Annotated in this window: 47 protein-coding genes and 1 other RNA gene (1 of these 48 running past the window's edge); 24 read left to right on the plus strand and 24 right to left on the minus strand. The window is 37.4% G+C overall.

Features of this window, described 5'->3' with window-relative positions; translation table 11 throughout:
* Positions 1 to 154: 154 nt before the first annotated feature.
* Together H4J70_RS14650 and H4J70_RS14655 are read right to left on the minus strand one after the other, a co-directional pair.
* The gene (locus tag H4J70_RS14650) at positions 155 to 1,114 is read right to left on the minus strand and encodes a PHB depolymerase family esterase (RefSeq protein ID WP_182245161.1); all 960 of its coding nucleotides are present in this window, start codon (positions 1,112 to 1,114) and stop codon (positions 155 to 157) included.
* Positions 1,115 to 1,675: 561 nt separating this feature from the next.
* Positions 1,676 to 2,440 (minus strand): Crp/Fnr family transcriptional regulator, encoded by a 765-nt coding sequence (locus H4J70_RS14655; protein ID WP_070374211.1) that lies wholly within the window; start codon positions 2,438 to 2,440, stop codon positions 1,676 to 1,678.
* Positions 2,441 to 2,775: 335 nt separating this feature from the next.
* Here H4J70_RS14655 and dnaK point away from each other — a divergent pair, with 335 nt between their 5' ends.
* Complete coding sequence (gene dnaK, locus H4J70_RS14660) at positions 2,776 to 4,668, plus strand: molecular chaperone DnaK (RefSeq protein WP_182213900.1); 1,893 nt, start codon at positions 2,776 to 2,778, stop codon at positions 4,666 to 4,668.
* Between the two features lie 123 nt (positions 4,669 to 4,791).
* On the opposite strand, the gene H4J70_RS14665 is transcribed toward dnaK, so the two are convergent.
* The 5 genes from H4J70_RS14665 to H4J70_RS14685 all read right to left on the minus strand — a co-directional run bounded on the left by H4J70_RS14665 (position 4,792) and on the right by H4J70_RS14685 (position 7,765).
* Entirely contained in the window at positions 4,792 to 5,091 is a 300-nt protein-coding gene (locus H4J70_RS14665; protein ID WP_182176625.1) for a YkgJ family cysteine cluster protein, read from the minus strand.
* A gap of 185 nt (positions 5,092 to 5,276) precedes the next feature.
* The gene (locus tag H4J70_RS14670; protein WP_182213902.1) at positions 5,277 to 5,654 is read right to left on the minus strand and encodes a PAS domain-containing protein; all 378 of its coding nucleotides are present in this window, start codon (positions 5,652 to 5,654) and stop codon (positions 5,277 to 5,279) included.
* 310 nt (positions 5,655 to 5,964) lie between these two features.
* A complete protein-coding gene (locus H4J70_RS14675) occupies positions 5,965 to 6,366 on the minus strand; it encodes a hypothetical protein (protein WP_182213903.1) in 402 nt (133 codons plus the stop codon).
* A gap of 235 nt (positions 6,367 to 6,601) precedes the next feature.
* Entirely contained in the window at positions 6,602 to 7,393 is a 792-nt protein-coding gene (locus tag H4J70_RS14680; protein ID WP_182213905.1) for a phytanoyl-CoA dioxygenase family protein, read from the minus strand.
* Between the two features lie 51 nt (positions 7,394 to 7,444).
* Positions 7,445 to 7,765 (minus strand): hypothetical protein, encoded by a 321-nt coding sequence (locus H4J70_RS14685; protein WP_182213907.1) that lies wholly within the window; start codon positions 7,763 to 7,765, stop codon positions 7,445 to 7,447.
* A 270-nt stretch (positions 7,766 to 8,035) separates the two neighbouring features.
* Here H4J70_RS14685 and H4J70_RS14690 point away from each other — a divergent pair, with 270 nt between their 5' ends.
* The 8 genes from H4J70_RS14690 to adhP all read left to right on the plus strand — a co-directional run bounded on the left by H4J70_RS14690 (position 8,036) and on the right by adhP (position 18,575).
* A complete protein-coding gene (locus H4J70_RS14690; RefSeq protein ID WP_182213908.1) occupies positions 8,036 to 8,941 on the plus strand; it encodes an ABC transporter ATP-binding protein in 906 nt (301 codons plus the stop codon).
* Positions 8,941 to 10,473, plus strand: a complete 1,533-nt coding sequence (locus tag H4J70_RS14695; RefSeq protein ID WP_182213910.1) for a hypothetical protein — start codon at positions 8,941 to 8,943, stop codon at positions 10,471 to 10,473. The genes H4J70_RS14690 and H4J70_RS14695 overlap by 1 nt, the downstream gene beginning before the upstream one ends.
* A 239-nt stretch (positions 10,474 to 10,712) precedes the next feature.
* Positions 10,713 to 11,843 carry a methionine aminotransferase gene (locus H4J70_RS14700; protein ID WP_259368062.1) on the plus strand — a complete coding sequence of 377 codons (1,131 nt, stop codon included), beginning with the start codon at positions 10,713 to 10,715 and terminating at the stop codon, positions 11,841 to 11,843.
* Positions 11,831 to 12,619 carry an amidohydrolase gene (locus tag H4J70_RS14705; RefSeq protein WP_182251332.1) on the plus strand — a complete coding sequence of 263 codons (789 nt, stop codon included), beginning with the start codon at positions 11,831 to 11,833 and terminating at the stop codon, positions 12,617 to 12,619. The genes H4J70_RS14700 and H4J70_RS14705 overlap by 13 nt, the downstream gene beginning before the upstream one ends.
* A gap of 263 nt (positions 12,620 to 12,882) precedes the next feature.
* Complete coding sequence (locus H4J70_RS14710) at positions 12,883 to 14,529, plus strand: M14 family zinc carboxypeptidase (RefSeq protein ID WP_182251333.1); 1,647 nt, start codon at positions 12,883 to 12,885, stop codon at positions 14,527 to 14,529.
* A gap of 2 nt (positions 14,530 to 14,531) precedes the next feature.
* Complete coding sequence (locus H4J70_RS14715; protein ID WP_182213915.1) at positions 14,532 to 16,286, plus strand: M14 family metallopeptidase; 1,755 nt, start codon at positions 14,532 to 14,534, stop codon at positions 16,284 to 16,286.
* Between the two features lie 292 nt (positions 16,287 to 16,578).
* Positions 16,579 to 17,238: a peptidylprolyl isomerase gene (locus H4J70_RS14720; protein WP_182213917.1), complete on the plus strand. Its 660-nt coding sequence runs from the start codon at positions 16,579 to 16,581 to the stop codon at positions 17,236 to 17,238.
* 326 nt (positions 17,239 to 17,564) lie between these two features.
* Positions 17,565 to 18,575 (plus strand): alcohol dehydrogenase AdhP, encoded by a 1,011-nt coding sequence (adhP, locus tag H4J70_RS14725; RefSeq protein ID WP_182213919.1) that lies wholly within the window; start codon positions 17,565 to 17,567, stop codon positions 18,573 to 18,575.
* A 266-nt stretch (positions 18,576 to 18,841) separates the two neighbouring features.
* On the opposite strand, the gene H4J70_RS14730 is transcribed toward adhP, so the two are convergent.
* Positions 18,842 to 21,730 (minus strand): pitrilysin family protein, encoded by a 2,889-nt coding sequence (locus tag H4J70_RS14730; RefSeq protein ID WP_182222235.1) that lies wholly within the window; start codon positions 21,728 to 21,730, stop codon positions 18,842 to 18,844.
* Between the two features lie 374 nt (positions 21,731 to 22,104).
* Complete coding sequence (locus tag H4J70_RS14735; RefSeq protein WP_182251334.1) at positions 22,105 to 23,385, minus strand: acyltransferase family protein; 1,281 nt, start codon at positions 23,383 to 23,385, stop codon at positions 22,105 to 22,107.
* 146 nt (positions 23,386 to 23,531) lie between these two features.
* On the opposite strand from H4J70_RS14735, the gene H4J70_RS14740 reads away from it, so the two are divergent.
* Positions 23,532 to 24,377, plus strand: a complete 846-nt coding sequence (locus tag H4J70_RS14740) for a LytTR family DNA-binding domain-containing protein (RefSeq protein WP_182222205.1) — start codon at positions 23,532 to 23,534, stop codon at positions 24,375 to 24,377.
* A gap of 331 nt (positions 24,378 to 24,708) precedes the next feature.
* Here the strand turns inward: H4J70_RS14740 and H4J70_RS14745 are convergent, their stop codons facing one another.
* From H4J70_RS14745 to H4J70_RS14790, 10 genes are all read right to left on the minus strand, one after another.
* Positions 24,709 to 26,448, minus strand: coding sequence for an ATP-binding protein (locus H4J70_RS14745; protein ID WP_220470391.1), 1,740 nt, complete (start codon positions 26,446 to 26,448; stop codon positions 24,709 to 24,711).
* A 321-nt stretch (positions 26,449 to 26,769) separates the two neighbouring features.
* Positions 26,770 to 27,756 (minus strand): transposase, encoded by a 987-nt coding sequence (locus H4J70_RS14750; protein ID WP_182242758.1) that lies wholly within the window; start codon positions 27,754 to 27,756, stop codon positions 26,770 to 26,772.
* Positions 27,757 to 28,038: 282 nt separating this feature from the next.
* Positions 28,039 to 28,668, minus strand: coding sequence for a heme-binding protein (locus H4J70_RS14755; RefSeq protein WP_182242760.1), 630 nt, complete (start codon positions 28,666 to 28,668; stop codon positions 28,039 to 28,041).
* A gap of 302 nt (positions 28,669 to 28,970) precedes the next feature.
* On the minus strand, positions 28,971 to 31,862 hold the full coding sequence (gene gcvP / locus H4J70_RS14760; RefSeq protein WP_182251336.1) for an aminomethyl-transferring glycine dehydrogenase: 2,892 nt from the start codon (positions 31,860 to 31,862) through the stop codon (positions 28,971 to 28,973).
* 241 nt (positions 31,863 to 32,103) lie between these two features.
* Positions 32,104 to 32,493 carry a glycine cleavage system protein GcvH gene (gcvH, locus tag H4J70_RS14765; RefSeq protein WP_070374238.1) on the minus strand — a complete coding sequence of 130 codons (390 nt, stop codon included), beginning with the start codon at positions 32,491 to 32,493 and terminating at the stop codon, positions 32,104 to 32,106.
* 184 nt (positions 32,494 to 32,677) lie between these two features.
* Positions 32,678 to 33,766, minus strand: a complete 1,089-nt coding sequence (gcvT, locus tag H4J70_RS14770; RefSeq protein WP_182251337.1) for a glycine cleavage system aminomethyltransferase GcvT — start codon at positions 33,764 to 33,766, stop codon at positions 32,678 to 32,680.
* A gap of 476 nt (positions 33,767 to 34,242) precedes the next feature.
* Positions 34,243 to 35,511 (minus strand): UbiH/UbiF/VisC/COQ6 family ubiquinone biosynthesis hydroxylase, encoded by a 1,269-nt coding sequence (locus H4J70_RS14775; protein ID WP_182251338.1) that lies wholly within the window; start codon positions 35,509 to 35,511, stop codon positions 34,243 to 34,245.
* 72 nt (positions 35,512 to 35,583) lie between these two features.
* The gene (gene ubiH, locus H4J70_RS14780; protein ID WP_182251339.1) at positions 35,584 to 36,807 is read right to left on the minus strand and encodes a 2-octaprenyl-6-methoxyphenyl hydroxylase; all 1,224 of its coding nucleotides are present in this window, start codon (positions 36,805 to 36,807) and stop codon (positions 35,584 to 35,586) included.
* Positions 36,808 to 36,995: 188 nt separating this feature from the next.
* The gene (gene pepP / locus H4J70_RS14785) at positions 36,996 to 38,363 is read right to left on the minus strand and encodes a Xaa-Pro aminopeptidase (protein ID WP_182251340.1); all 1,368 of its coding nucleotides are present in this window, start codon (positions 38,361 to 38,363) and stop codon (positions 36,996 to 36,998) included.
* 14 nt (positions 38,364 to 38,377) lie between these two features.
* On the minus strand, positions 38,378 to 38,947 hold the full coding sequence (locus H4J70_RS14790) for a UPF0149 family protein (protein WP_070374244.1): 570 nt from the start codon (positions 38,945 to 38,947) through the stop codon (positions 38,378 to 38,380).
* 185 nt (positions 38,948 to 39,132) lie between these two features.
* Between H4J70_RS14790 and zapA the strand changes: the two genes are divergently transcribed.
* The 5 genes from zapA (at position 39,133) to metK (ending at position 43,287) form a co-directional block, all read left to right on the plus strand.
* On the plus strand, positions 39,133 to 39,441 hold the full coding sequence (gene zapA, locus H4J70_RS14795) for a cell division protein ZapA (RefSeq protein WP_182222197.1): 309 nt from the start codon (positions 39,133 to 39,135) through the stop codon (positions 39,439 to 39,441).
* Between the two features lie 92 nt (positions 39,442 to 39,533).
* Positions 39,534 to 39,715, plus strand: a non-coding RNA gene (ssrS, locus tag H4J70_RS14800) — 6S RNA.
* A 600-nt stretch (positions 39,716 to 40,315) separates the two neighbouring features.
* Positions 40,316 to 41,017, plus strand: coding sequence for an ABC transporter substrate-binding protein (locus H4J70_RS14805; protein WP_182251341.1), 702 nt, complete (start codon positions 40,316 to 40,318; stop codon positions 41,015 to 41,017).
* A 103-nt stretch (positions 41,018 to 41,120) separates the two neighbouring features.
* Positions 41,121 to 41,969 carry a glutamate racemase gene (gene murI, locus H4J70_RS14810; protein WP_220465299.1) on the plus strand — a complete coding sequence of 283 codons (849 nt, stop codon included), beginning with the start codon at positions 41,121 to 41,123 and terminating at the stop codon, positions 41,967 to 41,969.
* A gap of 130 nt (positions 41,970 to 42,099) precedes the next feature.
* Positions 42,100 to 43,287 (plus strand): methionine adenosyltransferase, encoded by a 1,188-nt coding sequence (gene metK / locus H4J70_RS14815; RefSeq protein ID WP_182213945.1) that lies wholly within the window; start codon positions 42,100 to 42,102, stop codon positions 43,285 to 43,287.
* 92 nt (positions 43,288 to 43,379) lie between these two features.
* Here metK and H4J70_RS14820 read toward each other — a convergent pair whose 3' ends face one another.
* The 3 genes from H4J70_RS14820 to H4J70_RS14830 all read right to left on the minus strand — a co-directional run bounded on the left by H4J70_RS14820 (position 43,380) and on the right by H4J70_RS14830 (position 48,926).
* The gene (locus H4J70_RS14820) at positions 43,380 to 44,360 is read right to left on the minus strand and encodes a rhodanese-related sulfurtransferase (RefSeq protein ID WP_182251347.1); all 981 of its coding nucleotides are present in this window, start codon (positions 44,358 to 44,360) and stop codon (positions 43,380 to 43,382) included.
* Between the two features lie 263 nt (positions 44,361 to 44,623).
* The gene (locus H4J70_RS14825) at positions 44,624 to 47,731 is read right to left on the minus strand and encodes an efflux RND transporter permease subunit (protein WP_182244975.1); all 3,108 of its coding nucleotides are present in this window, start codon (positions 47,729 to 47,731) and stop codon (positions 44,624 to 44,626) included.
* Positions 47,732 to 47,741: 10 nt separating this feature from the next.
* Positions 47,742 to 48,926: an efflux RND transporter periplasmic adaptor subunit gene (locus H4J70_RS14830; protein WP_182251342.1), complete on the minus strand. Its 1,185-nt coding sequence runs from the start codon at positions 48,924 to 48,926 to the stop codon at positions 47,742 to 47,744.
* Between the two features lie 239 nt (positions 48,927 to 49,165).
* Between H4J70_RS14830 and rsmE the strand changes: the two genes are divergently transcribed.
* The 4 genes from rsmE (at position 49,166) to ruvX (ending at position 52,057) form a co-directional block, all read left to right on the plus strand.
* Positions 49,166 to 49,927, plus strand: a complete 762-nt coding sequence (gene rsmE, locus H4J70_RS14835; RefSeq protein ID WP_182213953.1) for a 16S rRNA (uracil(1498)-N(3))-methyltransferase — start codon at positions 49,166 to 49,168, stop codon at positions 49,925 to 49,927.
* A gap of 24 nt (positions 49,928 to 49,951) precedes the next feature.
* A complete protein-coding gene (gene gshB / locus H4J70_RS14840; RefSeq protein WP_070374249.1) occupies positions 49,952 to 50,908 on the plus strand; it encodes a glutathione synthase in 957 nt (318 codons plus the stop codon).
* Between the two features lie 140 nt (positions 50,909 to 51,048).
* Complete coding sequence (locus tag H4J70_RS14845; protein ID WP_070374250.1) at positions 51,049 to 51,603, plus strand: YqgE/AlgH family protein; 555 nt, start codon at positions 51,049 to 51,051, stop codon at positions 51,601 to 51,603.
* Between the two features lie 19 nt (positions 51,604 to 51,622).
* Positions 51,623 to 52,057: a Holliday junction resolvase RuvX gene (gene ruvX / locus H4J70_RS14850; protein ID WP_070374251.1), complete on the plus strand. Its 435-nt coding sequence runs from the start codon at positions 51,623 to 51,625 to the stop codon at positions 52,055 to 52,057.
* A gap of 119 nt (positions 52,058 to 52,176) precedes the next feature.
* Here the strand turns inward: ruvX and H4J70_RS14855 are convergent, their stop codons facing one another.
* Complete coding sequence (locus H4J70_RS14855) at positions 52,177 to 53,304, minus strand: PilT/PilU family type 4a pilus ATPase (RefSeq protein WP_182213955.1); 1,128 nt, start codon at positions 53,302 to 53,304, stop codon at positions 52,177 to 52,179.
* 442 nt (positions 53,305 to 53,746) lie between these two features.
* The gene (locus H4J70_RS14860) at positions 53,747 to 54,790 is read right to left on the minus strand and encodes a type IV pilus twitching motility protein PilT (protein ID WP_070374253.1); all 1,044 of its coding nucleotides are present in this window, start codon (positions 54,788 to 54,790) and stop codon (positions 53,747 to 53,749) included.
* Positions 54,791 to 54,858: 68 nt separating this feature from the next.
* Between H4J70_RS14860 and H4J70_RS14865 the strand changes: the two genes are divergently transcribed.
* The 5 genes from H4J70_RS14865 to H4J70_RS14885 form a co-directional block, all read left to right on the plus strand.
* The gene (locus H4J70_RS14865) at positions 54,859 to 55,539 is read left to right on the plus strand and encodes a YggS family pyridoxal phosphate-dependent enzyme (RefSeq protein WP_182251348.1); all 681 of its coding nucleotides are present in this window, start codon (positions 54,859 to 54,861) and stop codon (positions 55,537 to 55,539) included.
* A 91-nt stretch (positions 55,540 to 55,630) separates the two neighbouring features.
* The gene (gene proC, locus H4J70_RS14870; protein WP_182251343.1) at positions 55,631 to 56,446 is read left to right on the plus strand and encodes a pyrroline-5-carboxylate reductase; all 816 of its coding nucleotides are present in this window, start codon (positions 55,631 to 55,633) and stop codon (positions 56,444 to 56,446) included.
* Between the two features lie 41 nt (positions 56,447 to 56,487).
* Positions 56,488 to 57,036 (plus strand): YggT family protein, encoded by a 549-nt coding sequence (locus H4J70_RS14875; protein ID WP_070374256.1) that lies wholly within the window; start codon positions 56,488 to 56,490, stop codon positions 57,034 to 57,036.
* A gap of 94 nt (positions 57,037 to 57,130) precedes the next feature.
* Positions 57,131 to 57,571 (plus strand): DUF4426 domain-containing protein, encoded by a 441-nt coding sequence (locus H4J70_RS14880; protein ID WP_070374257.1) that lies wholly within the window; start codon positions 57,131 to 57,133, stop codon positions 57,569 to 57,571.
* A gap of 85 nt (positions 57,572 to 57,656) precedes the next feature.
* Positions 57,657 to 57,671: the start of an XTP/dITP diphosphatase gene (locus H4J70_RS14885; RefSeq protein WP_182251344.1), read on the plus strand. Its footprint extends 579 nt past the window's final position; only the first 15 of its 594 coding nucleotides appear in the window; its start codon is at positions 57,657 to 57,659; its stop codon lies off the right edge, out of view.

A 57,671-nucleotide genomic window follows, 5' to 3' on the forward strand; every position in this document is an offset into this window, starting at 1 on the left:
TTTTATATTTTGTATTTTGTTGTCTTACTTGTTCTTTTGAACCCCAATTTTAGTCACGTTGTTATTACAACTATTTACACTCTACTTGATAATTTAACAAAAATAATTAGCACTATAGTACCACAACCAAGTCGTTGTTTATTAAGGATTATATTTAAGGTGCGTTATTTTTTGTTGAAGCCAAGAGCCAAAAGTCAACAATGTGTTTAGCGGTACTAATAGGAGATTCAAGTAAGTAGTTGGCTGTTTCTCCACCATTAACTTCTTTCGGATTAACCATAATGCCATGACCTACATTAGCGATAGTCATTAACTCTACCTGAACTTTTTCTTGCTTATCTCCCCAGGATTTACGGGTGTAACCTGCTTTAGCTTTTACTTGGGGTATTAACGTTACTCCTGATAACGTAGCCCAATGATCAGCTAAGGTAATCGCATTCAACGGATTAACAATCGCATCATTATCTCCTGTCCATATAGATAATTTTGGCCATACTTTTTGATTTGGATTTAATTTTTGAACTAATAATGTAAGTTCATCTGCCGTTTGTGATGGGCCGTTTTTCATACAAGAAATAGCGGTAATTAAACCATCGGCACAAGGAAATGGAATGCCAGCAACGATTGCCCCCGCAGTAAAAAGTTCAGGATAATTAACTAATAAACTGCTTGACATAGCGCCACCAGCAGATAAGCCTAAAATATAGATATTTTGCCCAACCAGCTGTTTCTTTAAGGCCAATATCATATTTTTTATTGATAAATTTTCACCGGTTTCTGTAGCGTAATCACTAGCAGAATACCAATTAAAACAACCCTTAATATTATTTTCTAGGCTTTGCTGAGGAATTAACAAGGCAAAATTATGCTGTTGTGCTAAACCAAGCAAACCACTTTGCCTCGCCAATTCTTTTCCCTCTTGCGCGCAGCCATGAAGTAATACAACGATATTAGGCTTAGCGGTTACCGGTGAAAAATAACTTGCCGTTAGGTTGCCTGGATTATCACTGAAATCTTTTAACTCAGTTAATTGAGCATAAGAATTTTGACTAAACAAGCTAAATACTAGCGTCAGTGATATCGATAATGAAGTTAAACATTTGAGAGTAGACATAATATTAACCAAAATAAATAGTGGGTTAGATAATGAATGAAAGTACCTTAAACAAGCAATAGCACTTTAGTGCACAGCCGACTCAAGGTCTTTGGCAGAGGTATACCAGTATCATAAAGACACTTACGAATGCGTAAACTAACACCCATGACGATAAGCAAATAAATGAGGAAATAAATGAGGAAATAATAACTTAAATTCAATAGAATATTGAATAGATAGATAAATAAAAACAGCTAACTAGTGATGCTAAAAATCGACAAATAATCGTGTTATTGTGAAGACCATTTTTCAATACGATAAAAAGCCAATATTTAAATATCGGCGCTATAAAAGCGATGATGATGGCTGTTTATCAGCAGCTATATTAAACAGGCTTATGCAAATAGTGTGGTCTCAAGTAGTAATAGCAATCTATTGCTCGTCTATCACTGCTTCTTAAAAAACATGTCGATGCAATCGTTGAAAATGATTTGATAATCCAATACGAAATTGAAAAATCAGGTAAAACAACCAATGTAGACACACCGGCTACCCTATTAATTATCGATAATTTTGTCTTTAGGGTTTAAAAAAAGGGGCGTTAGGTAAAGTTTCTGTATATTTAGCTTCTTTCACTAAAGCCTCTAAATCTTTAATAATCAATTGATTACGTTTTTTGTCAAGCGTACCTTCTTTTTTCCAGTGTTGTAACTGCTTATTAATCACTTGCCTAACTGAGCCAGTCATCCGCGCTAAGGTTTCATCGTTTAAACCGTTAACCAAATGATGTTGATGCTCTGCTTCTATTGTGCCGTTATAAAACTTAATTTTATTAATATGTTCTAAAATAATACGGCTTAAACGTGTGGTAACATCGTGTAAAACTAGGCTACTGGCTTGTTGTTCTTTTTCACGCATTTTTTTCGCTAAGTAAGGCATAAATTGCTGGTTAAACTCTGGATACGTCCACAACCAATGCCGCATGGTGGAAAGTTTCACTGACAATAACTTTACCGTTGTTAAAGGTGAAACAATAACCTCATGTGGTTGATCGTCTAACAGCACCATTAAGTCAAAACAGTCACCCGCATAAAGCATATCTAAAGTGGCTTCTCTGCCCGTTTCTGGATTACTTTGTTTAATTTCTAAACTACCGCTAATCACCACAAAAAATCGCTGAGTAAGTAAAGCCGGATTAAAGTAATCACCTTTGTACCATTCATCAAGCTGAAACTCTTGTTGAAAATCTTCAATTAACTTCGCCGGTAAATCTGCAAAAATATTAGCTTGCTTTACTAAAACTGGGCTGGCTTTTTGAGGTAGATGAGTAGCGTCTTTATTCATAAGAGTAGTATTTAAGCCATAGCGGGTAAGAATAGTTTTATTCTACTCTTTGTATCTATAGAGCAAAAGACAATGTTGCTTTTTAAATTTCAATACTATTTCTCACGTTAATCTACTGACTTTTAACTTATAAAGCCGAGATAATATAAAAATTATAAAATGATCGATACTGTCATATTTGTGACAGAAGCATTTTATGACCTTAGGTATTATAGCGCCACTAACCAAACGCCTAACGTTAAAACATCACGTTAGTTTGTTTATACGGTCAAACTGCTTGCTGGATAATGACCATAAAGCATTAGACCTTTTTTAATAAATAATAGGTAATTATTATGTCTAAGATTATTGGTATAGATTTAGGTACAACAAATTCATGTGTAGCAGTTATGGAAGGTGGCGTTGCTAAAATTATTGAAAATGCTGAGGGTAGCCGCACCACTCCGTCAATTGTTGCTTATGCAAACGAGGAAACATTAGCGGGCCAACCGGCAAAAAGACAAGCCGTTACCAACTCTAAAAATACATTATTTGCGATTAAACGTTTAATCGGTCGTAAATTTGATGATAAAGAAGTACAAAAAGATATTAAGTTAGCCCCTTATAAAATTGTCAAAGCAGACAATGGTGATGCTTGGGTTGAAGTTAATGGTAAAAAATTATCACCACAAGAAGTATCAGCGCAAATTTTACGTAAATTGAAAAAAGATGCTGAAGCCTATTTAGGTGAAACGGTTACCGAAGCGGTTATTACTGTCCCTGCTTATTTTAATGATTCACAACGCCAAGCAACCAAAGATGCAGGTAAAATTGCTGGACTTAATGTCAAGCGTATTATTAATGAACCAACAGCTGCGGCATTAGCCTACGGCGTTGATAAAAATAACAAAGCTGACCAAAAAGTGGTGGTTTATGATTTAGGTGGCGGTACCTTCGATATTTCAATTATTGAAATTTCTAATGTAGACGGCGAAAAACAATTCGAAGTATTAGCAACCAATGGTGATACCTTTTTAGGTGGCGAAGACTTTGATTTACGCCTGATTAACTACCTTGCTGATGAATTTAAAAAAGAAAGTGGTATTGATATTCACCAAGACCCATTAGCGTTACAGCGTATTAAAGAAGCGGCTGAAAAAGCAAAAATAGAGTTGTCATCAGCATTACAAACTGACGTAAACTTACCGTATGTTACTGCTGATGCTAGTGGTCCTAAACATTTAAACGTACAAATTACCCGAGCAAAATTAGAGTCTTTGGTTGATGACTTAGTGAAAAAGACTATCGCTCCATGTGACCAAGCACTTAAAGATGCTGGCTTAAGTAAAGGTGATATTGATGAAATTATTTTGGTAGGTGGTCAATCACGTATGCCAAAAGTACAAGAAGCAGTTAAAACCTTCTTTGGTAAAGAGCCGCGTAAAGATGTTAACCCCGATGAAGCAGTGGCTATTGGTGCAGCGATTCAAGCAGGTGTGTTATCAGGAACGGTCGGTGATGTGTTATTACTTGATGTAACGCCATTATCACTAGGTATTGAAACTTTAGGCGGTGTAATGACTAAGCTTATCGATAAAAATACTACGATACCAACACGTGCTTCTGAAACATTCTCTACAGCCGAAGATAATCAAGCGGCGGTAACTGTGCATGTATTGCAAGGTCAGCGTGAAATGGCAACAGATAATAAATCGTTAGGTCAATTTAACTTAACAGATATTAACCCCGGCCCTCGTGGCTCGGTGCAAGTTGAAGTCACTTTTGATATTGATGCAGATGGTATTTTAAATGTCTCAGCAAAAGATAAAGCAACCGGTAAAGAGCAAAGTATTAAAATTACGGCATCAAGTGGTTTAACTGAAGATGAAGTTAATCGCATGGTCGACGATGCCCAGAAGCACGCTACTGAAGATAAGCAAAAACGTGAGTTAGTTGAACAACGCAACCAAGCCGATCAATTGATTCATACGGTACAAACGTCAATGACTAGCTTGAATGAAGATCAACAAGCCGAGCTTAAAACATTAATTGAGCAATTAAAAATGGCCGTTAATGGTAATGATAAAGCGGCTATAGAAATGCGACAAAAAGCATTACAAGAAGCGCACAGTAAAATAATGCAAGCTTCACAATCACAAGCAGAGCAGCCTCAAGGTGATGCGGCTAATGATAGTGCTAAAAACGAAGATGTTATTGACGCAGACTTTGAAGAAGTGAGTAATGGTTAATCAATGAGTGGTGGCTGATAAGGTAAGTTAACCGCTTATTTATCATAATACTGTATAAAAACAAAACCCCTAATATTAATTATTAGGGGTTTTTTATTATGATAAAATAAACAGTTAACTATTTTAAGAGGTATAGAGCTTTTCTGTTCTTTCGTCGATACATTCGTATGAACCCATCTCAAATTCTCGACAAACCCAAGGTCTATTTTCGTAAATAGAACACAATAATGTATCTCTGTTTAACGCTGAGCACAGACCATCATCAAGTCGTAACATTGATTCGTGTCCATGGTCATCAATATAGATATGCCGATGAGGCACACCAGTATCTGAAATAATTCTAACTTCTAAACTACAGCAACATGCCTGGCAATTTGCACAGGTGACTTCGGGAACGGGAATATTTTTTACTTCAATGTTCATAATAAATAATAAATAACAATAAACTTAATGGTGAGTAGGATACGCTAAACCGCTCAGCTTCTCGAGCAAATAGAAGCTGATGGGGAAAATAGCAGACATAAAAAGAACTGATTAAAGCACTGCACTGCAAAACAGCCACAATATTTTGTACAACTTGGAGACGCTATTGCCTCTCAATACTAACGTTAGAAATCAAAATGTTTAAAGAAAACATCATAAATGACCTTTTCTACTTCAGTTCCATAACAACGCGTATGCTTAAATTCGCCATCTTCTTCGTAAACACTAGAGTTGTAGATAATATATTTAATTTCATCTTTGCCTTGAACTCTTGCAGGATAATTTTTCAATATATCAAAATCGCTCAAACGTGTCATCATGTCCGCTAAACAGCTTTCATCTATCTGAAACTCTGAGATGTGATGCCCTATATATTCATTTTTTGTATAACCTAACACTTCAAGCTCACACTCATTGGCATAAACAATAATACCTTCTGGCGATACAGCATGAATACCAATCGATGAATTATAGATAAAGTCTTCTGGATTCTCTGTAAACATAAAATCACCTAACGCCTTACTCGCGTCAAAATAGATAGTTAAAAAATAGACGATAGACAACAGTAAACTATTTCTGCCAGCTTAAGTCACTCATAAAAAATAATTGGTCGCTAAACATTAGTCGATAAACGCAGAAACACAACAAGTGCTCATTTTAACTTAGCCGCAAACTAATAAGTTTAAGAGTAGTTCAGTTCAGCTCAAATAAATATCCAGAAAAGTATATATTCAAGAGAACACTAAAATAACAATACTTTGGCTTTCAAAATGCGCAAAAAACGCTTTAATAGCACACTATTTTTAAAAACAATTATAAGGAAACTAATTCTTTCTCTAACCATTGTTTAGCCGTTGGTGTGTCACTAAAAAATTTATTTTTAATGCCAGCCTTCTTATACACAGCCTCAAATTCAAGTTGAGTGGTTAATGCAAATGAACTATGTATCATATTAATGGCAATTGCATTAGCGGTTCCGTGCTTCACTTTATACAAGTGATAATCTAAACCTTCCTGTGTTGCTAATGTTTCTCCTTTAAGTATCACGATGATCCCGTAATTTATATTGATAAAATTTTCTAGGACGACTTGTTGTAGATTAGCGTGCATTTGTTTGAAAAACTCGACATTCCATGGACCCTCTGCATCGATAATAATAATATTATTATCGAGTGTGAATTGGCATTGGCCATGCGAAGCAAATTTTTGAATCAATGAAATCTACCTATGTTATCTAATGTTAATTAATCGAGAAGCTCGTTTTATAATCATTTATCATTAAGCATAATCTATAAAATTAATGTAATAAAGTTAATGTAATAAAGTTAATGTAATAAAATATTGATTAGCTGTTATTACCCCATTGAAATCATCAGCTGTTTTTTTTATAAAAAATTTAGTCTATTCAAATAGCTCAATTTAAAAATTAATACCAATAATAAGTGTTGCTTTACTCTTTTAGCTTTATTGCCTTTAAGTCGAGGGTATTGGTAAATAACCTTGGGTTTTCAATCTTATCTAGCATCGAAAATTCGGGTAAACAATCGTCATCAACGTAGTCAGCAAAATCGCCAGCGGGATCAAAAACTAAAATATCTAATGCTAATCGATCAAGTCCATACAAACCACGGTGGATCATATCCGCCGAAAAAACTAATAAATCACCGGCCGTTAACTTTATTTCTTTACCGGTAGAAAGGTTTTCGCTGCTCACTCTGCCCTTTTCTTCTTGTCGAACATTAAATTCTTCTTCGTTATCCCAGCGTTTATGTGTTCCTGGCACTAATTCCATACCGCGCTCATCAAATAATGGCACACGTAAGTGAACAACTTGTGTCTCTTGAATAGCTTTTTTCTGTTCTTCAACCTCGTGATCATATTGACAATCTCGATGCCAAAAATCTTTTTGTGCTGGATTAACCGGGTTAAAAAACAATTGAGTATTCATAAAGGCTGGTTTTGCCGCTATAACAGACTCGACAACAGCCATTATTTTTTTTGAACTAATAAAATTGAAAAGCTTAACGCGATCGTCAAATGCTAAGTACTGACTGCCGGTGATCAAAGAAGAGTTGAACGCTTCTTCTTGATAAAATTTTGCGTGATCTTTTTTCCAAAGATCGTGAAATTTCAATACCACTTGTCTTAGGGCTGAAATTTCAGTGTCATTAAAATAATTTCTAATAACAAAGTAACCTTGGGCATCATAATGCCCCTGCAACTGACTTTGATTTTCTAACATTAACGGCTTTTACCTTGGCTTGACTGTTTAGGATTATATTTTGACGATTGATTAACGCTCATATCTCATCCACAGTTTGTAATAAACCGCATTACACTTAGCATTATCATCCATAATGCCGTCTCTATCACAATCGGAACCCGTCAAAGATTTAACAACATCAGTGCCATATTCGGCGATATCTTCTGGCTCAGGTTTAACTTCAATGGTGACTTTAGGGGAATGTTCGATGAATTCGCCAACGTCTTTGTATCGTGAGAATTGTTCTTTTGAAATAATATCACCGACATCAACTTTTTTCGCTTCGAAAGCGTAGACATCTGTTGCACTAAACAACAAGAATACAACAATAAAGACAGCTATAAATTTCATCAAATATGCCTAAAAGTTATTAAAATTAACATGCTGATTCACCTGAAAAGGCCACGCTATTATTTCACGCAAGTATTATAAAACACAATGTCACCGTTGTACCTTAGTGAAATTTATTAATCGTTAATAATTTCACTAATAGTTGGTTTAATTGAACATTTATTTTCAAAAAAATAAAAACCAAAAACAATAAACCATTGAATTAAAACAACTTATTCTTGGCGTAAACTTTGCTAAATAGATAACATCTTAATGTCGAAGGGAAATACAATGTTATTGGATATTCAATCACTTAGCCATCAATACCAAAGTGGCAAGCACACACAACTAGCAATCAAATCATTATCACTACAAGTTAGACCAGGGATTTTAGGCTTACTAGGCGCTAATGGCGCAGGAAAATCTAGCTTAATGCGTATTCTTGCTACGATAACAAAACCTAGCCAAGGAAAAATTTTATGGCAAGGACAAAACATTGTTAAATCACCACAATTATTGCGTAACGAACTCGGTTACCTGCCTCAATATTTTGGCGTCTATGACCAATTGTCGGCTATTGAATTTTTACAATACATGGCTGGCTTAAAAGGGTTAAATCAATCTTTAGCGACTCAAAGAATCGAGGATTTACTTGCTAAGCTCAACCTTACCCATGCTGCTCATATGCCATTGAAAGGTTATTCGGGGGGGATGAAACAGCGCATTGGCATTGCACAGGCTTTACTTAATGACCCTAAATTATTGATTATTGATGAACCAACTGTGGGTCTAGATCCACAAGAACGTGCCAATTTTCGCCAGTTATTAACTGAATTAGCCGATGATCGTTGCATTATTTTATCAACTCACATAGTCGCAGATGTTGAATCTATTGCTGACCAAATTGCGATTATGCAAACTGGGCAATTAATTCAATCAGCAACTCCAAAGGCACTACAAGAAAAAGTTGCCGATAAATGCTGGCAACTCACCACTAACTTGAATGAATTAAAACAAATTCAGCACGACTTTATTGTCAGCCACAGTGTGCGAAAAGACAACAAGGTCGAGTTAAATATTGTCGCTGAACACTGCCCTGATGCACGAGCAATACCAAGAGCGCCAACATTAGAAGATGCGTATCTCTACTTTACCAGTAATAAGCGTGCTCGAACTGTTCTTGCGAGGGCATGTTAATGAATCAATTATGGCAATGTACGGTCGCTGATTTTAAACAACGAACACGCCAGCAAAGCTTTGTGGTTACTTTACTGGCGATGTCGGTATTAACCTTACTTTTTTTCCCTTCACTCGATGCTCAATATCAAACACTTATTATCAATGGTTATAGAGGTCTTTATAACAGTGCCTGGTTAGGTGTTTGTTTAGCGATGTTAAATGTTTTATTTTTACCTATTATTTGTTTTTATCTCATTAAGAATGGTCTTGAATTAGATCGAAAATCGATGACCTGTGAACTTATTGCTGCCACTCCTATGAGTAAGTTAACTTTTATATTCGCCAAATGGTGCACCAATGTTTTAATTTTGTTTACTATCGTATTGGTTATGCTGATCAGTTGTATTTTACTGCAACTTTATTATGGGGAAAATTATCAGATAGACCTTTGGGCGTTAGCTTGGCCCCAATTAGTCTTTGTTCTACCTGTGTTATTAGTTGTTGCTTCACTGGCGATAATGTTTGAATCAATAAAGTGGCTTAAGGGGGGCTTTGGCAATGTTGTTTATTTTTTCTTGTGGACCGGCTCTATTGTTCAAACCATTGAAAGCGTTTCAGGGGTTGGCGCAATACTTTCTGCTATAGAAACCGAGGTTGCAGAACGTTTTCCGTCACAAGCAGGCTCAACACATATTGGCGTAACGGTTGTTGATGAAGAAAATGCAGTAAACACTTTTCTTTGGCAAGGAATAGAGCCAACAGCACAGTATTTATCGAGTATTCTGCCGTTACTGATCATTTGCTTAAGCTGTTTTATTATTGCAGTAATCTTTTTTGATCGCTTTAGTCGAAACCCCGTACCTGAAACCAAACAAACCTCATGGCTAATAAACACCTTAACCCGTCAAGTGTTCAATCGACTCGATGCACTATTTACCATGCTAACCAAGCACTTTGCTTTTACTCGCTTATTACGTTTAGAACTAAAATTATTATTAAAAAGCCATTCGATTTACTGGCTGTTAGGTCTTTTAACGTTAAATATTATTCAACTATTTATTAGTCAGCAATTACTGGTTAGCATATTTTTACCGCTGTCATGGTTATGGTGTGTTTTAGTGCTTTCACAGCTCGGCCAAGTAGAAAAGCAAGCAAATACGGTTGAGTTAATCACCTACAGTAAAAAGTCAGCGCTATTGCAAAGTTTAGCGAGCTACTCTGCTGCATGGATATTATTAGCATTGGCAAGTTTGGGTAGTGTACTTAGATTTGCGGCGATAGCCGAGTGGCTGTTAATCATACAATTAATTATAGCCATTTCATTTACCGTATCCCTAGCTTATTTTTGTGGGGTATTGACCGGCACAAAGCGAATGTTTGAAGTGCTATACCCGGCAATTTGGTATATGGGACCGATTCAAACAGCACTATATCTAGACTTTTTTGGCGTTAATAGCACCATGAGTTGGCAAGCAGGCATGCCTTATTATTATGCTGCTCTCGCAATTGGCTTAATGTTGTTAACAGTACGCGCTAAAAGTAGCCGTTAATTTATTAACGGTTGTTTACACTAAGATATCGATTTAAAAAGGATAACGATTGAACTCATCAGCCGTTAGCCTTAACATTCGATTATTGTTTCCCGGTCTATTTAAATAAAGGCCGATTGAACCATGCTTATTTAAGCTAATTTTCCTCAAAAATATCGACTTAATAATCCAGGGAGCCTTTTGTGCCATCTTCTTTTACCAGTAAACTGCCCAATCTAGATACCAGTATTTTCACAGAAATGTCGATGATGGCAAATCAATATCAGGCAATTAATTTGTCGCAAGGTTTTCCTGAATTTGATACTCCAGAATTTTTAAAAGATAAAATAAACTTAGCCATTAGTGAAGGTAAAAATCAATACTCACCCTCAAACGGTTTACCTGAGTTATTAACGCAAGTTGCCGCTATGGTGCATCGACAGTATCAAACAGATTTAACCACTGCACAAAAACTTAATGGCTTAAAAAACGTTACAATAACCTCCGGGGCTACCGAAGCACTATGGGTTGCAATACAAACGCTGGTTCGCCCAAATGATGAAGTTATTATTTTTGATCCCGCTTATGATTCTTATGAGACAGCCATTGAACTTGCTGGTGGAGTTTGTCGCCATGTCGCACTAGATGCGCCTAACTATGCAATAAACTGGTCCTTAGTTGAGCAAACAATTAATGAAAATACACGTGCCATTATTATCAACAGCCCACAAAACCCAACGGGTTCAATACTGAGTGCTGCAGATCTTACTAGCTTACAAGTTTTGCTTGAGAAATATGATTTATATGTAATAAGCGATGAAGTATACGAACACATGACGTTTGACGGCTTACGTCATGAAAGTATTTTACGTTACCCTGATTTGTTTAAACGCGCCTTTGTCGTCTCTAGTTTTGGTAAAACCTTTCATTGCACCGGCTGGAAAATGGGTTATTGCGCCGCTCCTGATGCGCTTACGGTCGAGTTTAGAAAAATTCATCAGTACGTTACCTTTTGTTCATTTACCCCGGCACAAATAGCTATAGCGCAAATGCTAAAACAGCACCCCGAGCATATCACCGAGTTATCAAATTTCTATCAGCAAAAAAGAGACTTACTGATCAATGCACTAAAAGACTCTCGCTTTAAAATGCTACCGTCAAAAGGTACTTATTTTTTATTGCTTGATTACTCTGCAATCTCAGCACTTAATGATCGTGAGTTTTGTCATTGGTTAACCCAAGAAGTTGGTGTTGCCGCCATTCCATTGAGCCCCCTGTATCCCGCTGACAAAAGGGAGTCTTATCATCAAAACAATAAAGTAATCAGACTTTGTTTCGCAAAAAACGACGATACCCTACTTAAGGCCGCAGGAATATTATGTCAACTTTAACCATAGCCGCAGTGCAGTTCGATATTAGTTGGTTAGACAAACAAAGCAATTTTGATCGTTTAGAGCAACTTTTCAAAGATCACTTTACTGACCATGCGGCTGCCGATTTATTATTGCTACCAGAAACATTTTCAACCGGTTTTTGTATTAATAGAAAAGATGTGCAAGAGCCAGAAGATGGTGGCTCTGCTCTACATTGGTTAAAAAAAATAGCAAAGCAATATAACTGTGTAGTGGCTGGCACGGTTTTAGTGAGCCAAAATGATAAAAAAGTGAATCGTTTTTATTGGGTCTTTGCTGATGGTAGGGTTGAACATTATGACAAGCGCCATTTGTTTCGTTTAGGTAAAGAGCAAGACTTTGTTGAGCAAGGCCAGCACAGAAAAACAATCAACATTAGGGGTATAAAAATACTGCCTTTGGTTTGTTATGATTTGCGCTTTCCTGTTTGGTCGAGAAACCGCCAAGATTATGATCTTATGGTCAACGTTGCTAATTGGCCTGCTCCACGTCGTCATATATGGGATACCTTATTAAAAGCCAGGGCAATGGAAAATCAAAGTTTTGTCGTTGGAGTTAATCGTATCGGACCAGATGGTAACGATATGCCTCACTCTGGTGGCACAACTTTCATTAATTTTGATGGTGAAAACATACTTTCTGCCACTGATCACCAACAACAAATCATCACAACCCAACTCGACTTCAGCAAACTTGATAAATTTAAAAATCAATTCCCCGCCTTTTTAGATTCAGATAAATTTGAGTTGTATTAAAAACCAGTCGATTTATTCTCGTAACCCAAAGCCGTTTATTGTTATAAACAAGACAAACCTAAAACAACATTATAAGTGGTTAAGTTGTTTTAGGTTTTTATACATTTTGATCATCTAACCTGAATTACTAGCAAACCAGCTCATTTAATTCACTTTTCTTTGAATTAACTGAATAAAATATATACTCTTTATGGCTAATTAAAGTTCGCCTATAAAACAAATTATAATAATTAAGCGTTTTTATAACTGGAGCATATAAGTAAATGAAGCGACTACTCGCGTTATTCCTCATCTCTGGCAGTTGTCTTGGTCAAGACTATATTAACCAATACACCAGCCATGCAGAAATGTTAAAACAATTAAAACAACTGGGTGTTCAAACTCAGCAAATTGGTACTTCACGATCAGGAAAGTCAATAATCGTGGCTCAATTTGGTGATAAAAGCTCACCAGCAATTTTGGTTACTGGCAACGTTGATGGCGATTATTTAGTCGGTACTGAACTTGCGATGCGCCTAATCGAGGATCTAAAGTCAGGTAAAGTCACCCGAAATGGTAAAAGTATATTTATCGTACCTATGCCAAACCCTGATGCAACAAGTTTTATACTGGGTAAAAATGGTTATTCAACGACCTTTAATCACTTAAAAACAGATGACGATAACGACCTAAAAATAAATGAAGACGGTCCTAATGATCTCAACAACGATGGTTTTATTTCTCAGTTAAGGATCTCAGACAGTTCTGGCCCATACAAAGCTAGTGAACAAGATGCCAGTTTATTAGTAAAAGTTGATCGCCTCAAAAACGAAGCAGGTCAATACCGTTTACTCAATGAAGGAAAAGATGACGACGGTGATGGTAAATTAGATGAAGATGGCTATGGCGGAACAGCAATAAATAAAAACTTTACCTATAACTATGACTATTTTGGTATTGGCTCTGGTGTTAATCAAGCATCTGAACCTGAAACGCGTGCCTTAATAGATTTTGTTATCGATCATCAAAATATTTTAATGACCGTTAATTTTTCTAAATACGACAACCTCCATGAAAACTGGTCGGCTAATAAAGTACTGGTAAGTGAATATAAACGTCCACTGGAAGCCTTTGATAAAATGCCTAAAGAAGATGTTGACGGTTATAAATTATTTACTTACCTATGGCAGCAAGCCCATAAAGACTGGCAGGTAAAAGCAGAAAACCGTGGTCGAGGTACTTTTCACGACTGGGCCTATTTTCACGGTGGTCGTTGGTCAATAGCCACCAATGGCTGGAATTTTAAGCAAATAACCATTGCCCAATCAGCTGACGTAGAAAAAAACAAAGAGGCTGATGTTGAAAAAAACAAAAACACATCAGCAAGCGAAGATACCAAAGAAGCTCGTTTGGTTACTAACGCCAAGGAAAAAAATCTACAAGGGGCGATTATACCGTGGACAAATATTTCACACCCAGACTTTGTAAATGAAAAGGTGGAAGTGGGTGGTTTTCGACTTGCCTATTTAAATAATCCTGATATTAGCGTATTTGCTGAAACTAAAAGTTCGGAATATATTACTTCCTTAACCACACTTTTTCCTGAGCTTAACGTGAGCCAGAGCGTAAAAAAAATAGGTAAAGATCTTTATCGAGTGACCTTAAAAATAAAAAACATCGGTAAACTTCCAACACAAAGCGCCATGGGTAAACTCACCCGTTGGATGCTTCCCGTAAGAGTTCAGTGGAATTTACCCAAAGAACAATTTATTGGTGGTAGCAAGCGGACATTATTAGCGCCTATCGCCGCTCATGGCGGTCAACAAGAAATCAAGTGGCTGATCAATACCAAAGGCTTCAATGATGCCTCATTTGAAGTATCTTCACCTGTCATCGATGCGGTGACACAAACCGTTAATTTTGGAGCTTAATCATGAAAAAAATATTGCTCACCTGCATTTTAACGGCCACAGCTTTGTTAACTATAACGGCACAAGCCGCAGACAAACTCACTGGATTACAGGCATTAGGTGCGCCTTTAGACCCAAAAGTAGATATTCGCTGGAATCGTTTTTATGACTCAGAAAGTACTATAACGATACTCAAAAAAATAAATAAAGCTTACCCTAAACTTACTCGACTGGAATCTATTGGTCAGTCTTACGAAGGTCGTGATATTTTTGTTATTAAAATTACCAATTATAACAACGGTGATGATACGACAAAACCGGCGATGTATATTGATGGCAATATTCACTCTAATGAGATTCAAGGTACAGAGGTTTCTCTTTATACCGCTTGGTATTTAACTGAAAGCTACGGAAAAGTGAAGTGGATCACCGAGCTACTTAACGATAAAGCTTTCTATATTGTCCCTACAATTAATCCTGACGGGCGTGACTGGTTTATGAAGCAGGCTAATACTGCGCACTCTCCTCGTTCGGGCATGGTACCTACTGACAACGATCTTGACGGTGAAATCGATGAAGATGGTCCAGAAGATCTCAATAATGATGGCCATATTACTCGCATGCGCATTAAAGATAAGGTACGTGGTACTCATAAAGAAGACGAGAAATACCCAGGTTTAATGGTACCTGTTGCAGAAGGTCAAACTGGCGATTACCGCATGTTAGGAGCTGAAGGATACGACAACGATGGTGACGGTCTTGTCAACGAAGATGGTAAAGGGGTTTACGAATATGATCCTAATCGTGATTGGGCCCATGAATGGGAGCCAGCTTATATTCAAAGAGGTGCACGCCGTTACCCTTTTTCATTAAAAGAAACCAGTGCAGTGGCTAAATTTGTTAAAGCTCATCGTAATATTGCTGCCGCGCAAAGTTACCATAATACCGGTGGTATGATTTTACGTGGTCCGGGTAAAGCCAATAACAAATATACCCGTTCTGATATTAGCGTCTATGATTTTATCGCCAACCAAGGTGAGCAAATACTACCCAATTATCGCTACCTCGTCGCTTGGAAAGATCTTTATCAAGTCTACGGTGGTGAATTTGATTGGTTTTATGGCAACAACGGTATTATGGCATTTACGAATGAACTTTGGACATCGGCTAATATGTTTCGCCCAAACGATAAAACAAGCGATAAATTAGGCAATCAAAATCACAATTTCAACAAGCATATTTTATTTGGTGATGCTTTTGTTCCTTGGACTAAAGTAAAGCATCCAATTTATGGCGATATAGAAGTTGGCGGTTTTAAGAAGAATTTTGGTAGAACGCCCCCTTCTTTCCTATTAGAAGAAGAAGCACACCGAAATATGGCCTTTACCTTATTTCACGCCTACCATATGCCACAGTTAGAAGTAACTCGTTCATCAACGCGCAAGCTCAGTAATGGTTTGTATGAAATAACGGTTAATATTGCTAATGAGCGAGCAATTCCGACAAGATTATCACAAGACATTAATAATAATTTGTCGTTTGAAGACCGCATATCGATTCTCTCGGATGACTTTTCAATATTAAGTGGGTTAACCGTTATTAGCGAAGGTGCCAACACACATACTGACCACGACTTAAACCCAGCAACGATTAAGGTCGCCACGCTTGCGGGTCACTCAACAACCATAGTGAAATGGATTGTCGATGGCAAAGGGACTTATAAAGTGACAGTAGACTCAGAAAAAGGCGGCAAGCACAGTAAAACGTTTAAGTTTTAACAAAGAATATAAAGGTAATATTCTGCTAATAACATAGTAATGTAAAACCGGCCTCTGTCGGTTTTTTATTAGCCGTTATTTAACACTTCTCCCCTCTAGTGAAGTGCTAAAAATATTATAATACGCCTTACATACGAAACAGCATTGTTGGCATCAAAGCTTAGTCATCTTAAGCTGCTGACTTAATGATTGATCAGTTAATAAAAATTATTATTTCTTAGTCGTTAATACCTGATAATATTTGATAACTTAGTCTATTTTCAAAAAATTAAAATAAAATAAGAAGTCTTTTATGAATAATATGAAAAACATCATCACCAGTCTTTTGTTAATAATGATACTGGCCGCATGTTGCGGAATAGATCCCGCATTAAACACTATTGATAGATTTATTACTAAACAAGCGGTTGATAAAACAAACCCTGCTTGGAAAACGACGTTAAGTAAACCGCCATTACTGACCTTCACCCAAGGGAAAGATTACTTTTGGGAGCTGCAAACAAACCAAGGTAATCTGACCATCAAGCTATTCACTGACTCTGCGCCTATGCATGCTTCTAGTACTATTTACTTAACTAAATTGGGTTTCTATGATGAGCTAAATTTTCATCGTGTTATTCCTGGCTTTATGGCACAAGGTGGCGATCCATTGGGTAATGGCACGGGCAACCCAGGTTATAAATACGATGGCGAATTTAATAGTGACATAGGCCACAGTGAACCGGGTATGTTAAGTATGGCAAATTCAGGTCCAAGCACTGATGGCAGTCAATTTTTCATTACTTTTAACGCGACACCTCATTTAGACGGTAATCATACTGTTTTTGGTAAAGTAGTGACTGATGTAGAAGATAGCTTAACTAAAATTGAAGCCTTAGGTAGCCGAAGAGGTAAAACTAGAGAAGCGGTCAACATCATTAAAGCGTCAATCCGTATCGCCGACAAAGAATAACTTAATATTAATTCTTGCTGATCACATCAGATTGACCGGTGAGTAATAATCGCTTATTGGTGTTATCGGCAGATCAAAAAATTAATGTTCAAGATATGCATTCACGCTTAAAAGCCATGAATAAAACAGTCTTCACCTTGATATAAGTAAACATTATTATGTCTCAAGAAAAATAACTCACCTTTACTAAATGGCTATTATTTATTAACAAATTAAGATAGCCATTAACGTTTCTTTCTGACCATTTATTGTTCTACATCATATTTTTATTAAAGTTGAGTACTATAATATTTTTTACAATGTATTAACGTAAAGAAAGGTCACTAATGAAAGCAGCTGTTATTCATCAATTCAAAGACAAGCTCGAGATTAAACAACTTGATAAGCCTACAATTTCGAGTCATGAAGTTTTAGTAAAGGTTCATGCTTGTGGTGTATGTCATACCGACTTACATGCGTGTCATGGTGACTGGCCAGTAAAACCTAAGATGCCACTTGTTCCAGGCCATGAAGGTGTTGGAGAAATCGTTGAAGTAGGCGAGCAAGTTAAGCACCTTAATCTTGGTGACCGTGTAGGTATTCCATGGTTATATAGTGCTTGTGGATATTGTGATTACTGCTTATCTGGTAATGAAAACCTCTGTTTGTTACAGCAAAATGCAGGGTACTCTGTTGATGGGAGTTATGCTGAATACTGTAAAGCAGATGGCAACTATGTTGTAAAAATACCAGACGAGATTAGCTATGTAGATGCTGCCCCCTTGTTTTGCGCAGGTGTTACAACTTATAAAGCATTAAAAGTATCTACGGCTAAACCAGGTGAATGGGTAGCTATTTTTGGTATTGGTGGCTTAGGGCATTTAGCTGTGCAATATGCTGTAGCAATGGGCTTAAATGTCATCGCTATTGATACTGGCACTGAAAAATTGAAATTGGCTAAAGATTTGGGTGCCTCTTTTTGTTTAGATTTCAAGTGTGATGATGTTGTAGCAAGAGTTTTAGCTGAAACAGGCGGCGTTCATGCCAGTATTTGTACCGCTGTTAGTAAAAGTGGCTTTGAACAAAGTTACCAAGTTATTCGTCGTGGGGGTAAGTGTGTACTAGTTGGCTTACCCGCCGAAGATATGCCGTTACCTATATTTGATACTGTTTTAAATGGTGTTAGCGTTGTCGGCTCTATTGTGGGTACGCGTAAAGATTTAGTTGAATGCTTAGATTTTGCCGCTAGAGGAAAAGTTAAAGCGATCACCATTGAAAAGTCACTAGAAGATATTAATGATATCTTTGAAGATATGATCAACGGCGAAATTACCGGTCGAGTGGTTATGAAGTTTTAATCATTTCTATCTAGCTATTGGCATTTGCAACTAACGCAGCAATATCTTTGGTAATTTGAGTTGGAAAATTACAATCACCGTTTATTAGCCCAATAACCGATATATCTAAACTCGATGCATAAAGCACAATTAATCGTTATTAATAAATAAAAAAACCGGCAGATGCCGGTTTTTTATTTTTAACTACATGCGTTATTCTTATTAAGTTATTTGTAATATTCAATAAGATAATAACGAATATTTATTAAAGTGAGCTTAAACGCAATTTATTGAAAAACCTCATCTATTGCAATCACTTCAACATTTTTAGACGGCAGTGTTAGCTTGTAACTTTCAATGATTTTATCTGTCGCTAAAAGCTCTGCTGGCTTATCACTGTTATATGTTAACGGTGATACTTGTTCAGACAACAAACGTTGCTTCATGTCTTTACCATCGTCTGAAATGAAAACATAATGAATATCATCTGTTTGTAAGTTTTCTTTGATAACACGATTAACATCATCTAATGATAGTTTTGCAAATTGATCGCGAACGTACTTAACAAACTCTTCTGTTTGATAAAACTCACTATCAAGTGCATAACCTAACTGTTGATCTTGGCTGGCCACTAATTGCGGTGCATAGTTCGTTAAGTAATTACGTGTTGCTTGAAAGTCTTTTTCGCTCATGCCCTTTTCAATCAAGTTGTCCAATTCATACAAAGCGGCACGCGTTGCGAAATGAGCATCATTATTTGAACGTAAAGGACGTAACCACACTTGAAAAATTTGACTAGAACGACCTAAATTTGCATCAGGTTTAGTTTGGTACATCCCTCGTGGAAAATATTCAATATAAGAATAATCTCCATAGTTCATACCACGCGCTTGACGAATTTGTTGATACAAGTAGCTGTTAGAACTACGATGTTCACCAAAGTATGAACGCACTAACCAAAGTGCCGCCCAGTCTTTATCACTGCGTATAGTATCAATGGGAAAACCAAAAGATACCGCTGTAGATTGCGCACTTTTTTCTATAATTGTCGCATGATGACCTTTTAAAACGGGTGCTTTAGCAATTGTTAAGCGCTTTTCATCACCGACGGGTAAAGTCGCTAAATCTGTCATTAATTGTGCTTTTAAAGCACTAGGCATAGCGCCAGTTATACCTAAGTTTAATTTTGCTTGGGTAAGTTGGGTGTTGTAGAATGCTTTAACATCTTCAAGAGTAATTGCGGCTAAGTCAGACAAATCACCACTATTGTAGTTTTCGTAAACATGCCCTTGATAAAGTTCGCTATAAAGCACCTCTTTACCTAATTCTTCATCATTAGAAGATTTAAGACCTGATTTAATACCGTCAACAAGCTCTTTTTTCAGACGCTTAAAATCGTCTTCACGCCATCCTGGATTCAATAATTGATCGCTAATAAGTTCGTACCACTGAGTAGCATTATCTTTATGCACCCGGCCAGTAAATGACATCATTTCTTTATCAAGCTGCGACGAAAAACGTCCAGCTAAAGGGTATAAACCTTTCTTAATATCTTGATAGCTTTTTGTTGCCGAGCCGCCTTGAGTTAACATACGAGCGGTTAAAGCCGCTACCCCTTTTTTACCGGCTGGATCTGCTGCAGCACCGGTATAAAATAAGAAGTTAACATCAATCAACGGTGAGTCATTGGTCTTATCTAATACCGCAAACTGTGGAGTACTCGGCTGCGAATTTTTCATGACTATTTTTGCAACGGCGCCATTTAAGTCAACTTCTTGTTCGAAGTCGGCAATCTCATCTAATGCTGATAAAGTCACTGTTGTGCGGTTTTCATCAATAAAGTATTCATTAGCAATACGTTGAATATCTTCAGCTGTAATATTGTCAAAGCTATTATAGAGGTGATTAATCGTTTCGGGATCGCGGTCAAAATGCATATAACTCGCCAATGTTGAAGCGATAGACTCTGATGAATCTAAACTATTAACAAAACTATATTTTAAGTTAGACTTTAAGTTATCAAGTTTTTCTGAAGAAACGAGCTCAGTTCTTACTTGTGCGTAAGTACGGTTTACTGCATCACGAACCGTTGCTAGGTCTTTTTCATCATTCACTTTGATAAATACGTGACGTAAGCCAGCATCTTTTGTTTCAGGGTTGTAGTTAAACATTTGGCTAGCCAACTGCTTATCAACAACGAGTTCTTGATACAATGCTGAGTTATTGGAAAAATACAATTCAGAAATTAAATCTAAAGCCGCGCGATCTTTTTTCTTGGGTTGCCAATCAGCACCTTTATAAGAAACGAGTAACCAGTGACCCGGTAAGCCATCGAATTTTTCATGAACATATTTCGCAGCTTCCTGTTTTGGCTCAGGTGCTATAGTGCTAACAAAATCACCTTTTTGCCAATTTCCCCAATGCTTCTCGACCATGGCCATTGTTGCTTCTGGTTCAACATCACCGACAATTACTAAAGAAACGTATTCTGGCTTATAGAATTGTTTAAAGAACTGTTCACCATATGCAACTTGATCAGGCATTGCTTCTACATCTTCAAAGAAGCCCATAGTGGTATGCTTATAAGTATGAGTATCGAATGCTTCTTTTCGCACCGCCGCTAACAACTTTCGAGTTGGACTAGCATTATTTTTTAAATACTCACCTTTTACCGTTAAGGCTTCTGTTTTAAATTGTGCTTCGGTGTACTTTAGGTTTTTAAAGTGATCCGCTTGAATCTCTAATACTTTATCTAAATGATCTTTAGAAAAATCTAAATGATAGTTAGTATAATCGTTGGTGGTGTAAGCACCGTTATCAACACCGGCATTTTTAAATAAATCGGCATAAACAGCTTGTGGAAATTTTTCTGAACCTTTAAACATCATATGTTCAAAGAAGTGGGCAAAACCTGTTTTACCTACTTCATTTTCATCACGAGAACCTACAGAAACGGGGATTTGTACTGAAACAAGATCTGGATAGTCTGTTTTTACCACTAAGACACGTAAACCATTAGCCAACTCTTTGAACAAGTATTTTTGGCTAAAGACTTTGTTTGCACTCTCTTGGCTTGATTGCTGTGACATACTATTGCCAGAGTCGTTGCTGGTTGCCATACAGGCGGATAACGTTAAACTTGCAGCTATGACAGCCGCTAAATATTTCTTTTTCATCATAGTTCCCTTTATTTTTATTGCTGTATTTTATGTAACTCTGAGAAATTTTTCATTAAATTTTTGAGGATAAGCCACGACATCATGTAACAAAATAAGTACGGGTCATAAATAAAGAAATAAAATGGGAAGGCAATTATTTTATAACCAATTAACGTTTCTAAAATATCTTCTCAAGTCGGCTCAAATAACAAACCCAATAATATTATCGGGTTTGTCTTCATAAATAGGTATGGAGTAAAACATTTTTTCTTGTGCTTATGAAAAAACTCTCTGATTCGACGTTCACGCATACTATAGATATATGAGCGATAGTTTCATTAGTAGATATTAGCTCTCACCTCCATGACGAGAATGTAAATACAGATTAATCGTTAATAAAGATAAAAGAACCAACCAAATATGGGAATAGCTATAGGTAAAACAATCAAGATGCCCACACTTCGATAGACTTTAGCTTTAAAAAACACACGACTCACCGATGGCATATCTTTCCTTGAAATAGTTAAGCCAAAAAATGGCTTTAACAATGGTAGCCGACGAATAGCTTCATAACTAATAACACATATAGATAATGTTCCTACCAAAACCAGCACTGCTTCTACAGCTCCGCCAAGCTCGAATGGGCTGAGTAATGAACCAATACAGATAATCAACGTTTGATGTAAAATATATACGGGATATACCGCAGGATTAAGGTATTGAATCACCTTGTTTTCTTTATTTAGGTAAGTATAGGCATAGCCAAATATACTCACTAACCACAACCACTTATTCGCTGCTGACGCTAAACTAAAAATAATTTCCATTTGACTATTTATAGCAACACTTTCATCCAAATAAATAGTTTGATAGCGATAAATAAGAAGCATATAACTAATAGCAGCAAGCCCTAATGCTAGCTTTCTTACTTTCTGCATTGCTAACCACCAGCCTTTCTGATTTGCAATTAAGAAACCCGTAATAAAGAAGGTAAAGCCTGTGGCCTGGCGTAATCTATCACCTTCGAGTTGTTTAAAAACAAAATAGTCAAGTGCAAACAGTATAAGCAAAGGGATAATTAACACACTGTACTGGCCAACTGCATCGCTATACTTTTTAACCGCTTTTGATATTACAGGTAAATACAGTAAGGGTTGAAGAACTATCAGCACCAAAGTAAAAGCCCATAACTCTCTTAAATACCATAAATGATTAACATCGATATGTGGCAATATTCCCGATTTATATTTATCAAAAATGGGGTTGTCTAAATCGAAAAAGATTTGCCAAAATTGCCAGAAAGTTAATTCCATATCGCCATTAAATTTCATTTCAAAATACAGTTGTGGCGGTACTATAAATAGAATACCAAAGGTTAAAGGTAGTAATAAACGTATGGTTCTACTTGTTAAGAAATTACCTATGGATAGTTTTTGCAGGAGAAAATAAGATGCAATACCTGAAATCATCCATATTAATGCCATACGCCATGGTTGAACCACTAGCATAAGGTTTGCCAAAAAATTGCTTTGGTAATTACTTTTGATATGCCACTCCCACCCAGCAACATAAAGCATGCATGTGTGATATAAAATTAATAGTCCAAACGCAAAAACTCTAAGGTGATCTATATCGAATCGTCGGTTATTATTGCTCTCTAAATTTATGTTCATAAGTCAGCCTTTGCGATTTTAAGAAGTCTATTTAATCAATTCACAGTAAACTCATCAACACCTAAGTAATTGAATCTACTGTTTTTGTGATAAGAGGCAAGCTGATGTGATAAGATTTTACGCATCACTTTTAAGGAATTTTTAATTTGCTACACCCGTTATATGAAAAGTATCAAAAACAGCTTGAAGTATCATATTGGTTACTTATTGGTACGATTACCGCACTGGTCAATAGCTTCTCAGTCCTTGACGATTATCAGCGCCGAGGGTTGTCTATTGAGCGATGGCAGCCATTTGTTTGGGAATTTTCTAGCCAAATTTCAATCTTTATTTTGATTCCTATACTGTTTTATATAGACAAAAAACATCCAATTAATATTAGTAAAATTAAACAGAGTCTTTTATTACACCTTCCGCTTTCTATAGTCTTCTCTGTATTACATGTTTATCTAATGATAGCTTTACGACACTTTTATTATTATTTCAGTCAAAGCACTTATGATTTTGGAGACTGGTCAGTAGAACTGATTTATGAATATCGCAAGGATTTAGGCAGCTATATTTCAATCTTAGCTACATTTTATATCTATAGATTCATTATCAGCCGACTACATAATGAAGCAAGAGAAATAGAGGTTGGTGAAGGTCCACAAGGCTCAATTTATGTAGAAAGATTAATTGTAAAAAAAATAGGTAAAGAATTTATTATTAGGGTGAGCGATATTACTTGGGTCGAAGCATCAGGCAACTATATGAATTTGCATATTGGTGAGAGTTGTTATCCAATTAGAACGACAATGGCTGATTTGGAAAAAAGGTTAGATCCACATCAATTTGTAAGAATTCATCGTTCTACAATGGTAAATTTGGACTTAGTTAAAGAAATTATCGCGTTAGAAACAGGTGATTTTTTATTAACGCTAAATAATGGGCGTCAACTGAAGTTATCACGGCGTTATCGTGATGAGGTAAATACTCGGCTCGCTGGGTAGTGGGATTAACTATGCCACCCATAAGATGAGTAACTATGCCACCCATAAGATGAGTAACTATGCCACCCATGATTAACTCTGCCACCCATAATAATTTAACTATGCCACCCATGATAATAATTGCGATTAACTATGCCACCCATAATAATGGCCAAGTTCTTTGCACACTTAAATAGGTATTATGTTTATTTTGTGGAGTAAAACTAATCGGAGTTAATCAATTTATCTATTTCAATCAGATTGTCTAATATGAGGTCAACGACCTAAAGGCTCACGCTGTGCGTAAAATAACTTAATGCGTTATTTTTTCTTGTACCTACTTGTATCTAGATTAACTCCTTTGGTCACTTTGTAAGAACTTTGAAATGGTTCGATATAATAGATTCATATCTACAGGCTTAGGGATACAGTCATTCATTCCGTTTGCTAGGTAGTGTTCTACATCACCTTTCATTACGTTTGCGGTGAATGCAATTATGGGCTTATTAAATTGCTTATTCCTGAGTTCATTACTTGCTGTAACGCCATCCATCTCTGGCATTTGAATATCCATCAACACGATATCAGGGGAAAAATTAAAGGCTAAGTTTACGGCTTCTCTACCATTATTTACACAGTGTAATAATGCATGAGTCGGCTTTAACATGGCACAAATTATTTTTTGATTAATTCTATTATCTTCTGCAATTAATATTCTTTTATTTGACCAGTCTGGTGCTAAGTCGTTACTGATAATTTTTGGATTTTTAGCTGCCACTAAAGGTGAGATAATAGATCTAGATTTAGATTTAATTGTAAAAATGAATGTTGACCCTTCCCCTTTTTTACTGGTGACCGTTAAGTTACCTCCCATTAATGTTGCTAAGCGTTTTGCAATTGATAGACCTAACCCAGTTCCACCAAACTTCCTAGTGATCGATGCATCTGCTTGGCTAAAGTTTTGGAAAAGATTGTTGATTTCTTCTGTGCTCATACCTATACCTGTATCAACCACTTCTGAAGTTAGGTATGACACTCCATTGATGCTCTTTTGAGTAATATAAACATTAATGGCGCCAGTATCAGTAAACTTAGTTGCATTGGTTACAAGATTAAGTAATACCTGATAAAAACGAGTAGGGTCACCTGTCCACAACGTATTTTTACTGGTTTTATTGATGAAATTGAGCGATATACCTTTCATATCTATATCTAACTCTACGTTTGAGTTGATTGAATCTAGAATAGGCTGTAGTTCAAATTCGATATTTTCAATATCTAATTTATTTGCTTCGATTTTTGAAAAATCTAAAATATCATTCAAAATTCTTAATAAATTTTTGGCTGAAAAAATGGCGGTGTCGATCAGGGTGTTTTGTTTTTCGTTGGGATGTTCTAAACGCAATAACTGCATCACCCCCAAAACACCATTCATAGGGGTTCTTATTTCATGAGACATATTAGCTAGAAACTGCGATTTTATTTCACTAGCTTCTTCTGCTTTAATTTTTTCAGCTTCGTAAGCCTTTGTTCTTAATTTAACTTGTTTATCTAACTCAGTTAATGATTGTTGATACTGAGAAGACATAAATGTCAGCACAATATATAAATTTGTCGCGACAAAAATAGTGGTACCCAACATGAGTAACCATGCATTAACAGAAGTGTGATACTCATCAGCATTGACTATATAAGTGAGATGACCGTTAATATAAGCAATACCAATAGACGTAATAATGATAAATCCAACGGCAATACTAATTAATGCCGAAATACGATCAAAAAGTAGACTGCATAAAGCAGTGTACATAATCATCAGTAATATCCCCGCACCAAATAAGCCAAATTGAATCATGCCGCCAATTGCTAATAATAGAAAACAACTAGTAATGAAATAAGCTTTAAATTTGTAGAAGACTTGCTTACGAAAAAAAAATATAGCTGCTGAAATAAAGTACATACTAATTTGAATGCCCATTATGGGCTGGAAACCAATATTAGAAATTCTAAGAAGAGAGCTAATTAAGGCCGGAGTAGAAAATATTATAAACACTAATAGTAATCGATTAGCCAGATGACTATTAATTTCCATGCTCGGTGTGTTTAACATTAATTGACGGCCTTAATAAAGAATCTTTTATATATGTGAACAATATTAACTTAATTGTATTTGTGTATAGCCATTTAAGCAAAATTTGAAGTAATGTTTAAATTACTATGCCACCCATAATAACAATAAATAATGATGATAAGCCATTTCTTGTCTTTTTAGCTTATAACAATACCTATTGATAAGGTAAAGCGAGTTTCTATAGTCCTTTATCGCAACTACTTTCTTAAAACATCAAATGATAGCCGAGTTAAACCCACCACTCTAAAATAGTAGTAAGGTTACGTCTTATTCATAAAAGCGTTATGCGCTATTCAAGCAGGCCTGAGCATTGGCTATACCATGTGTTCGCTGCAAACCAACATGCTCACTAAATTCACATAAATGCTCAGCAGAACCAACAGCACCTGTGAAGATAGTTTCAAAATCCGTCGTAAGCTTTAGCCAACTTTCATCATTGATGTGTAACCTCGCGAGGATAGTTGCGCTAGTAGTGTCGATGGCGCCTCGTTTATCATCACGCAGGAGGCGTCCTGTTTCATCAACCAGAGTTAAGTAATCATGTAAGCTAAAATAAATACCCGCGCCAGTTGATTCTTGATGGGGTTCATTACCCATAAAAGGTAATAAACAGGTCGGTTGCTCACCGGTTATAGCCGCTTTAATGCGTCGTTGAATACTGGTGAAGTCAGACTGTTCTGGGGTAACCGCAATACCTGCTCGTATAGGGTTTAAATCAACATATGCCATACACGACAGTAACGCCCCTTCATCAAGCAGTGCTTGTGATTTAAAGCGCCCTTCCCAAAAGTGTCCGGTACATTGGTCTTCTCGGTTAGCTTGTCGGGCTATCGGCTCGTTCAATGAGCGCATAAACCAACTGATATCAATTAAACGCTGCTTATATATCTCAGCCGTACTTTCAACCGTCGCTAATTGAAACTTATCAAGCGGTTGTTTGTTCAAATATTTTTGAGTTAATAAGGTCCCTTTGAATAATTGATGCCAACGTTGCAATACCTCATCGGTTGACCAGCGCTCTATTGGCTCACTATCGACATGCAAGACAATATGTAAATGATTATGCATGACAGCATAAGCACAGATATCTATCGAAAATACCTGAGATAATGTAAATAATCGCTTTTCAATCCATCTGCGTCGATGCTCAAAACTAATACCCGTCTGCTTATCTACGCCACACAAAAAAGCCTTGCGTACCGTTCGACTGCAAATGTGATAATAAGGTGTATCCAATAAACTAATTTGTTGTGAACGAGGCTTAGGCATAACAATCACCCGACTGAATAAAGATAACTTAAGTCTAGTTTATTGAACGAAACCTGCATAAGTTATTATGGGTGGCCTATTAGGAAGGAATAAGCGTCTCGAACAAAAACTGCATAAGTTATTATGGGGGGCTATTAAGAGATTTTGTGACTATTTTGTCAGTGAATACTATTCGAAAAAGCAAACATTTAAATGTTTCGTCTTGCACAGCAACAAGCCAGTCAGAGGGAAAATAGATACCTTAACTGGCATTTACAGCAACCAATAGTAATGCATTTTGGGCTATTTTACTTCAATTAACACTTCGTTGTGGCGAAGCCATGGGATAGTGAAAGGACCATTGTAGGCTGCGTTAATAGGCTCGCTAACTGCGGTATAGCCGTTTTTCGCAATCCAGTTATTAAGGATTTGGGTTTGTGTTTCAACATTACTATCACTGAGCAGCCCGCTGAACTTTATCACCACGACTTTGTAATCCTTTACTTCTGTTATCCATACGTCTGGATTGGTTGGCTTAGGGGTACTTTGTATTGTAAAGTCGGCAGGCATTACAAATGACATTACTTGTTGTTCTGATCGCTCTTTCATAAACACCGGAGCGGTCATAGTGATTTTGGTCCCCTTAGATACTGCCTCTGATTCATCCATCAGTACAGGTGCTGTCATGGCTATTTCTGTGGAGCCTTCATTCTCACCAGTAATATATCTGAACAGATTCCTGAAAGCACCGTTCATTCCGTCGGCTGACATGTCGGAGGACACTAGCACTAACGATTCATAGTTACGCACTTCAATTTTCTGTACCTGATCAGATTTCAATAGTGTATAAGGCGCGTTTTCAACTCCACTTTCTCCAAACACGGAGCAACCGGCCAAAATCAGTGGAACAAGAAGTGCGAAAAGTAATTTCATAGAGTTTCCTTGAGGTCTTATAAAACAGTGTTTATCACTGTTTTCATTTTTTATTAAGATTAAATACGTAAAACTGGGAAATTAGTTCAATTCAACATTAAATTTTATCTTCAATAAAACCTGTTGGTTGCAGTTGACTAGTGCTGAATTACAAGAAAGCCGATATCGGCTCACTTTTCTAACCGTAATAAACCAAAAAGGCGAATCATTGCTGATTCGCCTTTTTAAGTTTCACAAACTCAATTAATTTTTCAAACTTAATTAAACTTTCACAAACTTAATTAACAGATGACATCAAAAAACTAGTCTTGATAGCTTTCAATTGGAGGACATGAACAAATTAAGTTACGGTCTCCGTATACATCATCGATGCGATTAACTGTTGGCCAAAATTTATTTTTGGCTGCAGCAGGAACTGGGAATACAGCTTCTTTAATAGAATAACCACGTTCCCAAGTATCAGTAATATCCGCTAACGTATGAGGAGCATTATGTAATGGATTGTCGTCACTTGACCATTCACCCGATTCAACTTTACGTACTTCGTCGCGAATAGAAACCATGGCTTCAACAAAACGGTCAAGTTCAACTTTTGACTCAGATTCTGTAGGTTCAATCATGAAAGTACCCGCTACTGGGAACGACATCGTAGGTGCATGAAAACCATAATCAATTAAGCGTTTTGCTATATCAACTTCACTAATACCTGATGTGGCTTTAAGTGGACGTAAATCGATAATACATTCATGAGCAACACGACCATTTTTTCCTGCGTATAAAAGTGGGTAATGTTGGCTTAACTTTTTAGCTAAATAATTAGCATTAGTAATAGCATATTTAGTCGCATCTGTTACGCCCTGCTTACCTAGCATTGCACAGTAAAGGTAAGAGATACATAAAATACCCGCACTACCAAATGGTGCTGCTGCAACGGCTCCATTACCTTTAGTACTTTCATTAACGTTAATTAATGCATGATCAGGCAAAAATGGTGCAAGGTGTGCTTTAACGCCGATAGGTCCCATACCTGGGCCACCGCCACCGTGTGGAATAGCAAACGTTTTATGCAAGTTTAGGTGAGAAACGTCAGCACCAATATAGCCTGGCGACGTTACGCCTACTTGTGCGTTCATGTTTGCACCGTCAAGATAAACTTGACCGCCATGTTCGTGAACGATGTTACAAATTTCTGCTACTGTTGTTTCATATACACCGTGCGTTGACGGGTATGTGATCATAATACAGGCAAGATTGTCGGCCATTTCGCTTGCTTTAGTACGCAGGTCGTTCATGTCAACGTTACCTTCTTTATCACAAGCAACAACAACAACTTTCATACCAACCATTTGCGCAGACGCAGGGTTTGTACCGTGGGCAGAAGATGGAATTAAACAAATATTACGATGTGCATCACCACGACTTTCATGATATTTAACAATCGCGATTAAACCCGCATACTCGCCTTGAGCACCAGAGTTAGGTTGCATTGAAATGTTGTCGTAACCCGTTAGTTCAACTAACCAATCGCCTAACTCGTCAATCATTTGCTTATAACCTTGAGCTTGGTCAATGGGTGCAAATGGGTGCATGTTAGCGAATTCAGGCCATGATACTGGGATCATTTGTGCTGTTGCATTTAACTTCATCGTACAAGAACCCAAAGAAATCATTGAATGGTTCAATGCTAAATCTTTGTTTTCTAATCTTTTGATATAACGAAGCATTTCTGTTTCGCTGTGGTATGAATTGAATACCGGGTGAGTCAATATTTCAGATTCACGTACTAATGCTGCAGGAATTGAAGAATGACCGCTACTGACTATTTTGTCGTCAAGGTCGCTAACGTCTAAACCATGGCCTGCGCCTAATAATATATCGAATAAACCAGCAATATCAGTACGAGTCGTTGTTTCATCTAGAGAAATACTAATTTGACCCACAACATCAGTGCGGAAGTTAACACCTGCGGCTAATGCGCGTGCAACGATTTCTTCTTTATTATCTAAATTGAACGTTAAGGTGTCAAAGTAGTTAGCATGAATAGCTGTTAAGCCTTTTGTGGCTGTACCTAAGCATAAAATATCTGCGAAACGATGAATACGATTAGCAATGATTTTCAAGCCCTTTGGACCATGATAGACCGCGTAAAACGCCGCCATGTTAGCTAAGAGTACTTGGGCAGTACAAATGTTTGAGTTAGCTTTTTCTCGACGAATATGTTGTTCGCGAGTTTGCATTGCCATACGCAATGCAGCGTTACCACGGGTATCTTTAGAAACACCAATAATACGACCAGGCAATGAACGTTTGTATTTCTCAGAGGTAGTAAAAAATGCAGCGTGTGGTCCGCCGTAGCCCATTGGAACACCAAAACGTTGGCTTGAACCAATAACGGCATCGGCACCTAATTCACCCGGTGCTTTTAACATCACTAAACTCATGATATCTGCGGCAACCGCAACAATACCTTTGTTTGCGTGAATTTTTTCAATTAACTCACTAATGTCTGTAATTTCACCCGATGCACTTGGGTATTGTAGCAAAGCACCAAAAACATCATGGTCAGCGGCTTCATGAGCAGGAGCAACGATAACGTCAAAATCAAACATTTCTGCACGTTGTTTAACAACGTCGATAGTTTGTGGATAAACATCACTTGAGATAAAGAACAAGTTTGATTTTTTGTTTTTAGAAACACGTTTTGCTAATGCCATGGCTTCAGCAGCCGCAGTTCCTTCATCTAATAATGAAGCAGAAGCTAGTTCAAGACCAGTAAGGTCGATACACATTTGCTGGTAGTTTAATAATGATTCTAAACGACCTTGAGCAATTTCTGGTTGGTAAGGCGTGTAAGCCGTGTACCAGCCTGGATTTTCTAACACGTTACGCAAAATTACGTTCGGTGTTAATGTGCCGTAGTAACCTAAACCAATGTAGGTGTCGTTTACTTTGTTCAAGCTTGCAACCGCTTTTAAATCACTTAAGGCTTGCGCTTCTGTTTTACTTTCTTCAATCGCAGGCAATGCTGATAAACGAATATCACTTGGTACGATTTCATTGATAAGTGCGTCAACCGACTCTGCGCCAATGTCTTTTAACATCGCTTGAGTTTGTTCGGCATTAGGGCCAATGTGACGACGAATAAAGTCTTGAGTTTGCTCTAAATAAGCAAGTGATTTTGATTGAGTAGTCATAAAACAGCTTCTCTTAAGTGGGTAATTAATTTACTGGGTCTTTAGTTACGGCGTAACTAAAATAAAGCCCCAAACAAGCAGTTGGAGGCTTAATAACAGATTTCGTAAACAGCTAGCTTTTGGTAAGGCGCTAAAGTTATCAGTCTTATAAGCTTAATAGCCTTTAGCTAAAGGCTATTAAGCAAGTGAGATTAGACGAGTATCAAAAGCAACGCAGCATAAAAGCTAAATGTGCCCGAAATTAGTCTTCGTCAATAGAATTCGCGTAACCTTCAGCATCTAATAAAGCATCTAACTCTGCTTCATCAGCTAACTGAACCTTGAATAACCAACCAGCGCCAAAAGCGTCTGAGTTAACTAATTCAGGAGAATCTTCTAAGTCTTCATTTACTTCAATAACTTTACCTGAAACGGGTGCGTAGATGTCTGAAGCTGCTTTTACAGATTCTGCTACTGCAACGTCGTCACCAGTACTGATTTCGTCATCAACATCAGGTAATTCAACAAATACCATGTCACCTAATAAGTCTTGTGCATGTTCAGTGATACCAACTGTAACTACGCCGTTACCTTCTTGACGTACCCATTCGTGTGATGTTGCATATTTTAGTTCTGAAGGAATGTTGCTCATTTTTTATTTTCCTGAGGTTAATTATTGTTTATCGTAAACTCAATTTCAATTGTCGCTATTGGCTAACAATTAAATACTATAGCTTAATTATTCTTCTATATTGGACAAGCGTAAATAGATTTACCCTCGACCAACATTGTCATTCTACTTGCTTTTAAAACAAATTTTTATGATTAAAAATTAATTAAAAAACTTTTTTGCCATTGCGAACAAAGCCAGCTTTGATCACTTTAACGTTAACTAATTTTTTACGCATCTCTACTTCAACAGTGTCGCCTAAGCTTACGCTGCGAGGAACACGAGCCATAGCAATACTATGACCTAATGTTGGCGAGAATGTACCTGAGGTAATAATACCTTCACCAAATGGCGTAATCACTTTTAAGCCAGTGCGTAATACGCCTTTTTCTTCAAAGACTAAACCAACAAGTTTAGGTTGGTCGCCAGCCGCTTTTTGGGCAGTTAATACTTCACGGCCAATAAAGTTACGATCTGTTGGTTCCCAGCTAATGGTCCATGCCATGTTAGCCGCTAATGGCGAAACAGTTTCGTCCATATCTAAACCATAAAGATTCATGCCCGCTTCTAAGCGCAAGGTATCACGAGCGCCTAGACCACAAGGTGCAACACCTGCGTCGAGTAGTTTTTGCCATAAATCTGCTGCTTGGTCTTCTGGAACCACTATTTCATAACCATCTTCACCGGTATAACCTGTGGTGGCAATGAATAAATCGCCAGCTTGAACACCAAAGAATGGCTTCATACCTTCAACAGCTTGAGTTTGCTCTGGTGTTAATAGTGAAGCTACTTTAGCTTTAGCTTGAGGACCTTGCACGGCAATCATGCCAAATTCAGGACGTTCGGTAATTGTAATGTCGAAACCAGCCGATTGTTCATTCATCCACGCTAAATCTTTTACGCGCGTTGCTGAATTAACAACCAAACGATAATAAGTTTCAGTGAAGAAATAAATGATCAAATCATCAATAACACCACCTTCGTGATTGAGCATACCGGTATAAAGGGCTTTACCTTCAACGGCTAATTTTGCAACATCGTTGATCACTAAACGGCGTAAATATGCTTTGGCATCAACACCTTTAATATCAACAATGGTCATGTGTGAAACATCAAACATGCCGGCATCAGTTCGAACAGCATTATGCTCTTCTATTTGCGAGCCGTAGTTAATTGGCATTTCCCAGCCGTGAAAATCAACTAGTTTTGCGCCAGCTTCAATATGCTTAGCATGTAATACGGTTTTATTAGTCATCGTATGTATTCCACTTTAATTGTTGAATTCACCATTAAGCCAAGCTTAAAGGTAGTATATTTACAAAATAATTGGCCAGATTATAGCCGCGCAAAGCAACCTATTCAACTAAAAACAAAGAAAACAGTCAATAATACAAATTTTAAACCAGATAAATATTTTAATCCAAATTTAATTTTTAAAACCACATGTTTTGAAAATTATAATCAGTTTTACTTCGTAAAAAAATAGAATCTTGGGTTTTTATTTTGTGTTTTTTACTGACATTTTTTTTCAGGAAAACTTATTAATTTAAAAGCTAATAATATCAAAAGGAAGGAGGAATATTAGGACGTTTATAAAATTATTTTTCATCGATTAACCATACACTTAAAAGACAATCATTAGATAAGTTTTATAAAACAGAGCAAACGTTATTACAAGCTCTTACGGTCATGTCAAAAGCGTTTGCTTAAATGCTCAAAGCAACGTTAATTTTAAAATAACTTGTCTTTGAGTTTTGCAAGTTTAGGTAAATTACTTTTCAAACCCAATGCTTGTTTAATTAAGACTTGCTTAACGGGCTTTAAGTTATTAATTAAAGACAAACCTAGACCTCTCAACAATTTTATAGCGCCTTGTTGAGGCGTAAACACTTGTTTAATTGACTCCATTGCTGCAACCATTTCGGTTGCTTCGGCTTTACGCCAACGCGAATATTCATTTAACAAACGAGTGGTTAACCAAGCATCATTAGGGGATTTTTGTTGGGTTATCTTGTCATTAATAATTTGCGCCAATGATACCGCGTCAAGTAAACCTAAATTAACGCCCTGGCCTGCTAATGGATGAATGGTATGAGCAGCGTCACCAACCAAAGCAATACGCTCTTGAACAAAGCTTTGGGCGATACGCATAGTTAGCGGATGAGTAAAACGTTTACTCTGTAGTTCAATATTCCCTAATTTTCCATCACTTGCTGCCGTTAACGCTTTTGAAAACTCTGCTGGGGTTAAGCCATTTAAACGAATTGCATCTTCGGGGGATGTAGACCAAACAATCGAGCATAAGTCTTGCGTTCCAAGAGCGTCGTTAAGTGGTAGTAGCGCTAGAGGGCCAGTTTCTAGAAAAACTTGCCATGCGGTATTTTGGTGTCCTTGTGAGCATTTTACCGTAGCAACAATAGCGTGATGATCATAATCACGAAAAGTTAAAGGGAACGCCATTTGACGTCTAACCCAAGAATTTGCGCCATCAGCACCAACCACTAATTTAGCGGTTATTGGCATAGGGTTGCCGTTAGTTGATGTAAAACTAACAAAAGCCTCACTTTCACCAATACTTATATTACTTAAGGTATTCTCAGTATAAAAAATTATACCTTGATCTGCTTTTGCTTTTTGCCAAAGGCTCTGACGTATAACGCTATTTTCAACGATCCAACCTAGCTGTTCATTGGCTGAGGTATCGGCTAAATCGTCACAAGAAAAAAGTAACTTGCCAAAGCCAGCTTTATCCCAAACATGCATATCAGTATAAGCTTGAATACGTTTTTGTTGAATTAATGGCCAAACATCAAGATTATCAAAAATTTGTTTACTGGCGACATTAAGCGCACTAACTCGAACATCAGGCTGTTCTGATAATTCATCCGGAGGAGAAGTGTCAACAATAGCAACGGTTAACTGTGTTTGCTGACGTAGCGCTAAAGCTAAGGTTAAGCCCACCATGCCGCCGCCAACAATTAATACATCAAATTTTTGCATGTTATTCTTCTTAATTTTAAAATGGCTTTACGTTAGGTTAACTGGGTATTTTTAGTTACCTTGGTTTCACCCTTAATAACCCATCGTTTTTCTAACGAGGCGACTTTTTAATGGTGATAAATAATTCATGACTTTCAAACCAACATTACGCCCTATAACTAAAGGGGGCAATTTATTTGAAAAAAGTGTCACTAACGAATCGGTTAAACCAATGACTTGCTGATGATCTAACTTTCGTTGCGAGGCATAATGACTTAACAGAGAAAATTGTCCAATGTCTTGATTGTTATTTAAGGCTACTTTGATCAGCTCCACCATTTGCTTAACATCTCTTACACCCAAATTAAAACCTTGTCCGGCAATAGGATGAATAGTGTGAGAAGCATTACCAATAAGTGCCATCCGATGAAAAACCTGTTCATCTGCCATTAATAATTTAAGCGAATAAACATCGCGCTTACCCACTTGGGTTATTGCGCCAAGCCAACTACCAAAAGCATTTTCAAGTTCATCTTGGAATTGTTTATCGCTAAGTGCTAGCATTTTATCTGCTTGTTCAGGCGGTAATGTCCATACCAAAGAACAACGACTATCACTTGTTGCGCTCCCCTGTTTTGACAGTGGTAACATCGCAATAGGACCAGTATCAGTAAAACGTTCAAAAGCCAAATTGTTGTGGGCAATCGCCGTACTTACATTGGTAATAAGTGCCGATTGACCGTAGTGAGACTCTTGCACAGCAATGTTAGCAAATTTTCGACAGGCTGAATGAACACCATCACAGGCTAATAGTAATTTCGCGCTAAGCTTTGCTGTTGATTTAAGCGTCAGTTCAACCTGCTCTTTTTGCCAAGTAATATCGGTTATTTTATCGGGAGTGAACCAAGTGATATTACCTGTTATTTTGTTTTTCTCTTTTAAACTGCTTAATAATGCTTGCCCAAGCAATGACATTTCAACAACAAAGCCAAGTGCATTAACTTGATGATGCTCAGCATAAAGTCGAGCTTTACCGTAGAAGCCTCGATCAGAGATATGAATATTTTTAATGGGCTCGGCTAGATGCTTTAATTGTTGCCAAACGCCTAAACGTTCTAAATAGGTTGCTGTGCCATGTGAAAGCGCTAACACACGATCATCAAAAGTTAATCTTGGATCTTCTAATACCGGATTAGCTTCAACAATGGCAATAGACAGTGGCTGACCCTGTTGTTTTTTGCAGTCGATCAAACTCAGTGCCATTAATGCACCAGATAAACCACCACCAGAAATTACGATATCGAATTCTTTTTTCATAGTTACTTTTTTTAGCTATTTAATACAGTCGCTTAAGATAAAGCGTTAAAGTGAAATGCTAAGTTCATTGCCAATTAATCATTGAACTGTGAAATAAAACATTGATTAATGATTGCTGCCTGAATTTAAATACGTAAATCTATGATGACAAGTTCATATGGCAATGTGAATTGACGATAAAAAGTCAGTTAATTATTCGCAGTCATTAGTTGTTCAATTTCAGCAATTAATTTTGGCGCATTTACCGTTAAGTTTTCATGACCTTGATCAGTTACTGCTATATTATCTTCAATTCTTATTGCTATACCGCGCCATTTTTTATCAACACTATAATCATCAAGTGGAATATAAATGCCCGGCTCTATGGTCATCACCATACCTTGTTCAAACGCTCGACATTGCTCGCGTTTATCATTTGACTGATAATCACCAACGTCATGAACATCTAAACCCAACCAGTGCCCTAAACCATGAATAAAATACTTTTTACAGGCTTTGTCCTCGATTAACAGAGCTAAATTCCCAGACAATATACCTAAACGATGTAAACCTGAAGTTAGGAAGTTATTCACTAAAACATTAAGCTCGGCAAAGGTTGCGTGTGGCTTTATTGCATCAATCGCTAAGTTCTGTGCATCTAGCACCAGTTGATAGACTTCTCGTTGTGCTAATGTGAACTTGCCATTTGCAGGAAAGGTGCGAGTAATGTCAGCCGCATAGCCGCTAAGTTCACCACCGGCGTCAATCAACACCAATTCATTATTTTTCAGTACGTCATCATTGTTAGTGTAATGTAAAATATTGCCATTATCACCACAAGCAACGATACTGCCATAAGCTGGGTGCCTTGCACCATTACTGGCAAATTCATGCAATATTTCCGCTTCTAATTGGTATTCAAATTTACCAATCGCTGACTGTTTCATCGCTCTGGCATGAGCCGCGCCGCTAATAATATTTACTTGACGCATAATATCGAGTTCGCCAGCACTTTTGATTAAACGCATTTCTTCAATAATATTTCGACAATCAACCAGTAGTGTCGGTGCTTTTACGCCAAGGCGGCTTTGCGCTTTAACCGCTGACAACCATGCATATATTTGGCTATCTAAGCGGGTACTTTTTCCTTGGCAAAACAACAAGTGACTTTTATCCGCAATATAATCAGGGAGGTATTGATCTATTTCGGTTAGTGGAAAACATTCATCTACACCATAATGCTCTACCGCTAACGTTTGTCCTACTCGCCTACCGTGCCAGACTTCTTGAAGGGCATTTTTCTCAAGGTTAAATAAAATACTTTGTTGATTTTCTTCTCCCTTATCAGCAGATTTAATCAGCACTAAAACAGCATCAGGTTCGTTATATCCCGTTAGATAATAAAAACTTTTATCTTGGCAAAAAGCATATTCGGTATCGTTGCTACGCGTGACTTCTTGTGCAGCGGAAAATATCGCAATAGAATTTTCTGGCATCGAAGCAAAAAATTGAGCACGACGTTGGATGAATTCGGCCAAAGGTAATAAAGTATTTTTAACTAAAGTTGATGTATTCATGACTTGATCTTTTTTTAGTGGACAGTATCTTCTGCGCTTTTACTTTCTGGCGGTGAGCCGAGCTCAGTAAAACACAATAAAGCAGAAATTCTGACATATTCAGCTATTTCAAAATAGGCTTGCTCGGTATCTTCGTCTTCTTCCATTTCGTCAGACAAATTAGAGATTTCAGCAAAATCAATAAGGACTTCTTTAACGTCTTCTGATAATACCGCTTTGTTTTTTTGTTGTAGGCCGAATCCTAAATTGAAGCCTTGTACCCAAACACTTAAGGCATGGCCACGTTCAACTATACTATCGTCATCATCTGGTAACGTTAATTGAAAACCATAAGAGTCATCAATAATGTCATGCCAAACTTTTGCAAACATTGATTTGACCAACGACTTAACGGCACGAGGTAAACCTTCGCCGTTGTTAAACAAGTCATTAATCATCACGATATAGTCCTCACTTTCAAAGGTAAAACCGGCACAAACTAAGCCAGTTAATACCCCATGTAATTCAGCGCCATGGACGGTAATACTTTCTGTTGTAAGAATTGCTTGCACTGAGGCAAAGTCTAAAGAGGTTTCGTTGGACATGTTTTAATCATCAATAAAATGCGTGAGTTAATGCAAGGTATCGTAACATTCACGCTTTTATGATGCTAGAGATTAAAAGGAGAAAACCCTAGAGAACGCTTGCATAGTGTACTGCTCATCGCTATAGTGCTCAGATATGTATATATTACTATTAATTAAGATGTTTTTGTGAGAATAAGCCTGTTATGAGTCAACACTCGGTTACCATTGAAGTTGCTAATAGAAGACTGAAGATTTCATGTCCTAGCGGGCAAGAGTCGTCTTTACTATTAGCCGCTGAAGAGTTAAACCAACGTTTGCTAATAGACAGTAAAACTTGTTCTATAAAGACACCTGAACAATCACTAGTAATGACTGCACTTAACTTATCTAATGATTTATTAGCTGCTCGTAAAGAAATTATCGATGAACGTGCTGCGATGCAAAGTAAAATTGATTTACTACAAGCGACTATCAAACAAGCTGTAATTTCCGAATACCTCAAGAAAGCCTGATTTTTCAGCAACCTCTGTTCACTAAAAAAACAAACAAACTTAAGTTACAAAAAAACACTTAAATCGCTTTGAAAAATTAGCTATACTAATTTCGTCTTCTGGGGTGTTTGTATGTTAACTATGTCCCTGAGCCGATAAGTTTTAACTAAGGAAGTTGATTATTAACTATTGTGCAAGCCCGGCTCGTATCGGGAAGCCTACGGTTGAAATGATACCTCCGCCCTGAACACCCGGTGTTCAGGACTAAAGTCGACTGCGGCACCTTGGAAGCATCCTTTTTAAATTCATATTAGACATAATAGGTTTAGACATATTAGGCTTAGACCTGATACCTCCGCGCAGCACCTAACAACACCCAGTGTTCAGGACTAAAGTCGACTGCGGCACCTTGGAAGCATCCTTTTTAAAATCATATTAGACATAGTAGGTTTAAACATATTAGGCTTAGACCTGATACCTCCGCGCAGCACCTAACAACACCCAGTATTCAGGACTAAAGTCGACTGCGGCACCTTGGAAGCATCCTTTTTAAAATCATATTAGACATAGTAGGTTTAAACATATTAGGCTTAAACCTGATACCCCCGCGCAGCACCTAACAACACCCGGTGTTCAGGACTAAAGTCGACTGCGGCACCTTGGAAGCATCCTTTTTAAAATCATATTAGACATAGTAGGTTTAAACATATTAGGCTTAAACCTGATACCCCCGCGCAGCATCTAATAACATCTTATTTATCAAATATTATTTATAATGTTACAGCTGAAATAAAGAATAAAAGGCTAACTTACTATATACTTAATAGACTTATTGTTATTAATTAGGTTACTTGTTTATATGCCTATAAAATACCTCTGTGTAATGCTGTTGCTAATGCTGAATACTTCATCAAGTATCGCTAAGCAACTTGTTGTTACTGAGATATTACCGCCCTACCAATTCTATCAAGAGAATACTGCGCTAAGTGGATTCTCCGTAGAAGTCATGCAGGAAATATTCAAAATTACCGGTGATGAAATTGATTTACAAGTATTCCCTTGGGCTAGAGCTTATAAAACCGCACTTAACCAACCCAATACTCTTATCTTTTCACTATCTCGCACCAAAGTTCGAGAAAATCTATTTATTTGGGGCGGTAAATTAATGAGAGAAGATATTTATGCTTGGTGTTTGCAAGAAAAATTTAAAACACCAATCACTGATATAGAGCAACTTAAAAAATATAAATTGGCGGTCACTAATTCGTCAAGTACCGCTCAATATTTTCAGCAAGAAGACTACCCCTTTATTTATACTGTCGTTTCACCAGAGCAAAGCTTACAGATGCTCTACCTTAATAGAGTTGATTTTATAACGGGAACAAAGAGCACCTTAGTGGCGCGAGCGAGTAAATTAAATTTAGAGGTAAGTAGACTAAAAAAAATTATACCTCTCTCAGTCGTTAATCATGACTTATATTTTGCTTTTAGTCTAAATAGCGATAAAAAGATTGTCACTAAATATACCAACGCTTATAAAATAATAGAGAAAAATGGCACTTTAGACAAACTGAGAAATAAGTGGCAAGTGCAGTAAACGCTACATACTTAGTAAATAATGACTAGTGCGCTTTACTTTTATCTAAAAAATCAATATAACAAAGACGAATTTTATCAGTTAGTTAATAACAATAGACAACATGACCCAAAATCATCTAGCCAACAAATCAAAAAAACCACAAGGGCAAGTTTATGCTGACACACCAGCGATCGGTATTTTTGACTCTGGCATTGGTGGTTTGTCGATTGCTAAGTGTATCCATCAGCATTTACCCAATGAAAATCTTATTTATGTGGCTGATAGTCAATTTGCACCTTATGGCGATAAGTCGTCAGCAGAAATTATTGAACGGGTAAATAAAATTGCTGACTGGTTGATTAGCCAACAGGTAAAAGCCATTGTTGTTGCCTGTAATACCGCAACAGTTAGCGCTATCGATCAACTGCGTTTGAGGGTTTCAATTCCAATTATTGGCGTTGAACCAGCGATAAAACCCGCTGCGTTGCACAGTAAAACAAAGAAGGTAGCTTTGTTAGTAACAGGGGCAACCGCAATAAATACTCGGTTTCTGTCTTTAGTGAATAAGCATAAAAATGGCGCTGAAATTTATATTCAGCCATGCCCTGGCTTAGTGGAGCTTATCGAGCAAGGCCTTCATGAAAGTGAACAGTGCCTTGAAATACTGCATACTTTTTTGCAACCTCTTGTGCAAAGTAATATAGATACCTTAGTCTTAGGTTGTACACATTACCCCTTTGTTCGTTCGCTTATACAAAGAATTGTTGGTGATAAAATTACCATCATGGAAACCGCTCAGCCCGTAACGGATCAACTTACTCGGCAACTGGCAAACCAAGGATTATTGGCAAGTACTCAATCTATTTCACAACAACACTTTTTTAGCTCTAAGGTATCTCAGCAACAAGCCAAATTGATGTCAGTACTTTTTGGTCAGAATGTTACCCTTCAGCAATTTCCTGCTCTATAAATGAACAATTAATAATTATTTTTAGCCGTTTAGCCATCTAGGCGTAAAAAAACTAGAAAATAGTTAATCTTGCAGTTAGAATAACTCCAATTCGAAAATATTTTAAACTATTACATTTTTCTGAGGTTATATGTCTACTCAATTTTTCACTTCTGAATCAGTTTCTGAAGGTCATCCGGATAAAATCGCCGATCAAATTTCTGATGCGGTACTTGATGCTATTATCGCTAAAGATAAGAATGCTCGTGTCGCTTGTGAAACTATGGTGAAAACTGGTGTAGCTATTATTTCAGGTGAAGTTTCTACCACGGCATGGGTTGATCTAGAAGCGATTACCCGTAATGTTATCAGTAATATTGGCTATACTTCGTCTGACGTTGGTTTTGATGGTGAAACTTGTGGCATTATGAATTTAATTGGTCAGCAATCACCTGAGATTGCCCAAGGTGTTGACCGAGCAAACCCTGAAGATCAAGGTGCTGGTGACCAGGGATTAATGTTTGGTTATGCGACCAATGAAACTGAAACGTTAATGCCTGCGCCAATATTTTATTCTCATCGTTTAGTAGAGCGTCAAGCTGAAGTCCGTAAATCAGGGGTCTTACCTTGGTTGCGTCCTGATGCTAAATCTCAAGTCACTTTTATTTATGAAGATAATAAGCCAGTAGCGATTGACGCGGTTGTTTTATCAACTCAACATAATCCAGAAATTTCTCAAGAAGATTTGCACGAAGCTGTGATGGAAAATATCATCAAAGCTGTGTTACCTGCCGAGTTATTAACTAAAGATACTAAATACTTTATTAATCCTACTGGCCGTTTTGTTATTGGTGGTCCGGTAGGTGATTGTGGTTTAACGGGTCGTAAAATTATTGTTGATACCTATGGCGGCATGGCTCGTCATGGTGGTGGTGCTTTCTCAGGAAAAGATCCATCAAAAGTTGATCGCAGTGCTGCTTATGCTGGTCGTTATGTAGCAAAAAACATCGTTGCGGCTGGTTTAGCTGACCGTTGTGAAATTCAAATTTCTTATGCCATTGGTATTGCTGAGCCAACGTCAATTTCAATTGAAACCTTTGGTACCGGTAAAGTCTCTGAAGCAAAATTAATTGAATTGGTAAGAGCACATTTTGATTTACGACCATACGGCATTACTAAGATGCTTGATTTGTTACACCCTATGTATCAGATGACAGCAGCTTACGGACATTTTGGTCGTGAACCTGTTGAAGTCACTGTTGGTGATGATACTTTTACTGCATTTACGTGGGAAAGAACTGATAAAGCTGACGCACTTAGAAAAGCTGCTGGTTTTTAGTTTTAACGACTAAACATCAAGGCTCCTAATAAAAAAAGCGACTTAATAAGTCGCTTTTTTTATGTTCAAAGGGTAAATAGCAACCTAGCTCATCACGACTTAGTCGACTGTGCTTTTTTGCTGGCAACTTTATCTTTTCGTCGTTGTTCGATAACATCTTGAACATTGCCACCAATATGCTTTTCGCCTCGTTGGTTCGCTAAATTTATTTGACGCTCACGCTCAGCGAAACCACTGCGCTGCTCGTCGGTATACTTGTCATAACAACGATGACAACTCACACCTTTAACATAGTGTTCGCTTTGCATTTCTTCGCTTGTTATCGGGTAACGACAAGCAAAACATTGGTCGTACTGGCCTTGCTCTAAACCATGTCCAACGGCAACACGGCCATCAAAAACAAAACATTCGCCTTCCCACATTGAATTCTCTTGTTCAACTTCTTCTAAATATTTAAGCACACCTCCCTCAAGGTGGTAAACGTCTTCGAAGCCTTGCTCTTTCAAGTAAGCTGTTGATTTTTCGCAACGAATACCACCAGTACAATACATAGCCACTTTTTTGTGCTTATTTTTATCTAAATGTTGGGCAACATATTCTGGAAATTCACGGAACGTTTCAGTATTAGGGTTAACGGCGTTTTTAAAGGTACCAATTTCAATTTCATAATCGTTACGCGTATCAATCAATAAAACTTCTGGATCTGAAATAAGCGCATTCCAGTCTTTTGGTTTCACATAAGTACCAACGGTTAATAATGGGTCAATGCCTTCAACACCCATAGTAACAATTTCTTTTTTTAATTTTACTTTGCTACGTTGAAAAGGGTTTTCATCAGCATATGAATATTTATGAGAAACATTAATTAAACGTTCATCCGTCTCTAAATGAGCTAAAAGCAGATCGATACTGGCTTTTGTACCTGCAACCGTACCGTTAATACCTTCGTTAGCGAGTAATAACGTACCTTTGATCTCGTTTTCTAACATAACGCTTAATAAAGGTGATTTAAGTTGTTCGAAGTTTTCTAAGCGCACAAATTTATAAAGTGCACAGACAGTAATATTTTGCATAGTAATATTTTGCATAGTAATAATACCCATTGAGCCAGCCAGAACGTAAATCCGGAGCTGTAGATTAATATAAAACCAACACCTGCTACTAGCGATGTTAGTCGAAAGATGCGCATTCTATCAAAAGCGCTTATTTAGATAAAGTACCTCGTCGCTCGCCTTAATTATAAAGTTGTTGTCTATCGTATTATTTAGAGCTAAAAAAAGACTTAACACCACAGTGAAAAGTCTTTTAAAAGGCAAAGTATTTCAATAAAAACTCGTTAACTCGGTGAGCCTTTAAGTTTTTCGCGCAACCTTTGAATAATCATATAGAAATATGGCACAAGTAAAGTACCCAATATAGTAGCAGCTAACATACCTGATAGTACGGTAACACCCAAGAATATCCGGCTACTAGCGCCTGCCCCCGAAGACATAACCAAAGGAATTACACCTAACACAAAAGAGAGTGCAGTCATTAATACGGCTCTAAATCTTAATTTTGCGGCATCAAGCGCGGCTTCCATAATACTTTTACCTGCGGCTCTAAGTTCCATGGCAAATTCAACAATAAGAATCGCGGTTTTAGTCGATAAGCCGATGAGTAGCACTAACCCCACCTGAGCATAAATGTTATTCTCCATGCCCAAGATATACAGCGTTAACATTGAACCAAACAATGCCAAGGGAACCGCTGCGATAACCGAGAATGGTATGGTCCAGCTTTCATATTGCGCCACTAAAAATAAGTAAACAAACAACAATGCTAAGCCAAATAGAACAGGTGCTAAATTACCTGCCTCAATTTCTTGTTTAGACTGCCCGGCCCATTCGAAAATATAGCCCTGAGGTAAGTTTCCAGCTAATTCTTCCATAATAGCTATTGCCTCACCTGATGAATGACCACTCGCTGCTTGCCCAGTAATGTTAGCACTACGATATAAATTAAAGTGTCCGATACTTGTTGGTCCTAAAATAGGTTCTAACTTAGCCAGTGTCGTTAATGGCACCATTTCACCCTCTTGATTACGGACAAAATAGTGACGTAAGTCAGACGGGTCTTTGCGGAACTCTTTTTCTGCTTGAACAGTTACTCTATAAGTACGACCAAACTGGCTAAAATCGTTAATATACATTGAGCCAAGTTGGGCTTGTAAAGTAATAAAAATATCAGACAAAGCGACACCTTGGGCTTTGGCTTTATTTCGATCGACCTCTAAAAAATATTGCGGAACATTAGCGCGGTAAGTACTAAAAACTTGATTTAATTCAGGACGCTGATTAGCTTCATAAATAAGACCATTCATCACTTGCGCCAAATCACTTGGGCTTCTGCCTTCACTATCTTGTAATTTAAATTCAAACCCCGAACTTGACCCTAGCCCAGGAATAGGCGGCGGGTTAAATATCATGATTTGCGCGTCTGGTATGGTCCAAAGTTGCCCCATTAAACGTTGAATAACAGCACGTAACGCTAATTCTGGTTCAGTTCTGTCCTCCCAATCTTTTAGCATAATAATGCCTAAACCATTATTAGAACCCGCTCCTCCTAATAATGAAAAACCAGCAACAGTAATCACATCAGTCACCGCAGGATCAGCTTTTATTATCGGCGTTATTTTATCAATAAGTGCTTGTGTTCTATTACTCGATGCAGCATCTGGTAATTGAATATTAAGAAAAACATAACCTTGGTCTTCACTTGGCACAAACCCCGAAGGTACCGACGTTGTTAACCAACCAGTTGCCATAAATAAAACACCAACAATAATACCAACACGAGCGGCGCGTTTTAATAAAAAATTTACCGCTGTGGTATAGCCTCCAGTCATCTTCTTAATACCCCGTTCAAAGGGAATTAACCATTTTATTGGCTTCATATTATCTTTACTTAATAACACCGTACAAAGCGCAGGGCTAAGTGTTAAGGCATTAACAGAAGAAATGATAACGGCAAATGAAATAGTAACCGAGAATTGTTTGTACAGTTCTCCGGTAATACCTGGCATAAAGGCCACAGGAATAAATACTGCTAGTAACACCAAAGTAGTCGCTATAATAGGACCTGAGACTTGTTCCATTGCCTTAGTGACAGCGGCTTTTATTTCAAGTTGCTCTTCTTTAAGGATTCGTTCTACGTTTTCAATAACGATAATCGCATCGTCAACGACTATACCTATCGCCAGCACTAAGCCAAAAAGAGTGATAGTGTTAATCGAATAGTCCATGGCCAACATAAAGGCAAAAGTACCTATTAATGACACAGGTATCGCGATGGTCGGAATAAGTGTTGCTCGCCAATTTTGTAAAAATAAGAACACTACTAAAACTACTAAGACTATCGCCTGAAATAAAGTCACTTTCACTTCGTCAATAGAGCGTAAGATAAACTCAGTGGTATCGTAAGGGATAGCGTATTCAAGCCCTGCAGGAAAACGTGTTGATAGTTTTTCCATTTCCAGTTTAACCAAACGAGCAACTTCTGTTGCATTTGCACCAGGTAATTGATAAATAACTAAGAATGCAGTTTCGTTGCCATTTAAGCGTGCTTGAACACCATAGTTTTGCGATCCTAGTTCTAAGCGTGCAATATCGGACAAACGGACAAAATTACCGTTTGTGCGAGCACGAACAATGGTTTGCCCGAACTCTTCAACCGTTTTTAAGCGCCCTCTTGCTTGAATGGAGTACTCAAATTGTTGGTTAGGCAATGCCGGGCTTGCACCTAACTTGCCAGCAGCAACAATTAAATTTTGTTCTTGAAGGGCTTGTTTTACCTCGGTAACGGTAACCCCTAATGATGCCATACGGTCGGGTCTTAACCATGCACGCATGCTGTAAGTCATTTCACCCATCACACTGGCTTCAGCAACGCCAGGGATACGTCCTAACGGTTCAGTTAGTGAATTAGTCGCATAGTTACTTAAAAATAATTGGTCGATTTCAGCTTGTTTTGAAAATAAATTGATCGCCATTAACATCGAGCTAGACTTTTTCTTAACCGTAACCCCCAAGCGTGTTACTTCTGAAGGCAATGCACTTTGAGCCAATGCGACACGATTTTGCACATTGACCTGTGCCATATTGTCATCGATACCGACTTTAAAAAACACGGTAATGGTTGCTGAGCCATTATTTGAAGCGGTTGATTCGATGTACATCATATCTTCGACACCATTGATTTTTTCTTCAATGGGACGAATAACTGACTCTTCGACAACTTGCGCACTCGCACCTGGATACACCGCAGTAATTTGCACTTGTGGTGGTGTTATTTGTGGGTACATATTAACGGGTAATAAGCCCATAGCAATGAGGCCTGCTAAGGTGATAACAATTGAAATAACAAAGGCAAACTTGGGGCGATGAATAAACGTTTTACTGATCATAGCAGTCCCCTTATTGGGCTAAAAAGTCAGAAATAATACCGGTAAATGGATCAATACTTTTAGCTACGGGTTTAACTTCAACACCATTTCTGACTTTTTGTAAACCTTCGACAATAACCCGCTCGTTGGCGTTAATACCTGATTCAACCACCCACATTGCATTAATTCTTCGCCCTAAAGTAACCAGACGCTGTGAAACTTTATTATCTTTGCCAACAACAAGGACAAATTTTCCTTGTTGGCTTTCCTGTACAGCGACCTGAGGCACTAAGGCCATTTGTTCTTTTTTCTTACCTTCTATAATTAAAGTAAGAAATAAACCGGGCACAATAATACCATCAGGGTTATTAAATATTGCGCGTAATTCAACCGTTCCCATGCCTTGATCTATTTTTGTTCCGGCAAACGTTAACAGGCCCTTTTCACTATATTGAGTGTTATTAGGTAAAAGTAAGGAAATATCAATCGATAAATCTTCAGGCTTTTGAGTGTTTTTATGTTTTTGTAAATAAGAAACATATTCGCTTTCTTCTACTTGAAAACTGACATACATAGGATCTGTTGCTGTTAATGTCGCCAGTGTGTTACTACTTGGGCTGATAATCGTGCCAATACTATAATTTACTTTGCCAATACGTCCTGAAAATGGCGCTTTAATAACGGTGTAACTTAAATTCAACTCAGCGTTTTCTAATGTTGATTGGGCGACCTGCACTGATGCCCTTGCTTGTGAATCATTAGTTATTAATTTATCGAGATCAGATTGAGAAATATAACCTTGCCCTGCGACTTCACGCCCACGTTTTAAGTCTCTTGCAGCACCATTAGCACCAGCGACTTTACTGGCTAAATCGGCTTTTGCTGACTCTAAAGAAACTTGGTAAGCCGCGGGATCAATATTAAGTAACACTTGAGATTTTTCAACAATAGAGCCTTCACTAAAGTTACGATCGATTAACTCACCTTCAACCCTAGCGCGTAAGTCAACTTCTTTTGACGCAACTGAACGAGCAACAAATTCACGGTAACTACCAATTTCATTGACCTTTATTTGATAAACAGAAACAGCGGGAGCAGGAGCTGCTATTTTAACTTGTTCAACTTGTCCACAACTTATCACTGTAAAAGTCATCACTGATAAAAGACTAACGCGAAATAAAATAGGTTGAAAAGCTTGCTGATATTTTGTGAACATCTATGTTCTCCGTTTAGTGCTCACAGCACGTGACAAAACTACTATTAAGAATAAATTGCTAAAGAATATATTATTACATGTGATGATAGTTAATTCAGTCTGAAAATGTATTTAAACATTGAAAACACCTTATGCTTTTTTTAAATAGCCGTTTTTACGCTATTTTATAAAATCATAATTGAAATATGAGCAAGTCGCCCTTATATTTCTTGATAAGATAATAAAAAATATTAATAAAAATGAGCAATCCTAGAATTTTTCAGCAACAATCATTTTCTGTTGGCGACACTATTACTTTAAGTGAAGATGCCTTTGGCCATACCATAAGAGTTCTGCGTTTAAAAAGTGGTGATGATTTAACCCTTTTTAATGGCGAATTAAACCAAGGTGTACTTGGCGATTATCAAGCTGAAATAACTGACGTTAGTAAAAAAAATGCCCAAGTCATTATAAAATCGTTCAGCGAAAAAAATGTTGAATCACCATTAAATATTCATTTAGGGCAAGGTATTTCACGTGGCGACCGAATGGACTTTACCTTACAAAAATCGGTGGAGCTGGGTGTTAACACCATTACCCCGCTATTTACCGAACGTTGCGGAGTAAAGCTAAACGGCGATCGCTTACAGAAAAAAATAGACCAATGGCAAAAAATAGTGGTCAGTGCTTGTGAACAAAGTGGCCGTTGTTCGGTCCCTATTGTTATGCCTGCTGTTTATTTAGATGAATGGCTAACTCAACAAACTGCTTCATTAAAACTAAATTTACACCCAAAAGCGCAATACTCAATAATGAATTTGCCTGAAAAAAACATCAATGATTCAAATCAGCGAGTGCGTTTACTTATTGGTCCAGAAGGCGGTTTAAGTGACGATGAAATTAAACGAGCCAATCAAGCCTCTTTTGTTGATGTTTTATTAGGACCAAGAATATTAAGAACAGAAACGGCAGCATTAACGGCAATTACCGCATTGCAATGCCGCTTTGGCGATATTAATTAGTAACGAACACATTAGGAAATAAAGATGACAATTAAACTTGGCGTAGTAATGGACCCTATTTCACAGGTCAATGTAAAGAAAGATTCATCTATGGCGATGATGTTCGAAGCTCAAAAGCGCGGTTACGAAATTTATTACATGGAAATGAAAGATTTATACCTTGATCAAGGACAATGCCGTGCCACAGCACAAAAATTAAAGGTTTTTGACGATCCTCAACATTGGTATGAACTAGACGAAGTAAACGACATAGCTGTTTCAGAACTTGACGCGGTTTTAATGCGTAAAGATCCTCCTTTTGATACCGAATTTATCTACGCGACCTACATGCTTGAGCGCGCAGAAGTTGAAGGCACATTAATTGTAAACAAACCACAAAGCTTGCGTGACTGTAACGAAAAACTTTTCACCGCTTGGTTTGCAGAGTTGACACCACGTACCTTAGTGACACGTAACAATGATAAAATTCGTGAATTTCATCAAAAAGAAAAAGACATTATTATTAAGCCACTTGATGGCATGGGCGGTGCGTCAATTTTTCGTATAAAAGAAAATGATGCTAATGTCGGTGTTATATTAGAAACACTCACCAACCACGGTAATCAATACGCCATGGTGCAAGAATTCATGCCTGAAATTAAAGATGGTGATAAACGTATTCTTATTGTTAATGGTGAACCTATGCCTTATTGCCTTGCACGTATCCCTGCACAAGGTGAAACGCGTGGTAATCTAGCTGCCGGTGGCCGTGGTGAAGCAAGACCCCTTAGTGCTACCGATAGGTTAATTGCTGAAACTATTGCACCAGAATTGAAGAAACGTGGTCTATACTTTGTTGGGTTAGATGTTATTGGTGACAAAGTTACCGAAATTAACGTTACCAGTCCCACCTGTATCCGAGAAATTGAAGCTGCATATCCTATTAATATCAGTGGAAAATTAATGGATGCAATAGAAGAAAATATTCGTCCTAGAGTATAAATATTTTAGTTATATTTTTTACCATTTAAAGTTATGAGTCTCTACTAGCGGTGATCCTTTGAAATAAACGATCACCATACCTCTATAAAAACAATGATACATAGAGTTTGTTTAAAACTTAAAGTGTAAAAGGTGATGGTATGGAAAGCTTAGAAAATCAACTATTAATTGCAATGCCTGCATTAGACGATGCCTATTTTAATAAAACCGTAACTTATATTTGTGAGCACAATGAAGAAGGCGCTATGGGTCTTATTATTAACTTACCCGTTAACGTCACTTTAAACGAATTGCTCATCCAGATAGATGCTAAAAAAGAACAAGCACCTGAGTTAGGTCAACAAGTGCTAACCGGAGGTCCTGTTTCTCAAGACCGAGGTTTTGTTCTACATAGCCCACAAGATTGCTGGAAACAATCGTTATCGCTAAGTAAAGAGGTCATGATCACCACCTCTAAAGATATTTTAATGGCGTTAGGGACAGAAGGTGCGCCTGAAAAATATATGGTTACCTTAGGTTATGCTGGTTGGGGGCCTGGTCAATTAGAAGAAGAAATAAAAACTAACGCCTGGCTTTTAACCCCTGCTGATGGTGATATTGTTTTTAATACACCGATTGAGCAGCGCTGGAAAAAAGCCACAGAAAAACTAGGTATTGATATGGCTCATTTATCTACGGATATTGGCCATGCTTAACAACATTGAGGAATAATAAGTGTCAAAAGATGTCGGCCAACGCACCGTTTTAGGTTTTGATTTTGGTAAAAAATATATTGGCGTTGCTGTTGGCCAAGAAATGACCGGAAGTGCCTCTCCTTTAGGCTCGATTAGAGCTAAAGAAGGTATTCCTAATGAGATGGAATTAACAAAATTTATTAAAGAATGGCAACCTGACTATTTAGTAGTGGGATTACCCTTAAATATGGATGGTAGTGAGCAACAATTAACCCTTGATGCCAAAAAATTTGGTAACCGCTTATCGAATAAATTCGCCCTGAAGGTAGAATTTCAAGATGAACGTTTAACCACAGCAGATGCCAAAGAACGTTTATTTGCCGCAGGAGGCTATCGTAATTTAAAAAAGGATAATATTGATGCTGAGTCAGCAAGATTAATTATTGAAAGCTATTTTGAAACGCTTTACGACTAGAAAATAGCAACATAGTCAAACCACATAAAGCTCATGCGTCAAGTGGTTTGACTATCTATTGTTACACGGTTCAAGAAACTTAGCTTAACACCTAGCAATGTTTCTTAAGTATCTGTTAACTAAATATCTTTAGGGCCAAAACCGTCAATGGTCACGCCACTTAATGCACCGGTGCCTCCTTGCTCATTACTGCGCAACTTAATCATTAAGCGTAAATCATTAGGTGAATCAGCATGATGCAATGCATCAGCATAGTTTATTGAGCCTTTTTGATACAACTCAAACAAAGCACCATCAAAGGTCTGCATGCCAAGTTCTTTAGACTTTTCCATCACTTCTTTAATACTACCAATATCACCTTTTTTAATAAGTTCAGCGATATAAGGCGAGTTAAGTAAGATCTCAATCGCCGCAACACGCCCGTTACCGTCGCAGGTAGGGATCAGTTGCTGAGCGATAATACCGCGTAAATTTAACGCTAAATCAAACAATAACTTGCCATGTTGATCGGCAGGCACTAAATGCATAATACGGTCAATCGCTTGGTTAGCATTATTTGCATGCAAGGTTGCGATACATAAGTGCCCGGTTTCAGCAAAGCTTAACGCATGTTCCATGGTTTCTTGGTTACGGATCTCACCAATTAAGATAACATCGGGTGCTTGGCGTAATGAGCTTTTTAAGGCCGCATCGAAACTTTCAGTGTCTAAGCCAACCTCTCGTTGCGTTACCATACAACGCGCATGTTCATGAACAAATTCAACAGGGTCTTCAATGGTAAGAATATGGCCACGCGAATTTTTATTACGATAGCCAATCAATGAAGCCATTGATGTTGATTTACCCGTACCCGTGCCACCAACAAAAAGTACTAAACCGCGCTTTGACATGACTACATCTTTTAAGATTGGCGGTAAACCGAGTTCGTCAGCATCAGGAATTTCTGTGACGATACGTCGGACAACCATACCTGCCATATCGCGTTGCCAAAAGGCTGAAATACGGAAGCGGCCAATGTCGTCAATTGAAATGGCAAAGTTACATTCTTTCTCTTCAGTAAATTGCTTTTTCTGTTTATCGTTCATTGCGTTATGAACAAGCGCTAACGATTCATCGCTTGTTAAAAGGTGATCATCGATTGCTTGTAACTCGCCATTTACTTTGGCGCTTACCGCAAGCTTAGCGGTAACAAACATATCAGAGGCACCTTCTTTTACCATCTTTTGTAATAAGTCATGAAAATTCATTGATCTTTCTCTTATCTTTTAAACCGTAATGTGAAGTAATAGACACCTAGGGTTTGAGCTAGTTTTAAAAACCTCTAAATTGATTTTTATCAACTGCTTTTTCCATCGCATCCTGTTTAGTTATTAGGCCTCTATTCACTAGACCTTGTAGACAATAGATACCCATGGTTTGACCGTGCTTTAAAAGCCTCTAAATTGATTTTTATCCACTGCTTTTTCCATCGCATCTTGTTTAGTTATCAGGCCTCTATTCACTAGACCTTGCAAGCAATAGATACCCATGGTTTGAGCTGGCTTTAGAAACCTCTAAATTAGAAGCCTCTAAATTGATTTTTATCCACTGCTTTTTCCATCGCATCTTGTTTAGTTATCAGGCCTCTATTCACTACACCTTGCAAGCAATAGATACCCATGGTTTGAGCTGGCTTTAGAAACCTCTAAATTAGAAGCCTCTAAATTGATTTTTATCAACCGCTTTTTCCATCGCATCTTGTTTAGTTATCAGGCCTCTATTCACTAGACCTTGCAAGCACTGATCCATGGTTTGCATACCATGAGACATACCGGTTTGAATGGCACTGTACATCTGCGCTATTTTGTCTTCACGAATTAAATTTCTTATTGCAGGAACACCTAACATTATCTCATGAGCGGCAACACGACCCCCACCCACTTTTTTAATCAAGGTTTGTGAAATAACCGCACGAAGTGATTCTGATAACATTGAACGCACCATAGATTTCTCTTCACCGGGGAAAACATCAATGATACGGTCGATGGTTTTTGGTGCAGAGGTTGTATGTAAAGTACCAAAAACTAAGTGGCCGGTTTCCGCCGCTGTCATCGCTAAACGAATGGTTTCTAAGTCGCGCATTTCACCAACAAGAATAACATCAGGGTCTTCACGTAAAGCACTGCGCAGAGCAGCTTCAAAACTTAGTGTATCGCGATGAACCTCACGTTGGTTTATTAAACATTTTTTGTTTTCGTGAACAAACTCAATAGGATCTTCAATGGTAAGAATATGATCGTGTTTGTTGTTATTAATATAATCGACCATAGCCGCTAAAGTGGTTGATTTACCTGAGCCTGTTGGGCCCGTGACTAAAACTAAGCCTCTAGGTATATCAGAAATTTCACGAAAGATATCAGGACAGCCTAAATCATCTAAGGATAATATTTTGCTTGGAATAGTACGAAATACCGCTGCAGGGCCACGATTTTGATTAAAAGCATTGACACGAAAACGTGCTAAATTTGGCACTTCAAAAGAAAAATCGACTTCTAAATTTTCTTCATACTCTTTGCGTTGACGATCATTCATAATATCATAGACCAGAGCATTAACATCTTTCTCGTCAAATGCTGGGATATTGAGTTTACGTACGTCACCGTCAACACGAATTGAAGGCGGAGTGCCTGCAGATAAATGTAGATCAGATGCATTATTTTCCACACTAAAGGCAAGTAATTCGGTAATATCCATAAAAAGACCTCTTAATAATTATTTTTTATAATATAAAGTAAGTTGAAACTAAATTGACACAAAACAATATGACACCCATTAAAGATAATCTTGCTAAGATAAATCTGCAAATTTTTAATGCTTGCGAGCTAGCAAAACGTCCATCTTCACAGGTGACCTTACTCGCGGTAAGTAAAACCAAAACTAGTACCATGATCGAACAAGCTTATTTAGCGGGCCAACGAGAATTTGGTGAAAACTATATTCAAGAAGCCGTTGAAAAAATAGCAGAATTACAAAGTTTGTCAGACATTACTTGGCATTTTATTGGTCCTATACAGTCAAACAAAACACGATTAATTGCTGATAACTTTGCTTGGGTACATAGTGTTGACCGCATTAAAGTAGCAAAACGCCTTAATGATCATAGGTCTAGCCAAGATACTCCCCTCAACGTTTGTTTACAAGTCAATATTAGTGGCGAAGAAAGCAAGTCTGGCATAGCCGTTAAAGATATTAAAGCGTTAGTTGATTGTATTGAGCATTGCCCACATTTAACCCTTCGCGGCTTAATGGCTATCCCTGAGAAAAATGCCTCTGAACAAAGTTTTGAAAAAATGCAGCAACTTTATACGCAATTAAAAAAAGAACATCCTAGTATGGATACTTTATCGATGGGCATGTCAGGTGACTTGAGTGACGCTATTGCCAAAGGTTCGACTATGGTCAGAGTTGGCTCAGCCATTTTTGGCGCTAGAGAAGATAAATAGTTATATTCGGATACAATCTATTTCACTTTCTTTAAGTATAATTCGTTACAATAGTTAAAATATTCACATTCTTATTTATCATAGGTATTTCATGACAAAAATTGCTTTTATTGGCGCTGGTAACATGAATGGCGCAATTATTTCTGGCTTAGTAAACACAGGCTTTGCCAATCAAGATATTATCGTATCAAACCCTTCACCTGAGAAGCGACTGGCTTTACAAGAGCAACTTGGTATTAAAGAAACAGCAGACAATATCGTTGCGGCTAATTTTGCAGATTTTATTGTACTTGGTGTTAAACCTCACTTTATTGCTGAGGTTTGCCAAAAAATCAGCCAAGAAATTGATATTAGCAACAAGTGCTTTATTTCCGTTGCTGCTGGCTGCACTGTTGCACAAATGCAAAAAGCCTTAGCTAAACCTTGTGGCATTATTCGTACTATGCCCAATACCCCCTCGCAGATTGGTTTAGGTGTTACTGGTTTATATGCCGACGAAAATGTTAATACTCAACAAAAACAGGTTGCCGAAGAACTAATGAGTTCGGTAGGTATTATCAAGTGGTTAGCCACTGAAGATGAAATTGACAATATTATCGCAGTTTCTGGCTCAGCGCCTGCCTATTTCTTTTTGTTTATGGAAGCAATGGAAAAACAAGCGATAGCGTTAGGTTTTTCAGCAAAAGAAAGCCGTGAATTAGTGCAGCAAACCGCTTTAGGTGCTGCGCAAATGGTGGTAAACAACGATATTCCAATCAGTGAATTACGCGCTAAGGTCACCTCAAAAGGTGGTACAACCAATGCTGCTATTAATTCTTTTATAGATGATGGTTTGGATAAAATAGTAACAAATGCAATGAACAGTGCATTGCATCGCGCTAAAGAAATGGCGCAAAATAACGTTTAATACGTTTGAATTTTATTAATTATTAAGTTTTGGAGAAGTAGATGGAAGCCATTAATTATTTGCTGAGCTTTGCCTTTGACGCATTATTAATGTTGTTAGTTTTACGTGTATGGTTACAATTGGTCCGTGCTGATTTTTATAACCCGTTAAGCCAGTTTATTGTAAAAGTTACCAACCCAGCCGTTATTCCGCTTCGCCGCGTTATACCTGGTTTTGGTGGTATTGATGTATCAACATTGTTGTTAGCTTTTGCCGTAGCAGCGTTAAAGTTTATTCTTATCCCATTACTTAATGGTGGAGATATCAATATTATTTCGGCGCTATACTTAGGTCTTATTTATTTAATTAAACAAACGGGTGTATTGCTATTTATGTTAATGCTCGTTATGGCATTAATGAGCTGGGTAGTTCAGGGTTATAACCCTACGCAAGCTATCTTCCAGCAGTTAACTGAACCGTTTTTAAAACCGATAAAACGTATTGTACCCAGCATTGGCGGTTTAGACTTATCTATACTTATTGCTTTCTTATTACTAAACGTAATTAATATTTTCCTATCTGGCGCCATTCCAGGTTGGGCAATGCTATAATAACGTAGAAACAATAAAACAGGTTTTGTAATAATTTGGCTATAAAACCTGTCTTATTAAATGTATGGATCATTAAAACAAAAAGGAACACATTATGAAAAATATCTTTCAAACCTGTTTATTTATTATTTTAGTTTCATTGACCCTAGTCAGTAACGTTTTTGCTGAAAACATGAAAAAATTGGGTTCGATGCAAGTTCATTATATGGCAATAAATGCCACATTTTTAACACCAAAAGTAGCAAAAGCTTATGATATTGAACGTAGTCGTTTTAACGGTTTAATTAATATTTCGGTTTTAGACGATACTAAACCGTCAACGCCAGCTAAAGCAGTAACTATTCAAGGAAAAGCTCGAAATGATATTGGTCAAATCAAAACCCTTGAATTTGACGAAGTAAAAGAAGGTGATGCTATTTATTATTTAGCACAAGTTAATTACACCAACGAAGAAACCTTTTACTTTGATATCACCATTAGTGACGGCAAAGAAACCCACCAGCTTAAATTCAAACAGAAATTTTATGTTGATTAATCACTAATTGCATACAAATAATTAATATATAAAATCAGGTTTTACCTGATTTTACTTTTTCATTTCTACACGCTCAAGGTACAAAATGTCAACCATCGTA

This window comes from Colwellia sp. BRX8-9, from assembly GCF_014077245.1.
Classification (GTDB): Bacteria; Pseudomonadota; Gammaproteobacteria; order Enterobacterales; family Alteromonadaceae; genus Colwellia_A.

Coding starts and splice junctions, on each gene's coding strand:
- H4J70_RS14650 (WP_182245161.1), bottom strand. CDS start 1,114: ATGTCTACTCTCAAATGTTTAACTTCATTATCGATATCACTGACGCTA.
- H4J70_RS14655 (WP_070374211.1), bottom strand. CDS start 2,440: ATGAATAAAGACGCTACTCATCTACCTCAAAAAGCCAGCCCAGTTTTA.
- dnaK (WP_182213900.1), top strand. CDS start 2,776: ATGTCTAAGATTATTGGTATAGATTTAGGTACAACAAATTCATGTGTA.
- H4J70_RS14665 (WP_182176625.1), bottom strand. CDS start 5,091: ATGAACATTGAAGTAAAAAATATTCCCGTTCCCGAAGTCACCTGTGCA.
- H4J70_RS14670 (WP_182213902.1), bottom strand. CDS start 5,654: ATGTTTACAGAGAATCCAGAAGACTTTATCTATAATTCATCGATTGGT.
- H4J70_RS14680 (WP_182213905.1), bottom strand. CDS start 7,393: ATGTTAGAAAATCAAAGTCAGTTGCAGGGGCATTATGATGCCCAAGGT.
- H4J70_RS14685 (WP_182213907.1), bottom strand. CDS start 7,765: ATGAAATTTATAGCTGTCTTTATTGTTGTATTCTTGTTGTTTAGTGCA.
- H4J70_RS14690 (WP_182213908.1), top strand. CDS start 8,036: ATGTTATTGGATATTCAATCACTTAGCCATCAATACCAAAGTGGCAAG.
- H4J70_RS14695 (WP_182213910.1), top strand. CDS start 8,941: ATGAATCAATTATGGCAATGTACGGTCGCTGATTTTAAACAACGAACA.
- H4J70_RS14700 (WP_259368062.1), top strand. CDS start 10,713: ATGTCGATGATGGCAAATCAATATCAGGCAATTAATTTGTCGCAAGGT.
- H4J70_RS14705 (WP_182251332.1), top strand. CDS start 11,831: ATGTCAACTTTAACCATAGCCGCAGTGCAGTTCGATATTAGTTGGTTA.
- H4J70_RS14710 (WP_182251333.1), top strand. CDS start 12,883: ATGAAGCGACTACTCGCGTTATTCCTCATCTCTGGCAGTTGTCTTGGT.
- H4J70_RS14715 (WP_182213915.1), top strand. CDS start 14,532: ATGAAAAAAATATTGCTCACCTGCATTTTAACGGCCACAGCTTTGTTA.
- H4J70_RS14720 (WP_182213917.1), top strand. CDS start 16,579: ATGAATAATATGAAAAACATCATCACCAGTCTTTTGTTAATAATGATA.
- adhP (WP_182213919.1), top strand. CDS start 17,565: ATGAAAGCAGCTGTTATTCATCAATTCAAAGACAAGCTCGAGATTAAA.
- H4J70_RS14730 (WP_182222235.1), bottom strand. CDS start 21,730: ATGAAAAAGAAATATTTAGCGGCTGTCATAGCTGCAAGTTTAACGTTA.
- H4J70_RS14735 (WP_182251334.1), bottom strand. CDS start 23,385: ATGAACATAAATTTAGAGAGCAATAATAACCGACGATTCGATATAGAT.
- H4J70_RS14745 (WP_220470391.1), bottom strand. CDS start 26,448: ATGGAAATTAATAGTCATCTGGCTAATCGATTACTATTAGTGTTTATA.
- H4J70_RS14750 (WP_182242758.1), bottom strand. CDS start 27,756: ATGCCTAAGCCTCGTTCACAACAAATTAGTTTATTGGATACACCTTAT.
- H4J70_RS14755 (WP_182242760.1), bottom strand. CDS start 28,668: ATGAAATTACTTTTCGCACTTCTTGTTCCACTGATTTTGGCCGGTTGC.
- gcvP (WP_182251336.1), bottom strand. CDS start 31,862: ATGACTACTCAATCAAAATCACTTGCTTATTTAGAGCAAACTCAAGAC.
- gcvH (WP_070374238.1), bottom strand. CDS start 32,493: ATGAGCAACATTCCTTCAGAACTAAAATATGCAACATCACACGAATGG.
- gcvT (WP_182251337.1), bottom strand. CDS start 33,766: ATGACTAATAAAACCGTATTACATGCTAAGCATATTGAAGCTGGCGCA.
- H4J70_RS14775 (WP_182251338.1), bottom strand. CDS start 35,511: ATGCAAAAATTTGATGTATTAATTGTTGGCGGCGGCATGGTGGGCTTA.
- ubiH (WP_182251339.1), bottom strand. CDS start 36,807: ATGAAAAAAGAATTCGATATCGTAATTTCTGGTGGTGGTTTATCTGGT.
- pepP (WP_182251340.1), bottom strand. CDS start 38,363: ATGAATACATCAACTTTAGTTAAAAATACTTTATTACCTTTGGCCGAA.
- H4J70_RS14790 (WP_070374244.1), bottom strand. CDS start 38,947: ATGTCCAACGAAACCTCTTTAGACTTTGCCTCAGTGCAAGCAATTCTT.
- zapA (WP_182222197.1), top strand. CDS start 39,133: ATGAGTCAACACTCGGTTACCATTGAAGTTGCTAATAGAAGACTGAAG.
- H4J70_RS14805 (WP_182251341.1), top strand. CDS start 40,316: ATGCTGAATACTTCATCAAGTATCGCTAAGCAACTTGTTGTTACTGAG.
- murI (WP_220465299.1), top strand. CDS start 41,121: ATGACCCAAAATCATCTAGCCAACAAATCAAAAAAACCACAAGGGCAA.
- metK (WP_182213945.1), top strand. CDS start 42,100: ATGTCTACTCAATTTTTCACTTCTGAATCAGTTTCTGAAGGTCATCCG.
- H4J70_RS14820 (WP_182251347.1), bottom strand. CDS start 44,360: ATGCAAAATATTACTGTCTGTGCACTTTATAAATTTGTGCGCTTAGAA.
- H4J70_RS14825 (WP_182244975.1), bottom strand. CDS start 47,731: ATGATCAGTAAAACGTTTATTCATCGCCCCAAGTTTGCCTTTGTTATT.
- H4J70_RS14830 (WP_182251342.1), bottom strand. CDS start 48,926: ATGTTCACAAAATATCAGCAAGCTTTTCAACCTATTTTATTTCGCGTT.
- rsmE (WP_182213953.1), top strand. CDS start 49,166: ATGAGCAATCCTAGAATTTTTCAGCAACAATCATTTTCTGTTGGCGAC.
- gshB (WP_070374249.1), top strand. CDS start 49,952: ATGACAATTAAACTTGGCGTAGTAATGGACCCTATTTCACAGGTCAAT.
- H4J70_RS14845 (WP_070374250.1), top strand. CDS start 51,049: ATGGAAAGCTTAGAAAATCAACTATTAATTGCAATGCCTGCATTAGAC.
- H4J70_RS14855 (WP_182213955.1), bottom strand. CDS start 53,304: ATGAATTTTCATGACTTATTACAAAAGATGGTAAAAGAAGGTGCCTCT.
- H4J70_RS14860 (WP_070374253.1), bottom strand. CDS start 54,790: ATGGATATTACCGAATTACTTGCCTTTAGTGTGGAAAATAATGCATCT.
- H4J70_RS14865 (WP_182251348.1), top strand. CDS start 54,859: ATGACACCCATTAAAGATAATCTTGCTAAGATAAATCTGCAAATTTTT.
- proC (WP_182251343.1), top strand. CDS start 55,631: ATGACAAAAATTGCTTTTATTGGCGCTGGTAACATGAATGGCGCAATT.
- H4J70_RS14875 (WP_070374256.1), top strand. CDS start 56,488: ATGGAAGCCATTAATTATTTGCTGAGCTTTGCCTTTGACGCATTATTA.
- H4J70_RS14880 (WP_070374257.1), top strand. CDS start 57,131: ATGAAAAATATCTTTCAAACCTGTTTATTTATTATTTTAGTTTCATTG.